Origin of the sequence: Streptomyces lichenis (assembly GCF_023218175.1) — a bacterium.
Taxonomy (GTDB): Bacteria; Actinomycetota; Actinomycetes; order Streptomycetales; family Streptomycetaceae; genus Streptomyces; species Streptomyces lichenis.
The window spans coordinates 1-53,172 of sequence record NZ_JALPTH010000040.1 but is presented as its reverse complement, the minus strand read 5'-3'; the positions used below and the strand labels follow the sequence as shown (position 1 = coordinate 53,172).

General features: G+C 75.3%; 42 protein-coding genes and 1 pseudogene. 23 read left to right on the top strand and 20 right to left on the bottom strand.

Annotated features, from left to right (window positions below; translation table 11 throughout):
* The first annotated feature begins 41 nt into the window (after positions 1 to 41).
* The gene (locus M1O15_RS29125) at positions 42 to 1,496 is read left to right on the top strand and encodes a C39 family peptidase (RefSeq protein ID WP_248637209.1); all 1,455 of its coding nucleotides are present in this window, start codon (positions 42 to 44) and stop codon (positions 1,494 to 1,496) included.
* A 55-nt stretch (positions 1,497 to 1,551) separates the two neighbouring features.
* On the opposite strand, the gene M1O15_RS29120 is transcribed toward M1O15_RS29125, so the two are convergent.
* Both M1O15_RS29120 and M1O15_RS29115 read right to left on the bottom strand, forming a co-directional pair.
* On the bottom strand, positions 1,552 to 2,028 hold the full coding sequence (locus tag M1O15_RS29120) for a hypothetical protein (protein ID WP_248637208.1): 477 nt from the start codon (positions 2,026 to 2,028) through the stop codon (positions 1,552 to 1,554).
* Positions 2,029 to 2,071: 43 nt separating this feature from the next.
* Positions 2,072 to 2,293: a hypothetical protein gene (locus M1O15_RS29115; protein WP_248637207.1), complete on the bottom strand. Its 222-nt coding sequence runs from the start codon at positions 2,291 to 2,293 to the stop codon at positions 2,072 to 2,074.
* A 370-nt stretch (positions 2,294 to 2,663) separates the two neighbouring features.
* Here M1O15_RS29115 and M1O15_RS29110 point away from each other — a divergent pair, with 370 nt between their 5' ends.
* Complete coding sequence (locus M1O15_RS29110) at positions 2,664 to 4,895, top strand: ATP-binding protein (RefSeq protein WP_248637206.1); 2,232 nt, start codon at positions 2,664 to 2,666, stop codon at positions 4,893 to 4,895.
* A gap of 25 nt (positions 4,896 to 4,920) precedes the next feature.
* Here M1O15_RS29110 and M1O15_RS29105 read toward each other — a convergent pair whose 3' ends face one another.
* The gene (locus M1O15_RS29105) at positions 4,921 to 6,684 is read right to left on the bottom strand and encodes a hypothetical protein (RefSeq protein ID WP_248637205.1); all 1,764 of its coding nucleotides are present in this window, start codon (positions 6,682 to 6,684) and stop codon (positions 4,921 to 4,923) included.
* Positions 6,685 to 7,021: 337 nt separating this feature from the next.
* On the opposite strand from M1O15_RS29105, the gene M1O15_RS29100 reads away from it, so the two are divergent.
* Together M1O15_RS29100 and M1O15_RS29095 are read left to right on the top strand one after the other, a co-directional pair.
* On the top strand, positions 7,022 to 7,168 hold the full coding sequence (locus M1O15_RS29100) for an SCO1431 family membrane protein (RefSeq protein WP_248637204.1): 147 nt from the start codon (positions 7,022 to 7,024) through the stop codon (positions 7,166 to 7,168).
* 256 nt (positions 7,169 to 7,424) lie between these two features.
* A complete protein-coding gene (locus tag M1O15_RS29095; protein ID WP_248637203.1) occupies positions 7,425 to 8,600 on the top strand; it encodes an acyl-CoA dehydrogenase family protein in 1,176 nt (391 codons plus the stop codon).
* Positions 8,601 to 9,129: 529 nt separating this feature from the next.
* On the opposite strand, the gene M1O15_RS29090 is transcribed toward M1O15_RS29095, so the two are convergent.
* The gene (locus M1O15_RS29090) at positions 9,130 to 9,555 is read right to left on the bottom strand and encodes a hypothetical protein (protein WP_248637202.1); all 426 of its coding nucleotides are present in this window, start codon (positions 9,553 to 9,555) and stop codon (positions 9,130 to 9,132) included.
* Between the two features lie 204 nt (positions 9,556 to 9,759).
* Between M1O15_RS29090 and M1O15_RS29085 the strand changes: the two genes are divergently transcribed.
* From M1O15_RS29085 to fxsA, 5 genes are all read left to right on the top strand, one after another.
* Positions 9,760 to 10,200 carry an Lrp/AsnC family transcriptional regulator gene (locus M1O15_RS29085; protein WP_248637201.1) on the top strand — a complete coding sequence of 147 codons (441 nt, stop codon included), beginning with the start codon at positions 9,760 to 9,762 and terminating at the stop codon, positions 10,198 to 10,200.
* Positions 10,201 to 10,222: 22 nt separating this feature from the next.
* The gene (locus M1O15_RS29080) at positions 10,223 to 11,872 is read left to right on the top strand and encodes an amidohydrolase (RefSeq protein WP_248637200.1); all 1,650 of its coding nucleotides are present in this window, start codon (positions 10,223 to 10,225) and stop codon (positions 11,870 to 11,872) included.
* A 600-nt stretch (positions 11,873 to 12,472) separates the two neighbouring features.
* A complete protein-coding gene (locus tag M1O15_RS29075) occupies positions 12,473 to 13,285 on the top strand; it encodes a polyprenol monophosphomannose synthase (protein WP_248637199.1) in 813 nt (270 codons plus the stop codon).
* Between the two features lie 31 nt (positions 13,286 to 13,316).
* On the top strand, positions 13,317 to 13,730 hold the full coding sequence (locus M1O15_RS29070) for an ankyrin repeat domain-containing protein (protein WP_248637198.1): 414 nt from the start codon (positions 13,317 to 13,319) through the stop codon (positions 13,728 to 13,730).
* A gap of 56 nt (positions 13,731 to 13,786) precedes the next feature.
* Positions 13,787 to 14,368 (top strand): FxsA family membrane protein, encoded by a 582-nt coding sequence (fxsA, locus tag M1O15_RS29065; protein ID WP_248637197.1) that lies wholly within the window; start codon positions 13,787 to 13,789, stop codon positions 14,366 to 14,368.
* 168 nt (positions 14,369 to 14,536) lie between these two features.
* Here the strand turns inward: fxsA and M1O15_RS29060 are convergent, their stop codons facing one another.
* The 4 genes from M1O15_RS29060 to yczE all read right to left on the bottom strand — a co-directional run bounded on the left by M1O15_RS29060 (position 14,537) and on the right by yczE (position 18,180).
* Positions 14,537 to 14,911: an RNA polymerase-binding protein RbpA gene (locus M1O15_RS29060; RefSeq protein WP_026278069.1), complete on the bottom strand. Its 375-nt coding sequence runs from the start codon at positions 14,909 to 14,911 to the stop codon at positions 14,537 to 14,539.
* Between the two features lie 294 nt (positions 14,912 to 15,205).
* Positions 15,206 to 16,594, bottom strand: a complete 1,389-nt coding sequence (locus tag M1O15_RS29055) for an MFS transporter (RefSeq protein ID WP_248637196.1) — start codon at positions 16,592 to 16,594, stop codon at positions 15,206 to 15,208.
* A gap of 57 nt (positions 16,595 to 16,651) precedes the next feature.
* A complete protein-coding gene (locus M1O15_RS29050) occupies positions 16,652 to 17,437 on the bottom strand; it encodes a glycerophosphodiester phosphodiesterase family protein (protein WP_248637195.1) in 786 nt (261 codons plus the stop codon).
* Positions 17,434 to 18,180 carry a membrane protein YczE gene (gene yczE / locus M1O15_RS29045; RefSeq protein ID WP_248637194.1) on the bottom strand — a complete coding sequence of 249 codons (747 nt, stop codon included), beginning with the start codon at positions 18,178 to 18,180 and terminating at the stop codon, positions 17,434 to 17,436. The genes M1O15_RS29050 and yczE overlap by 4 nt, the downstream gene beginning before the upstream one ends.
* Before the next feature lie 102 nt (positions 18,181 to 18,282).
* Here yczE and M1O15_RS29040 point away from each other — a divergent pair, with 102 nt between their 5' ends.
* On the top strand, positions 18,283 to 19,782 hold the full coding sequence (locus M1O15_RS29040) for an SCO1417 family PLP biosynthesis transcription factor (protein WP_248637193.1): 1,500 nt from the start codon (positions 18,283 to 18,285) through the stop codon (positions 19,780 to 19,782).
* Positions 19,783 to 20,257: 475 nt separating this feature from the next.
* Here the strand turns inward: M1O15_RS29040 and M1O15_RS29035 are convergent.
* Together M1O15_RS29035 and M1O15_RS29030 are read right to left on the bottom strand one after the other, a co-directional pair.
* Positions 20,258 to 21,922, bottom strand: a pseudogene (locus M1O15_RS29035) (hypothetical protein); the annotation flags it as partial.
* Positions 21,923 to 21,994: 72 nt separating this feature from the next.
* Positions 21,995 to 22,189: a hypothetical protein gene (locus tag M1O15_RS29030; protein WP_248637192.1), complete on the bottom strand. Its 195-nt coding sequence runs from the start codon at positions 22,187 to 22,189 to the stop codon at positions 21,995 to 21,997.
* A 318-nt stretch (positions 22,190 to 22,507) separates the two neighbouring features.
* Here M1O15_RS29030 and M1O15_RS29025 point away from each other — a divergent pair, with 318 nt between their 5' ends.
* Positions 22,508 to 22,945 carry an ankyrin repeat domain-containing protein gene (locus M1O15_RS29025; RefSeq protein WP_248637191.1) on the top strand — a complete coding sequence of 146 codons (438 nt, stop codon included), beginning with the start codon at positions 22,508 to 22,510 and terminating at the stop codon, positions 22,943 to 22,945.
* Positions 22,946 to 23,207: 262 nt separating this feature from the next.
* Positions 23,208 to 24,635, top strand: a complete 1,428-nt coding sequence (locus M1O15_RS29020; protein ID WP_248637190.1) for a HEAT repeat domain-containing protein — start codon at positions 23,208 to 23,210, stop codon at positions 24,633 to 24,635.
* A 1,333-nt stretch (positions 24,636 to 25,968) separates the two neighbouring features.
* On the opposite strand, the gene M1O15_RS29015 is transcribed toward M1O15_RS29020, so the two are convergent.
* The 4 genes from M1O15_RS29015 to M1O15_RS29000 all read right to left on the bottom strand — a co-directional run bounded on the left by M1O15_RS29015 (position 25,969) and on the right by M1O15_RS29000 (position 29,829).
* Positions 25,969 to 26,892, bottom strand: coding sequence for a 5-oxoprolinase subunit C family protein (locus M1O15_RS29015; protein WP_248637189.1), 924 nt, complete (start codon positions 26,890 to 26,892; stop codon positions 25,969 to 25,971).
* Entirely contained in the window at positions 26,889 to 27,515 is a 627-nt protein-coding gene (gene pxpB / locus M1O15_RS29010) for a 5-oxoprolinase subunit PxpB (protein WP_248637212.1), read from the bottom strand. The genes M1O15_RS29015 and pxpB overlap by 4 nt, the downstream gene beginning before the upstream one ends.
* A 131-nt stretch (positions 27,516 to 27,646) precedes the next feature.
* Positions 27,647 to 28,411: a LamB/YcsF family protein gene (locus M1O15_RS29005; protein ID WP_248637188.1), complete on the bottom strand. Its 765-nt coding sequence runs from the start codon at positions 28,409 to 28,411 to the stop codon at positions 27,647 to 27,649.
* A 134-nt stretch (positions 28,412 to 28,545) separates the two neighbouring features.
* Positions 28,546 to 29,829, bottom strand: a complete 1,284-nt coding sequence (locus M1O15_RS29000; protein ID WP_248637187.1) for an MFS transporter — start codon at positions 29,827 to 29,829, stop codon at positions 28,546 to 28,548.
* Positions 29,830 to 30,099: 270 nt separating this feature from the next.
* On the opposite strand from M1O15_RS29000, the gene M1O15_RS28995 reads away from it, so the two are divergent.
* The 4 genes from M1O15_RS28995 (at position 30,100) to M1O15_RS28980 (ending at position 38,416) form a co-directional block, all read left to right on the top strand.
* Positions 30,100 to 30,819, top strand: a complete 720-nt coding sequence (locus tag M1O15_RS28995) for a GntR family transcriptional regulator (protein ID WP_248637186.1) — start codon at positions 30,100 to 30,102, stop codon at positions 30,817 to 30,819.
* 115 nt (positions 30,820 to 30,934) lie between these two features.
* On the top strand, positions 30,935 to 32,467 hold the full coding sequence (locus M1O15_RS28990; RefSeq protein ID WP_248637185.1) for a hypothetical protein: 1,533 nt from the start codon (positions 30,935 to 30,937) through the stop codon (positions 32,465 to 32,467).
* A 283-nt stretch (positions 32,468 to 32,750) separates the two neighbouring features.
* Positions 32,751 to 33,653, top strand: a complete 903-nt coding sequence (locus tag M1O15_RS28985; protein WP_248637184.1) for a hypothetical protein — start codon at positions 32,751 to 32,753, stop codon at positions 33,651 to 33,653.
* 56 nt (positions 33,654 to 33,709) lie between these two features.
* Positions 33,710 to 38,416: a hypothetical protein gene (locus tag M1O15_RS28980; protein ID WP_248637183.1), complete on the top strand. Its 4,707-nt coding sequence runs from the start codon at positions 33,710 to 33,712 to the stop codon at positions 38,414 to 38,416.
* Positions 38,417 to 38,438: 22 nt separating this feature from the next.
* Here the strand turns inward: M1O15_RS28980 and M1O15_RS28975 are convergent, their stop codons facing one another.
* Complete coding sequence (locus M1O15_RS28975; RefSeq protein ID WP_248637182.1) at positions 38,439 to 38,876, bottom strand: hypothetical protein; 438 nt, start codon at positions 38,874 to 38,876, stop codon at positions 38,439 to 38,441.
* 584 nt (positions 38,877 to 39,460) lie between these two features.
* On the opposite strand from M1O15_RS28975, the gene M1O15_RS28970 reads away from it, so the two are divergent.
* The 4 genes from M1O15_RS28970 to M1O15_RS28955 all read left to right on the top strand — a co-directional run bounded on the left by M1O15_RS28970 (position 39,461) and on the right by M1O15_RS28955 (position 44,487).
* Positions 39,461 to 42,544 carry a nitrate- and nitrite sensing domain-containing protein gene (locus M1O15_RS28970; RefSeq protein ID WP_248637181.1) on the top strand — a complete coding sequence of 1,028 codons (3,084 nt, stop codon included), beginning with the start codon at positions 39,461 to 39,463 and terminating at the stop codon, positions 42,542 to 42,544.
* The gene (locus M1O15_RS28965) at positions 42,541 to 42,975 is read left to right on the top strand and encodes a roadblock/LC7 domain-containing protein (RefSeq protein WP_248637180.1); all 435 of its coding nucleotides are present in this window, start codon (positions 42,541 to 42,543) and stop codon (positions 42,973 to 42,975) included. Before M1O15_RS28970 ends, M1O15_RS28965 begins: the two co-directional genes overlap by 4 nt.
* Before the next feature lie 476 nt (positions 42,976 to 43,451).
* A complete protein-coding gene (locus M1O15_RS28960; RefSeq protein WP_248637211.1) occupies positions 43,452 to 43,874 on the top strand; it encodes a DUF742 domain-containing protein in 423 nt (140 codons plus the stop codon).
* Positions 43,855 to 44,487: a GTP-binding protein gene (locus M1O15_RS28955; protein WP_248637179.1), complete on the top strand. Its 633-nt coding sequence runs from the start codon at positions 43,855 to 43,857 to the stop codon at positions 44,485 to 44,487. The genes M1O15_RS28960 and M1O15_RS28955 overlap by 20 nt, the downstream gene beginning before the upstream one ends.
* Before the next feature lie 62 nt (positions 44,488 to 44,549).
* Here M1O15_RS28955 and M1O15_RS28950 read toward each other — a convergent pair whose 3' ends face one another.
* Together M1O15_RS28950 and M1O15_RS28945 are read right to left on the bottom strand one after the other, a co-directional pair.
* Positions 44,550 to 44,927: an Mpo1-like protein gene (locus tag M1O15_RS28950; protein WP_248637178.1), complete on the bottom strand. Its 378-nt coding sequence runs from the start codon at positions 44,925 to 44,927 to the stop codon at positions 44,550 to 44,552.
* A gap of 18 nt (positions 44,928 to 44,945) precedes the next feature.
* A complete protein-coding gene (locus tag M1O15_RS28945) occupies positions 44,946 to 45,800 on the bottom strand; it encodes a M15 family metallopeptidase (protein ID WP_372499613.1) in 855 nt (284 codons plus the stop codon).
* A gap of 52 nt (positions 45,801 to 45,852) precedes the next feature.
* On the opposite strand from M1O15_RS28945, the gene M1O15_RS28940 reads away from it, so the two are divergent.
* Positions 45,853 to 46,443, top strand: coding sequence for an NUDIX domain-containing protein (locus tag M1O15_RS28940; protein ID WP_248637177.1), 591 nt, complete (start codon positions 45,853 to 45,855; stop codon positions 46,441 to 46,443).
* 31 nt (positions 46,444 to 46,474) lie between these two features.
* Here M1O15_RS28940 and M1O15_RS28935 read toward each other — a convergent pair whose 3' ends face one another.
* The gene (locus M1O15_RS28935; RefSeq protein ID WP_248637176.1) at positions 46,475 to 46,987 is read right to left on the bottom strand and encodes a GNAT family N-acetyltransferase; all 513 of its coding nucleotides are present in this window, start codon (positions 46,985 to 46,987) and stop codon (positions 46,475 to 46,477) included.
* Positions 46,988 to 47,281: 294 nt separating this feature from the next.
* Between M1O15_RS28935 and M1O15_RS28930 the strand changes: the two genes are divergently transcribed.
* Positions 47,282 to 49,267, top strand: coding sequence for an acetoacetate--CoA ligase (locus M1O15_RS28930; protein WP_248637175.1), 1,986 nt, complete (start codon positions 47,282 to 47,284; stop codon positions 49,265 to 49,267).
* Positions 49,268 to 49,410: 143 nt separating this feature from the next.
* Positions 49,411 to 50,313, top strand: coding sequence for a DUF8829 domain-containing protein (locus tag M1O15_RS28925; protein ID WP_248637174.1), 903 nt, complete (start codon positions 49,411 to 49,413; stop codon positions 50,311 to 50,313).
* A gap of 136 nt (positions 50,314 to 50,449) precedes the next feature.
* Here M1O15_RS28925 and ptsP read toward each other — a convergent pair whose 3' ends face one another.
* Positions 50,450 to 52,120, bottom strand: a complete 1,671-nt coding sequence (gene ptsP / locus M1O15_RS28920) for a phosphoenolpyruvate--protein phosphotransferase (RefSeq protein WP_248637173.1) — start codon at positions 52,118 to 52,120, stop codon at positions 50,450 to 50,452.
* Positions 52,121 to 52,255: 135 nt separating this feature from the next.
* The gene (locus tag M1O15_RS28915) at positions 52,256 to 52,705 is read right to left on the bottom strand and encodes a PTS sugar transporter subunit IIA (RefSeq protein ID WP_248637172.1); all 450 of its coding nucleotides are present in this window, start codon (positions 52,703 to 52,705) and stop codon (positions 52,256 to 52,258) included.
* Positions 52,706 to 53,172 lie beyond the last annotated feature (467 nt).

The following is a 53,172-nucleotide window of genomic DNA, read 5'->3' as shown; positions in this document are numbered from 1 at the left end:
CCCGCTTCCGTCCCCCCCGCGACCGATCGGGGATTCACCGTATGACCGACCCCCTGGCCCCCTCTGCCCCCTCCGGTGCTGGCGAGCCCGCCGCTCCCGCCTCCCGCCGGGCCCTGCTGACCGCCGCGCTGGCGGTGGCCGGCACCGTCGCCGCCACCGCACTGCCCGGCGGCTCCGGTACCGCCCGGGCCGCGACCGCCACCGCCGTACCCACCACATCCGCCTCACCCCCGGTGCCATCCGCCGGCGGCGGCGCGGCGGGCGGAGGCCTGGTCGACAACCGGTTCTGGACCTCGTACAGCGACTGGTGCGGAGGCAGCCGCGCCGGCACCCGCGCCGTCGCGGGCGACCGTCCCGGGCTGGTCATCGCCTCCGCCGCCGGACGGGTGGACCGCACCGACCCGCACACCGGCGCCCGTACCACCTGGGAGTACGCCAGCTGGACCTCGCCCGAGCACACCTCGGCGGTCCCGGCGACCGAGGTCATCGCCTCCTGGAACGCGGACACCCCGGCCGGCACCTGGCTCGCGGTGGAGCTCCAGGGGCGGTACGGCGACGGGACGCGGACGCCCTGGTACGTGATGGCCCACTGGGCGGCCGGGGAGGGCGACATCGCCCGTACCTCGGTGGACGGCCAGAAGGACGGCCGCAGCACGGTCTGGACCGACACCCTGGCGGTGGACGACGCCTCCACCGGCCTGCGGCTGGCCGCGTACCGGCTGCGCCTCACCCTGCACCGCCGCCCGGGCAGCGGGCTCACCCCGACGGTCTGGCGGGCCGGGGCGATGGCCTCCGACATCCCGGACCGCTTCACCGTCCCCGCCTCCACCCCCGGGACGGGGCGCGAGCTGGCGGTCCCGCGCTACTCGCAGCACCTCCACGACGGGCGGTATCCCGAGTACGGCGGCGGCGGTGAGGCCTGGTGCAGCCCCACCTCCTCGCAGATGGTCCTGGAGTTCTGGGGCCGCCGGCCCACCGCGAAGGACCTGGCCTGGGTGGACCCGGCCTACAACGACCCCCAGGTGTGCCACGCCGCCCGGCGCACCTTCGACCACGCCTACGACGGCTGCGGCAACTGGCCGTTCAACACCGCCTACGCGGCCACCTACCGGGACGTCAACGCGGTCGTCACCCGGCTGCGGTCGCTGGCCGAGCTGGAGGACCTGGTCCGGGCCGGCATCCCGGTGATCACCTCGCAGTCCTTCCTCAAGGAGGAGCTGACCGGCGCCGGCTACGGCACGGCGGGCCATCTGATGACGGTGGTCGGCCTCACCTCCACCGGCGACATCGTCGCCAACGACCCCGCCTCCCCGTCCAACCCGGCGGTCCGCCGGGTCTACAAGCGCCTTGAGTGGGAGAACATCTGGCTCCGCACCAAGCGGTACGACGCCAACGGCGCGGTCAAGGGCGGCTCCGGCGGGATCGCCTATGTCTTCTGGCCGCAGAACGCCACGGCCGCCCAGCGTCGCGTGCTCACCGGCCTCGGCATCCGCTGACGGCCGGTCCGGCCCGCCCCGGCGGGTGCCGTCGGGGCGGCCCGGGCCGTCGGGCTCAGGAGCCCGCGGCGGCGGTCCAGGCGTCCAGCTGCTCCCGGGTGGTCGACGGGTCGGCCATCAGCTCGCCCAGCTCGTCACCGGCCCGGTGCCGGGTGGCGATCGCGGGGCACCGCCGGCAGGCGGCCACCCCGGTCTGCGACCACCACTGGCAGTGCGCCCGCAGATGGCACCGGGGGACTCGGTCGGTGTCCGGGGCGGGGGGCGCCGACAGCACCCGTTCGACCAGGGTGCAGTCGCCGCCCCGGCGGTTGACGCAGTCGCTGACGCAGTGCGAGGCGAACCGCAGCACCCGCCGCGGCTCCACACCCTCGGGCACCGCGCCCAGCACCTGCGAGGCCGGGACCGGATCGGCCAGATAGACCACCCGCCCGTCCTGCCCGGAACGCACGCCCAGGACGACCGACTCCGGCGCGTGCGCGTCCCCGCTGGGGCACCAGGTCCGCTCGCTCTCGTCCTTCCCCACGCTGCTCACCCCTCTCCTCCGTTCCTCTCCCGCCTCCGCGGGCCCCGCCGGATCAGGACTCGACGGCCTTGCCGATCGGGTCGTGGCCCAGGGCGGTCACCCCCGCCGACTCGTCCAGCTCGGCGGCGAGCGCGATGCCCTCCTTCAGCTGCTCCAGCGAGGTGATCCGCTCCGACGCGTCCGGCGCCGCTGCGGACGCCGCTCCGGCGCCGCCGACGACCAGGGTCGCGGCCAGCAGCGCGGCGGCGGCCGCCTTACGGGTGGGGTTCTCCACGGCGTACTCCTTCTGGTTCTTCTCCCGGTGGTCCCGGTGAGTCCGGGGCCTGGAGCCTAGATACGGCCCCGCTGCCCGACCGGCACCGCCGAGCGGCAGTTCCACCGGCGGTTTCCCGCGTCCGCAGCCGCCGGCGGGTTTCCCGGTCGCAGCCGCCGGCGGTTTCCCACAGCCGCTGCGACCGGCGGTCTCCCCCGGCCGCAGCCGCAGGCGGCCTCCCCGGTCATGGCCGGCAGCGGCCTCCCCGCCCCGCCGGTGGCGCGAAACGATCTCCCCGGCGAGCGCCCCCGCTCCGCGCCTCCCACCGCATCGGTACAGTGCGCCCAGACCAGCGGACCGGTCCGGCCAGCGGACCACGGGAGGGGCCGTCGTGTTCGAGATCGTCACCATGGGAGCGCTCACCGCCTTCCTGACCTCGGTGGGCAACGGCGCCTTCGGGGAGATGGGCAAGCAGTTGCTGATCTCCACCGGCGCCCAGGTGCGCCGGGTCCTGGGGCGGCCCGTCCCGCTGCCGTCCGGGCCGGAGGAGGCCGCCGCGCTGGCGCGCCAGGTGCACCCCGCACTCGCCGGGGACGGCCGGGCCGCCCACCAGTGGGCCATGCTGATGCGCAGCCTGCCGGACGACCCGAGTATGCCGCCGCCCTGGCCCGGACTGCCGCCCGCCACCCGGCACTTCACCGACCGTGACGCGGTGCTGCGCCAGCTCCGCCGGGAGGCCTCCCGTCCGGCCGGCGGGCGCCCCCGGGTCGCGCTGCTGTACGGGCCGCCGGGCATCGGCACCAGCGAGATCGCCCTGCACTTCGGCGCCGACCAGAGCGCCCGCTTCCCGGACGGCTCGATCCACCTCGACCTGCGGGACGGCGCCGAGGAGCACGGCCCGGAACCGGCCGCCGTCCTCCGCCGGCTGCTGGAGCGGATGGGCGCCGCCCCGGACGCCGTCCCGGCCACCGAGCGCGGCCGGGTGGAGCTCTACCGGCGGCTGGCCCAGGGGCGGCGCGCCCTGATCGTGATCGACCATGTCACCTCCGCCGCCCAGGTGAGGGGTCTCATTCCGGCCACCCCCGAGGTGTTCCTGGTGGTGGTCACCTCCGGTCCGGGGTTCGTCCTGGAGGCGGAGAGCATCGCGGTGCCCGCGCTGGCGGACCGCCATGCCCGGCAGCTGCTGGGACGGGTGGCCGGCCGGGAGGCGGTGGACCGCGCCAAGGACCGGCTGCCGGCCCTGCTGGCGGAGTGCCAGGGCAACGCGCTCGCCCTGCGTGCCGCCGCCCTGGGCCTCGGTGAGTGGCGGCCGGCGACCCCGTCCGAGGACCCCTCCGCAGCCTTGGCCGGACCCGGGCCGCTGGGGGAGGCGGTACGGGCGGCCGGTCTCCGGCTCGGGCCCGAGCAGCTGCGCGTCTGTCGGCTCAGCGCCCTCGGCGGCTGGCCCGCCATCGACGCACCGCTGGCCGCAATGGCCGCGGACACCACCGAGGAGCAGGCAGCCCGGGCGCTCGCCGAAGCGGTGGAGGCGCGGCTCGTCGAGGAGCTGGGCGACGGCCGGTACCGCTTCCGCCCCGCGGTCCGCCGCCGGCTGGAGCAGCTGGCGGGCTGGGAGGACGGCTACACCGAGTGCTCCGCGGCGGTCGCCCGGGTCCTCGAAGGACTACAGAAGACGGCGGTGGGCGCCGCCCGCGCGGCCCTTGAGAACAGCTGGCGGGTCGATCTGCCACCGCCCACCGGACGGTCGTACGCGAGCCCCGGCGCCGGTATCGCCGCGCTGACCGCCGAGGTGGACAACCTGGTCCGGGCCGTCTTCCTGGCCGAGGAGCAGCGGCACCCGGCCACCGCCCAGCGGCTGGCCCGCGCGCTCTGGCCGCTCCAGTTGAAGGCCGGGCATCTGGACACGGTGCTGCCCGCCCTCCGCCGTGCGGCTTCCCTGGCCGACCGCCCGGCCCCCGGCGCCGGCGCCGAAACGCCCGCCGGCGCCGAAACGCCCGCCGGCGCCGAAACGCCCGGTGATGCCGAGATGGCCGGGGCCCTGTACTTCCAGCTCGCCCACTGCCTGGGCGAACTCAAGCGCTGGGACGAGGCCGATCGGGCGGCGCGGGCCGCGGTCGCCCAGGAGCACGCGGCCGGCCACCGGTTCGGCGAGGCCTCCGCCGTGGAGTTGCAGGGCCTGCTGCGGCTCTACCGCTGGGAGTTCGAGGAGGCTTACGCGTACTTCACCGAGGCCGAGCGGATCTACCGGACCATCGGCCCGGAGGAGCACGGCCACCAGGACCTGCCTCGGGCGCTGGCCTTGGTCACCCGCCACCAGGGCCGCGCCCTACGGGGACTGGGCCGGCCGGCGGAGTCACGGACCCTGCTGGAGACGGCGCTGGCCTTCTTCACCCCGTCCGCCGAGGACGCCGGCGGCACCGGGAGCGAGCGCGGCCGGGGCGAGGCCTACAACCGGGCCCGGGTGCTCACCGACCTCGCCGAGACCCTGCACGACGCGGGCGAGGACCCGGCCGCGCTGGAGCGGATCGCCGTCGCCGAGCGCCTGCTCGCCCCCGAGGGTGCCACCCTGCATCTGGCCTACCTGGCGCACCTCCGCGACCGCTGCCGGCCTGCCGCCGACTGAGACCGCGCAAGGCTTCCGGCCCGCGCTACCCGCCGTACGGCCGTATGGAGAAGGGGTGCGCGGCCCCGGCCACCCGGATCCGCAGCCCGCTTCCGCCCGGCGGCAGCGCCCGCCCCGCGGCCGTCCAGGCATGCACCGCGGAGGCGTACGCGGCCGGGTCGGCGTCCGCGCCCGGACCGGCGGCCAGCCGCAGCGGCCCTTGGTCGCGGACGCGCACCACGCACTCGCCGGGCCCGGTGACATAGGCCGCCAGCCGGCAGTGCGGGTGCCGGGCCAGCACCTCCGCGGTCCACCCCGCCGCCCCGCCCAACCGCGGGTCGTCCGGCGGCCCGTCCCGCCAGATGACCTCGGCCGACTCCAGGTCGCCGGGGTCCCGGGTGTCCTCGTGCACCGCCGGATGCACCGTCCCCGCCGCCCCGTACGGGACCTCCGCCGACCGCTCCACCACCACCTCCCCGCCGTCCCGCACCCAGGTGCGCACGGCGAGCGGCGCGGTGCGCAGCGGCGGCTCGTACGGGGGCAACGGAAGCGGTTCCAGGGAGGCCGGTCCCGGTGGCTCGGGCAGCTCCAGCAGCCCGTACAGGCACCGGCGGAGCAGCGCCGCCGAACGGCCGGGGGCGGAACTGGTGTACGCGGCGGGGCCGCTGAGCGGCCGGTGACCGGTGAGCAGCGCGTCCAGCTGCCCGGGCAGCGGCCCGAAGGGATCGAGCCGGGGAGCGGTGCGGACGAACTCCGCGAGCGGCGCCTCCGGGTCCAGCGCCTCCTGACCGGCGGCTGCCAGCAGGACGGGGATGCCGAGCGCCGCCGCGTAGTAGGAGACCGCCCCGAAGTCGCCCAGGACCGCGTCGGCGGCCAGCAGCGCCTGGCGCCAGCCGCGCACCGGGTCGATCAGGGTCAGCCCGGCCCGGCGGGCCCGGTCCAGCCAGGCGCGGAGCTGCCCCGGGCCGTGCCCGTGCCAGATGTTGGGGTGCAGCACCGCGGCCAGCCGGTAGTCGTCGGCGGGAAGTTCGGCGGCCAGCCGGGGCAGCAGCCCGGGCAGCACGTCCCGGCCGCCGCTGCCGAAGAAACCGGACGGGTTCCAGGTGGAGTTGAGGACGACCAGCCGCTGTCCGCCGCGTACGCCGAGGGCGCGCCGGTAGCGGTCACGGTACGGGCGTGCCGCCAGCATCCGGTCGTAGCAGGGGTCCCCGGCGAGCACCGCCGCGCCGACCGCCTCCGGGCAGACCCGGGCCAGCCGCTCCCGCTGCTCGGGGTGGGAGAGCACCAACGCGTCCACGAAGGGCTTGCCGTCCGCCAGCAGCCACTGCGGCGAGAGCCCGAACGTGGGGGCGGCCCCAGGCTCCCGGTGTCCGGTGTCCGGTGTCCGGTGTCCGGTGTCCGGTGTCCGGTGTCCGGTGTCCGGTGTCGCCAGCTTCTTAGTGTAGCCAACGCCGTGCGACAGTACGGCCAACTTCCCCTGAAGCGCTGCAAGTTGACCGCCGAAACTGGCGGAGACCGCCAGGTCCACCGGTGTCCCCAGGGCCTGCTCCCAGGGCAGCACGGGCAGCTCCAGCTCGCCGAACAGCTCCGCGATCCCGCCCTGGAAGGCGGAGGACCCGGTCGAGGTCACCAGCAGCTGCACCCGGAAGTCGTCGTGGAAGAGCGGCAGCACATCCAGCAGCCGCCCCGCCGAGGTCACGTTGTGCACCACCAGCAGCACCCGCCGCCGCACCCCGCGGCTCGCCCAGCGCTCGGCGTCCGCGCCGACCGGCACCCGCAGCGCCGCCCCGGTTTCCGCCCCCGCCCCCATGCGCACCCCCTGCCGACCCGCCTCGGCCCCACCCTAGATCGATCATGCGCGGTCCCGGACGGAACGACGTTTTCCGCGGCAGCGATGTACTCGTCAATCGGGGCGAAGCGCCCAAAACGTGGCGTGCGGCACACTTCCCGCCCCGGGGCACCCCACCGCACCAGCGAATCCACCCCCGCCCCAAGGGAATTACTCCCTTTTGACCCCCACCGGCCCTCACCCGCGCGTGACCCACGTCTCTACCCCGCCGGGCCCATCGCTGTCACTGTGGTCGGGCCATCGGAAGGACCGTCCCCGTATCGGCCGCCGTCCGTACCCGCCGACGAAGCGAGAAGCCATGAGTGCCGCCACCGCCGCCGCTGCCGCCCCCCGTGCCCGTACCGGAGGCCCGAAGGACGACGGCCCCCAGATCCTGGAGCACGTCCTCGGCTGGGTGCTGGTCGCCGTGATCGCCATGCTGGTGTCCCAGGTCGGCCTGCTCTGACGCGATCGCTCCGGTCTCCCCGGTAGCGGCCCCTTCCGTTCCGCTTCCGCCCCGCTTCCGTTCCACCCTGGAACGATCTCTCTCCACCCGTGACGGAAGCCCGCCGATCGGGCATACTCATCGCGCCCGCAGCCGCAGGTCAGCCCCTCGCGAGATCCGTGAGGGCAGCATCGGACGCGGCAGTGGTTTCCGGCGGCGCCGCCCCCAACCCTTCGCGCGCGCCCCCGCAGCGCCCGACAGGGAGGAGAGCGCCCCCATGACCGACCGCGCCCCGCAGCAGGTGGACCGCGTACTGCCCACCGAGGAGGCCAGGGATCTGATCGCCCTGGTGCGCGACATCGTCCAGGGGGAGATCGCCCCCCGTGCCGCCGAGGAAGAGGACGCCGGCCGGTTCCCGCGCGACACCTTCGCCCTGCTCTCCGAGTCCGGACTGCTGGGGCTCCCGTACGACTCCGCCTTCGGCGGCGGGGACCAGCCGTACGCCGTCTACCTCCAGGTCCTGGAGGAGCTGGCGGCCGCCCGCCTCACCGTGGGGCTCGGGGTCAGCGTGCACTCCCTCGCCTGCCACGCGCTGGCCGGCTACGGCACCAAGGAGCAGCGGGCCGAGCACCTGCCCGCCATGCTCGGCGGCGGCCTGCTCGGCGCGTACTGCCTCTCCGAGCCGTCCTCCGGCTCGGACGCCGCCTCGCTGCGCACCCGGGCGGTGCGGGACGGCGGCGACTGGGTGATCACCGGCACCAAGGCCTGGATCACCCACGGCGGCATCGCCGACTTCTACACCGTGCTGGCCCGTACCGGCGCCGAGGGCCCCAAGGGCATCACCGCCTTCCTGGTGCCCGGTGACGCGGAGGGGCTGTCGGCCGCCGCCCCCGAGAAGAAGATGGGGATGAAGGGCTCCCCGACCGCCCAGGTGCACTTCGACGGGGTGCGGGTGCCCGACAGCCGGCGGATCGGCGAGGAGGGCCAGGGCTTCTCCATCGCGCTGTCCGCGCTGGACTCCGGCCGGCTCGGCATCGCCGCCTGCGCCATCGGCGTCGCCCAGGCCGCGCTGGACGAGGCGGTGGCGTACGCGACCGACCGCCGCCAGTTCGGCCGGCCGATCGCCGACTTCCAGGGCCTGCGCTTCATGCTGGCCGACATGGCCACCCAGATCGAGGCCGGCCGCTCCCTCTACCTGGCCGCGGCCCGGCTGCGGGACGAGGGCGCCCCGTTCTCCCGCCAGGCGGCGATGGCCAAGCTGTTCTGCACCGACGCGGCGATGCGGGTGACCACCGACGCCGTGCAGGTGCTGGGCGGATACGGCTACACCGCCGACTTCCCCGCCGAGCGCTATCTGCGGGAGGCCAAGGTGCTCCAGATCGTGGAGGGCACCAACCAGATCCAGCGGATGGTCATCGCCCGCCATCTCGCGGGCCCGGAGACCATCCGCTGAGCCCGCTCCCGGGCGCGCTCACCGGCCGTGCGGTGAGCCGGACCCACTCCTGGTCCGGCCGCCCCGGCACGGTCCGCCCGCCGCTCGCCCACTGGCGGACCAGCGCCCGGTAGATCGGCGGATCGGCCGACGCCGCCGGCCTCTCACGGGTCGCCTCGGGACCCGGCCGCTCAGCAGCCTGCCCGGGACCCGGCCCCTCTCCGGCCTCCCCGGGGCCCGGCCTCTCTGAAGCCTGTCCGGGACCCGGCCTCCCCCGAGCCTCCCCAGGACGCGGAACCGATTCTTCCGTTCGGCTCTCGTCCGACGGGGGCGCGGGGAACCGGGCGGTGCCGTAGCCGATGGCCGGGCAGGTCGAGTCCAGCAGGCTCATACCGGGCCAACGCGGGGCGGCCCCCGCGGGTCACCGCCCCGGGGATTCGGCCGCCAGTTCGCGCCCTCCCCGCCTCACCGGGAGCCTCCCGGCGCATACGGCACCGCCCGGCCGCGCCCCGAGGGGAGCGGCCGGGCGGTGGGGATGCCGGTGGCGGGGTCAGGCGGCGCGCCGTACCTCCGGCGGCGTGGCGCGGTGCAGCGGCCGCAGCGGGGCCACCGCCTTCACCGGGCGGGAGCCGGGGCCGCCCACATGCGAGAACGGCTGGGTCCGCCAGTCCAGGCCCTGCGGCAGGGTCAGCAGCAGCGCCGTCTCCTGCTCCACCGGCTCCTTGGTGTGGTCGGCCGGCCGGGCGTCCGCGGCGGCCCGGCCGGTGCCGGCGCAGACGGTCAGCACGAACGGGTTCCACGGGGAGGGACACAGCGCGTGCTCCGGAAGCACCTCCTCGTCCGCCAGCAGCGCGATCGGCTGGGCGCAGTCCGGGCAGATCACCCGGAACATCTCGAACGTGTCGTAGGCGTTCGCGCCATAGGTGTCGGGCTCGTCGTCCTCAAGCGGCACGACGGAATCAACAGGCTCCTGCATGGAGAATCTCCCCCTCGGGTGGGCCGACCGGGCTCACGCGGTCACGACCACAGCAAGCAATTCCCTTCCGCCCGCGCGAATAACCATCCGGTCACGGCCCGCACGGTCCACAGTCCTGTGGCGTTGGTCACATGCCGCTCGCAGGTGCGCTCCGAAACCCCCTCCGGCTGTGCCCGGGGCGGTCCGGGGCAATAGGTTGACCGCATGGAGGAGCTGGATCGTCAGATCGTGGAGTTGCTCGTCAAGGACGGGCGGATGAGCTACACCGACCTGGGCAAGGCCACCGGTCTGTCGACCTCGGCCGTGCACCAGCGGGTGCGCCGGCTGGAGCAGCGCGGTGTCATCCGCGGCTACGCCGCCGTGGTGGACCCGGAGGCGGTCGGGCTGCCGCTGACCGCGTTCATCTCGGTGAAACCCTTCGATCCCAGCGCCCCCGACGACATCTCCGAACGGCTCGCCGACATCCATGAGATCGAGGCCTGCCACAGTGTGGCCGGCGAGGAGAACTACATCCTCAAGGTGCGGGTCTCGGCGCCGCTGGAGCTGGAGCACCTGCTCACCCGCATCCGCTCGCAGGCCGGTGTCTCCACCCGTACCACGGTCGTGCTCTCCACCCCCTACGAGGCCCGTCCGCCGCGCGTCTGAGCCGCGAACCTAACCTTGGTCCATGACGTCCACGACCGAGTCCGAGTCCGCCGACCCCGGGCACCGCACCGTGCTGCTGCGCGGTGGAGAAGTCCACAGCCCTGCCGGCCCGTTCGCCACCGCCATGGTGGTCGAGCGCGGCCATGTCGCCTGGGTGGGCTCCGAGGGGGCGGCCGACGCCTTCGCCGGCGGGGTGGACGAGGTGGTCGACCTCCGGGGCGCGCTGGTGGCGCCCGCCTTCACCGACGCCCATGTGCACACCACCGTCACCGGGCTCGCGCTGACCGGCCTGGACCTCTCGGCCGCCCGGACGCTCCCCGAGGCGCTGGCGGCGGTACGGGCGTACGCGGCGGGCCGCCCGGGCGACCGGGTGCTGCTGGGCCACGGCTGGGACGCCTCCCGCTGGCCGGAGGGGCGGCCCCCGTCCCGTACCGAACTGGACGAGGCGGCCGGCGGCCGGCCGCTGTACCTGCCCCGGATCGACGTCCACTCGGCGGTGGCCACCACCGCCCTGCTGGACCTGGTCCCCGGCGTCACCGCGCTGGACGGCTTCCACCCCGGCGCCCCGCTGACCGGCGCCGCCCACCACGCGGTACGCGCCGCCGCGCACGCCGCCGTCACCCCGGCCCGGCGCGCCGAGGCCCAGCGGGCCGCACTGGCCCACGCCGCCTCCCAGGGCATCGGCACCGTCCATGAGTGCGGCGGGCCCGAGATCTCCGACGAGGAGGACTTCACCGCCCTGCTGGCCCTCGCCGGACGTGAGCCGGGCCCCCGGGTGGTCGGCTACTGGGCCGAGGCGGTCACCGGCGCCAAGGACGCGGACCGGGTACGGGAGCTGGGCGCCCTGGGCGCGGCCGGCGACCTGTTCGCGGACGGCTCCCTGGGCTCCCGTACCGCCTGCCTGCACCAGCCGTACGCCGACGGCCCGGGCACCGGCGTCGCCCACCTGGACGCGGCGGCGGTCGCCGCCCATGTCACCGCCTGCACCGAGGCGGGCCTCCAGGCGGGCTTCCACGCCATCGGCGACGCCGCCCTGACCGCGGTGACCGAAGGGGTGCGCCGGGCCGCCGAGACGGTGGGCCTGGCCCGCATCCGGGCCGCCCGGCACCGGGTGGAGCACGCCGAGATGCTCACCCCCCGGACGATCGCCGCCTTCGCCGAGTTCGGCCTCACCGCCTCCGTCCAGCCCGCCTTCGACGCGGCCTGGGGCGGCGAGGACGGGATGTACGCCCAGCGGCTCGGCGCGGAGCGGGCCCGCACCCTCAACCCCTTCGCGGCGCTGCTGCGGGCCGGGGTGCCGCTCGCCTTCGGCTCCGACAGCCCGGTGACCCCGCTCGACCCCTGGGGCTCGGTCCGGGCCGCCGCCTTCCACCGCACCCCCGAGCACCGGATCTCGGTCCGCGCCGCGTTCACCGCCCACACCCGCGGCGGCTGGCGGGCCACCGGGCGCGACGACGCCGGGGTCCTCGTCCCCGGCGCCCCCGCCGACTACGCGGTCTGGCGCACCGGGGAGCTGCTGGTCCAGGCGCCGGACGACCGGGTCGCCCGCTGGTCCACCGACCCCCGCTCCGGCACCCCGGGACTGCCTGACCTGGCCCCCGGCGCGGAGCTGCCGGTCTGCCTGCGGACCGTGGTCGGCGGACGGACCGTCTTCGTACGACCGAACGAGTGAGGCACGCGCTTTCCGGACGCCGCCCGCACTCCGGCCCGAGTCCGTCGGGCGGCCCGCCGGGGCCCGTGCGACCTGCGGATCTTCCCCGCCGATCCGCCACCCATCCGCGGTGACCTGCTGTTCAGCGGCCGTCCACCGGGTGGTTCGGGTATTGACAGCGCGCGGTCGCGGACGGGTAGTTTCGGCCGGGTCCACTCCAGGACATCCGTCCGGCCGGACCGTTCCCGCGGTCGTCGAGTGCCGCTGGGCCATGGGGTGGCACGCCGACCCGGCGCGCCGCCACTGGGAGCCAGGTCCAGCGCGCTCGCCTTGTGAGCGGGTCCGGTGAGAGCCGGAAGGGTGTCCCTCCCGCTCCTGGGCGCGTTCCCGGAGCGCGGGGGAGCGTGCGGACCCGGGTGGGGCCCGGACGTTCAGTAGACAACGGCTTTCGGTCGACCCGCAGCCAGCGGGCGCCAGGTCGGCCCGAAGGACTCCGGGCCCCATGGGCGCCCGCCGGCGCCCGGCCCGCGGGCTCCGCCTCCCCTCACCCGGCCGCCGCCCACCCGGCCCCGCCCGCGGCTCGCTATGGTGGTCATCCGTGTACGGACGTGAGGGGCAGCAGTGAACGACGGTGACCAGAGGCGCTTCGGGCCGCTCGGCAGAGCCTTGGTGATCATCCCGACCTACAACGAGGCCGAGAACATCACGCCGATCGTCACCCGGGTGCGCGAGGCGGTGCCCGAGGCCCACATCCTGGTGGCGGACGACAACAGCCCCGACGGCACCGGCAAGATCGCCGACGAGCTCTCCGCCGAGGACGACCACGTCCACGTCCTGCACCGCCAGGGCAAAGAAGGCCTGGGCGCCGCCTATCTGGCCGGCTTCCGCTGGGGCATCGAGCAGGGCTACGGCGTGCTGGTCGAGATGGACGCCGACGGCTCCCACCAGCCCGAGGAACTGCCCCGGCTGCTGACCGCGCTCAAGGGCGCCGACCTGGTGCTGGGCTCCCGCTGGGTGCCGGGCGGCCGGGTGGTCAACTGGCCCAAGCACCGCGAGATCCTCTCCCGGGGCGGCAGCACCTACTCCCGGCTGCTGCTCGACGTCCCGATCCGCGATGTGACCGGCGGCTTCCGGGCCTTCCGCAAGGAGACCCTGGAGGGCCTGGGCCTGGAGGAGGTCGCCTCCCAGGGGTACTGCTTCCAGGTGGACCTGGCCCGGCGCGCGGTCACCGCCGGCTACCACGTGGTCGAGGTGCCCATCACCTTCGTGGAGCGCGAGCTCGGCGACTCCAAGATGAGCAAGGACATCGTGGTCGAGGCGCTCTGGCGGGTCACCGCCTGGGGCGTCGGCTCCCGCGCCGGGAAGCTGCTCGGCCGCGGCGGCCAGGACGGCTCCGGCCGCCCGCCCCGGGAGCCCGGCGAGCCCGGCCGCTGACCCGGGCACACGGACGGACAAGGGGGGCGGCGTGAAGAGCCGGCTGCGGAGGAAACTGGCCGGCCGACTGGTCTGGGCGGCGGGGAGCGAGGACCCCGCCACCGTGCGGGCGGTGCTGCGCACCGGGCTCCACCCGGACACGGCCGACACCCAGGGCACCACCGCCCTCTACGCCGCCTCGGTGCACGGTGACGCCGAGACCGCCGGCCTGCTGCTGCGGGCCGGCGCCTCACCCGACCGGGAGAGCGCCGGCCCCGGCTCCGAGGGCACCCCCCTGTGCGCCGCCGCCTGCTGGGGCCACACCGAGGCGGTACGCGCACTCCTGGCGTACGGGGCCGATCCGGCCCTCCGCGAGGACGACGGCCAGGGGCGCACCCCGCTGGAGTGGGCCGAGGCCGGCCCCCACCCGGAGACCGCGAAGCTGCTGCTCGCCGCCACCCGCTGATCCCCTGCCCCGGCCCTCTTACGCCGGTACGACCAGCGCTTCGGCACACTGGGAGCATGACGACCGGTGCACCGCCCCCCGACACCCGCAAGCGCTCCCGAGCCCGCTCCCTGGTCCCGCTCGCCCTCGCCGCCTGGCTGGTGCTGGAGATCTGGCTGCTGATCCTGGTGGCCGACGCGGCCGGCGGCCTCACCGTGTTCGCCCTGCTCGCCGGTGCCGCCCTGCTCGGCGGGGCGGTGGTGAAGCGGGCCGGCCGCCGGGCCTTCCGCAACCTCCAGGAGACCGTCCAGCGCCAGCAGGAGCCCGGAGCCGCCCCGCCCACCGGTCGCGGCAGTGAGGGCAACGGGCTGCTGATGCTCGCCGGACTGCTGCTGATCCTCCCCGGACTGGTCACCGACGCGGCCGGTCTGCTGCTGCTCGTCCCGCCGCTCCGCACCGCCGTCGGCCGCACCGCGGAACGCCGGCTGGAGCGCAGGATGCGGGCGGCGGCGCCCGGCACTCTCGGCGGTGCCTTCCAGCAGGCCCGGATGCACCGCCCGGACGGCAAGGTGGTCCAGGGCGAGGTCATCCGCGACGACACCCCGCCGCGCCAGGACACCGGCGGCGACCCCGGCCGGCGCCCGCCCCTCGACCGCTGACCGGCGGCCGGCCGAGTGCCGGTGCCACGGAAACGCCGAGGGGCGGCGGTACGTGGATCACGTACCGCCGCCCCTCGGCGTGGTGCTCTGCCGCCGTGCGCCGGGCACCCGCCGTCAGGCGGTCACCTCAGGAGGGCATCCGGCCGGGCGGACCTCCGGCCGTCCGCCTCAGGCGGACTTCCGGCTGTCGCGCGGATGCACGGCGATGTTCATGGCGCCGGAGCGCAGGACCGCCAGCCTCTCGGCCAGCACCTCCTCCAGCTCCTCACGCGTACGCCGCTCCATGAGCATGTCCCAGTGCGTACGCGCAGGCTTGCCCTTCTTCTCCTCGGGGCCGTCCCCGTCCACCAGGAGCGCCTGGCTACCGCAGACCTTGCACTCCCACTCCGGCGGAATCTCCGCCTCGACCGAGAACGGCATCTCGAAACGATGCCCCTTCTCGCATGCGTACTCCACCGCCTGGCGCGGGGCCAGATCGATGCCGCGGTCGGTCTCGTAGCTGGTCACCACGAGGCGCGTGCCGCGAAGAGCTCGCTCACTCATGAATCGTGCCTCCCGGGCTTGTCGCCCACAGGACAGGTGTCGCTGTCGTCGTCATCCGGTCAACGTCCGGTCGGCGGATAAGATTCCCGTTCCGGGTCATGCGTCGCCCGTCGTGCCGCCCCTTGTTGTACCCACCACTGCCCGGTTTGTCACATCTGAACAGAGATGTAACCCAGTGTCTCGGACATGGCGGCACGCAGTAACGGTCCGCCAGGCAGGCCAAAGACGTACAGTACCGGTCTTCGGTGGTCGTGTTCAAACCGCACCCGCCGACACGGCGCCTTCGACCCCGGGCTACAACCGCCCCGGCACCGGGTTGCCCGCCGCCGCGACCGCCCGGCGCACCGGCACCCTGGCCAGCAGCACGAAGCCGAGCGCGAAGAACACCACCAGGGAGGCGATCGCGTCCCGGTAGCTGCCGGTGAGCTGGTAGGCGAGGCCGAACACCAGCGGCCCCAGCCAGCTCACCCCGCGGTCGGACATCTCGTACGCCGCGAAGTACTCCGCCTCCTTGCCCGCCGGGACCAGATGCGAGAACAGCGACCGGGACAGCGCCTGGCTGCCGCCCAGCACCAGCCCGATGGCCGCCGCCAGCGCGTAGAACCACACCGGGGCACCGGCCGGCAGGAAGTAGCCGGCGGCCAGGATCGCCGTCCACAGGGCGAGCGAGGCGAGGATGGTGCGCTTGGCGCCGTACGCCCGGGCCAGCCGGCCCATCCCCAGCGCGCCCGCCACCGCCAGCACCTGCACCAGCAGCACCGCCGTGATCAGCGTCGTCTGGTCCAGGCCCAGCTCCTCCGAGCCGAACACCGAGGCCTGGGAGATCACCGTCTGCACACCGTCGTTGTAGAGCAGGTACGCCAGCAGGAAGGCGAGCGTCAGCGGATGGCGGCGCATGTCCTTCAGGGTGGCCCGCAGCTGCCGCCACCCCGAACCGGCCGCCTCGGCCCCCTCCGTACGCGGCAGCCGCCGGTCGCGCAGCCGCCGCAGCGGAACGACGGTGAACGCGCCCCACCACAGCCCGGCCGAGGCCAGACAGATCCGGACCGCCTCCGACTCCGACAGCCCGAAGGACTCATGGCCGGTGTAGAGCACCAGGTCCAGCACCAGCACCAGCGCACCGGAGGTGTAGCCGAACGCCCAGCCCCGCGAGGAGACCGCGTCCCGCTCGTGCGGGGCGGCGATCTGCGGCAGATAGGCGTTGTAGAGCGCCATCGACACCGCCAGCGCCGCGTTCGCCACGATCAGCAGCCCGGCGCCCAGCAGATAACGGTCGCCGTCCAGGAAGAACAGCCCGGCCGTGGCGCCCGCGCCCACATAGGCGGCCAGCGCCAGCAGCGGCTTGCGGCGCCCGCTGCGGTCCGCCGCGGCTCCGGCCAGCGGCATCAGCAGCACGGCCAGCACCAGCGAGGCGGACACCGCGTACGGGAAGACCGACCCCGCCCGTACCGGGATGCCCAGCGGGTGGACGAAGCCGTCCGGATCCGCCGCCGCCTTGGCGACGGAGGTCAGATACGGCCCGACGAAGACCGTCAGCACGCTGGTGGAGTACACCGAGCAGGCGAAGTCGTAGAAGTACCAGCCGCGCTGCTCCCGCCGCCGGGCCGCCCGCGCCGCCGCGTCCTCCGCCCCGTCCGGGCCGTCCGCCCCGTCGGGCGGGTGGCCGGTGGTGCGTGTGTCCATTGCCGCCCCCTCGGTGCCGGCCCGGCGCTCCGCCCCGTGGAGAGCGGGCCCCGGACCTCAGACCCAGGCTCCCCGTTCGGTGAGGACCCCGCGCAGCGTCTGAAGATGATCGGTCATGATGCCATCGACCCCCAGGTCGAGGAGACGGGCCATCCGATCCGGTGCGTTCACCGTCCACACATGCACCTGGAGGCCGAGCCGGTGCGCGGTCGCCACGAACCGCCGGTCCACCACCCGCACCCCGCCCTGCGTCTCGGGCACCTGCGCCGCCACCGCGCCCGGCCGCAGCGGCACCGGGACACCGAGCGAACGCAGCCGCAGCGCCAGCACCCCGCGCACCCCGTAGGAGGTGGCCAGCCGGGGACCGGCCAGCCGTACGGCCCGGGCGACCCGGCCCTCGTCGAAGGAGCCGACGCATACCCGGTCCCAGGCGCCGGTGCGCCGGACGAGGTCGACCAGCGGCCGCAGCGCGGACTCGGCCTTGAGGTCCACGTTCCACCGGGCGTGCGGGAACTCCTCCAGCAGCTCCTCGAAGAGCGGCAGCGGCTCGGTGCCCCCGACCCTGGCCTCGGCCACCGCGCTCCACGGCAGCTCCCCGATCCTGCCCCGGGCGTCGGTCACCCGGTCCAGGGTGGCGTCGTGGAAGGCGACCAGCCGGCCGTCGGCCGTGGTGTGCACGTCCGTCTCGAAGTAGCGGTAACCCGCCGCGGTGGCCCGGCGGAACGCGGCCGCGGTGTTCTCCAGGCCGTCCGCCGCTCCGCCGCGGTGGGCGAACGGCAGGGGGAGCGGGTGGTCCAGATAGGGATGGGGACGGGGTACGGGCTGGGGTACGCGAGCGCTCACCGCCGCAGTATCGCCCCTGCTCCCCGGGCCGGGCCCACCGAGGTCCCGGTCCCGCCGTCCACCTCCGGCGCGGCCGGCGTCCCGGTGGCGACCACGGTGCCCGCCCCGGCGCCCGGAATGTCGAAGAACCGCAGGAAGAACTGGGCCAGCGGACCGATGGCCAGCGCGTACAGCAGGGTGCCCACCCCCACCGAACCGCCGAGCGCGAAGCCGGTGGCCACCACCGACACCTCGATGACCGTGCGGATCAGCCGGATCGAGCGGCCGGTGCGCCGGTGCAGCCCGGTCATCAGCCCGTCGCGCGGGCCCGGGCCGAACCGGGCGGCGATGTACAGACCGGTGGCGATGCCGTTGAGGACGATCCCGGCCGCCGTCAGCCCGGTCTGCGCGGACAGCCCGTGCACGTCCGGGACCAGCCGGAGCGAGGCGTCCATCGCCGCGCCGATGACCAGCACATTGGAGACGGTGCCCAGCCCCGGGCGCTGGCGCAGCGGGATCCACAGCAGCAGCACCAGGGCGCCGAGGAGGGTGAGGACGACCCCCATGGACAGCCCGGTCCGCTCGGCGAGGCCCTGGTGCAGCACGTTCCACGGTTCGAGCCCGAGGCCGCTGCGGACCAGCAGGGCCGAGCTGAAGCCGTACAGGGCCAGCCCGGCGTACAGCTGGAACAGCCGGCGGAGGAGGTGCCGGGCGGCGGCCGTATCGCCCGGTATGCCGGCTGCCCGGCCTGGTGTAGTGGACATGTTGCGCCCCCCGCTGGAGTGATGGTGGACTGACTTCGACCACCCTGTGGCAGGCTTTCGGCTGGCGAACACGGCCAATTCGAGGAAGGTGGACTGATTTCCATGGCTGACTGGACCTCAGCGGTGGGCGCCGCCCAACTGGCCCGGCAACTCGGCGCGCAGCAGACCCGCCCGGCCGGCCCCGGGACCCGCCGCCCGCCCGCCTACCGGGCGCTCGCCGACGGCATCCGGCTGCTGGTGCTGGAGGGCCGCGTCCCGGTCGCCACCCGGCTGCCCGCCGAGCGCGAGCTCGCCCTGGCGCTGTCCGTCAGCCGCACCACGGTCGCCGCCGCCTACGAGGCGCTGCGCGCCGAGGGGTTCCTGGAGTCCCGCCGCGGCGCCGGCAGCTGGACCGCCGTACCGGCCGGCAACCCGCTGCCCGCCCGCGGCCTGGAACCGCTGCCCCCGGAGTCGCTGGGCTCCCTGATCGACCTCGGCTGTGCCGCCCTGCCCGCGCCCGAGCCCTGGCTCTCCCGCGCCTTCCACGGCGCGCTGGAGGACCTGCCGCCCTACGCCCACACCCACGGCGACTACCCGGCCGGGCTGCCGGCGCTGCGGCAGACGATCGCCGACCGCTACACCCGCCGGGGCATCCCCACCATGCCCGAGCAGATCATGGTCACCACCGGGGCGATGGGCGCCATCGACGCCATCTGCCACCTCTTCGCGGGCCGCGGCGAGCGGATCGCCGTGGAATCCCCCTCCTACGCCAACATCCTCCAGCTGATGCGGGAGGCGGGCGCCCGGCTGGTGCCGGTGGCCATGGCCGAGGGGCTGTCCGGCTGGGACCTGCCCCGCTGGCGGCAGGTGCTGCGGGACGCCGCCCCTCGGCTCGCCTATGTGGTCGCCGACTTCCACAACCCGACCGGGGCACTCGCCGACGACGACCAGCGCCGGGCCCTGGTGGACGCGGCCCGCTCGGCCGGCACCGTCCTGGTCGTCGACGAGACCATGTCCGAGCTCCATCTGGAGGACGGCATCGAGTTGCCCCGGCCGGTCTGCTCCTACGACCCGGCCGGCGGCACCGTGCTCACCGTCGGCTCGGCCAGCAAGGCGTTCTGGGCCGGGCTGCGGATCGGCTGGGTGCGCGCCTCACCCGAGGTGATCCGCTCACTGGTCGCCGCCCGCGCCTACGCCGACCTGGGCACCCCGGTGCTGGAGCAGCTCGCCGTCACCTGGCTGATGCGGGGCGGCGGCTGGGAGGAGGCGGTCGCGCTGCGCCGCGCCCAGGCCCGGGAGAACCGCGACACCCTGGTCGAGGCGGTCCGCCGGGAGCTGCCGGACTGGGAGTTCGAGGTGCCCCGGGGCGGGCTGACCCTCTGGGTGCGCACCGGGGGGCTGTCCGGCTCCCGGCTGGCGGAGGTGGGGGAGCGGGTCGGCATCCGGGTGCCGTCCGGACCGCGCTTCGGGGTGGACGGCGCCTTCGAGGGCTATGTGCGGCTCCCCTTCACGGTGGCCGGCCCGGTCGCCGACGAGGCCGCCGCCCGCCTCGCCGCGGCGGCCCGGCTGGTCCGCGCGGGCGCCAGCGGAACGGGCGAGACCCCGAGGACCTTCGTGGCCTGACCGGCCGCCCTCGGGGTCTCCGCTGCCCTGCTTCCCTCGCTTATGTCGCGGGCTCACCCGGCACGGGTGCCTGGGGCGCGGCGGCGGGGGACCGCAGCACCGTGTGCGGCACCACCCGGGGCAGCGGCTGGGTGGAGTCCAGCGCCGGAACGGCCGCCGGCGGCTCCGCCTTCACCACCGGACGCGCCCCCGCCCGCGGCCCACCCCCTGCGGGGGGCACGGGGACGAGGGCGGGGCTGGGATCGAGGCCGGGCTCCGCGTACGGGGGAGGGGTGCTCGTCGGTACGGGGGCGGGGCCGGGCTCCGCGTACAGGGGAGGGGCGCTCGCCGGTACGGGGGTGGGTGCCGTTTCCGCGTAGGCGGCGGGGGCGGGCTGGGGTGCCGGGGCGGCCGGGGTGAGCGCCACCGGCTCGGGGTGCGGCTGCGGCATCGTCAGGGCCGGAGCCGGCGGTACGGGCTCGGGGCGCGGGTCCGCCGCGGGTGCCGGCCGCGCCCGTATGGGCTCTGCCGAGGTCTCCGCAAGCGCCGGAACGGGGTCCTCCGGGGCGGCGTCCCTCGTCGGCTCCGGCTCCGGCTCCCGCTCTGGGTCCGGCTCCCGGTCGTGCCCGGACAGCAGGGCCAGTACCGCCTGCCGCTCCGCCTCGCCGGTCGCGTCGTCGTACGGGTCCGGGGTGGCCGGCACCTGGAGCCGCAGCACCGGCCCCGTGCCCAACCGCGCGTACCCCCGGCCGGGCGGGACGTCCGGCACCGGGGTGGTGTGCGGGGCGGTCTCCAGCGCTCCGGCGACCTCCGCGGCCGAGGCGGCGCCCAGCACCACCCGGGCCCTGGTGTACCCGCGTACCTCCTCCGACAGCTCGCCCAGGCCGTCCAGCTGCTCGCCGACGACCACCGTCACCCCGGCCGTCCGGCCGTGCCGGAGCGGGACGCCGAGCTCACGCTGCGGGTCCGGGGCGCCGTCCGCCGCGGCCAGGTGCACGAAAGCGCTCGGCCGGTCCACCAGCACCCACAGCGGACGGCGTACGTCCTCGGGCGCCGGCTGACCCGTCTGGCGCGCCCGGTCCGCCGCGCCCAGCCGCCGTTCGGTCTCCCGGGCCGCCCACTCCAGGCCGGCCAGCGCGCCGGAGAGCCCGGACTCGACGGCCAGCACCCCGGGACGGCCCTTCAGGAACGCGTACTCACCGGTGCCGCCGCCGTCCACGATCAGCACCTCGCCGTGGTTCAGCGCCTGGAGGGCGAGCGAGCGCAGCAGGGTGGTGGTGCCGCCGCCGGGGCGGCCGAGGACCAGCAGATGCGGCTCGGCGGAGCGGGGGCCGGTGCGCCAGACCACCGGTGGGGCGTCGCGGTAGCCCTCGCCGTCCCACACCGGCACGGTACGGGCGACGGCCTCCTCGTCGGTGAAGCCGAGCACCGCCTCACCCGGTGCGGTGACGAACCGCTGGGCGGCGACGGAGGTGGGCAGCGGCGCCAGCACCCGCATCAGCAGCCGGTTGCCCTCCTCGTCCCAGTCGAAGAGGTACTCCCGGCCCCGGCCCGACTTGGCGCGCAGCACCTGCTCCACCCGGGCCCGGCAGCCGGGGTCGCCGTCCGGGAAGTACGCGGGGTAGGCGACCAGCAGCCGGCACAGGCGGCCGTCGCCGTCGAACTCGGCGTCGGAGAGCGCGCCGGCCCACTCGCCGCCGTGCCGGAAGAGCGGCGCCGGGTCCTCGGGCACCGCCAGCAGCGGCACCAGCGCCTCGTACAGCGCCGTCAGCCGTTCGGACTCCGCCTCGTCGGGGCCGGTCCTGGCGGCGGGGCGCTCGCGGCCCTTCCACCCGGCGGCGCCCATCAGCGCGATCAGGGCGAGGACCGGGCCGTAGGGGATCATCGCCACGGCCAGGACGCAGGCCAGGGCCACGAAGAGGGTGGGGCCGCGCCGGTCCTTGGGGGTCGCGGCCCATCGGGCACGGGCGGCCGCGGACAGCCTGCGCAGGCCGCGGCCGACCGTGATCAGCGGTTGGAGGACGTCCGCGGCGCCGTCGGCGGCCGTCCGCGCGGCCTGCCGGCCACGGGCGATCCGCGCGCCGCCGCCGCTCACCAGACCGGACAGCACGGAGCGTCCGCGCCCGCCGGAAGGGGGTGCCGGGCGGGGCGGCCGGCGCAGGGAGGGGCGGAGGAAGCGGGGGAGTGGTCGCCTGGCCACGTCGTACTCCTGGGGGTGAGGGGCCGCCGGGCGTCAGAAGTTGATGCCGCCGAGCAGGCTGGCCAGGCTCGCGCCCCCGGCCGTGATGCTGGGTGCGATGGCGGTGCCGGCCAGATAGAAGCCGAACAGCGCGCAGACCATGGCGTGGGAGGCCTTGAGCCCGTCCTTCTTGAAAAAGAGGAAGACGATGATGCCGAGCAGTACCACGCCTGAGATGGACAGGATCATGAGGGGTTCTCCTGGGTGAGGGGACAGTCACCTTCAGTTGTTCCAGCCTCGCCGGAAGTATCCATGGGGCGAAAGTGGCAATCGGGTGAAAGAGATGACTTTTCACCCCAATGACGCACAGGTCGGGGTCTTCCCCGTGGTCGCCGGGTGCCGCGGGCCGGACCTCCCCCGCAGTCGGCGGGTGGACGGGCTCCCGGACGAGCGGCCGGCGCGCCGGGCAGTACCCTTCCGTTCGTTCCTCCGGCAGGCAGCCGGAGGAATTCCGCCGCCGGACGGCCGGCGGCACCGCTCCTCCCGACGTGAAAGGCGGCCCGTCCGATGAGTGAGAACCCGTCGCATGAGAACCCCCCGGGTGAGAACCCGGCGAACGAAGGTCCCGACCCCGAGGTGATCGAGCTGGCGACCAAGGTCTTCGACATGGCCCGCAACGGCGACGCCGAGGCCCTCGCCTCCTATGTCGACGCCGGTGTCCCGGTGAACCTCACCAACGAGCAGGGCCACACCCTGGTGATGCTCGCCGCCTACCACGGGCACGCCCCGGCCGTGCGGGTGCTGGCCGACCGCGGCGCGGACCTCGACCGCGCCAACGATCGCGGCCAGACCCCGCTCGCCGGAGCCGTCTTCAAGAGCGAGGACGAGGTCGTCCGGGTGCTGCTGGCCGGCGGGGCGAATCCGGAAGCCGGGACTCCGTCCGCGGTGGATACCGCCCGTATGTTTGGGAAGGCAGACCTGCTGGAGCTGTTCGCGGCCCGGTGAACGGAGGCCGAACCCCAGGTGGGGCGGTGTCGTAAATGTGGTCGCGGTGGCGAAATGACTGGGTCATCATGACGACGGGCCCACACGGGGCCACCGAGGAGAGGCAGAGGAAGATGCTCACGAAACTCAAGCTGAAGACGACGACGGGTGGCTCGACATGTTGCTGCGCGGCCTAGGCCACCACCGTCCCCCGCGGCGCTCGACGCGCCCGGGTCCCGGGGGTTCTCCCGGTTCGTCGACAGCTTGATGTGAGGCAACTTCCATGTTCGATCCAGTCATAGCGCCGAGCGGCACCCTGCTCGGCCTGCTGCAGCGGGGGCGCGGCGACGGCACGCTGCACGCCCTCGCCGCCCCGCGGGCCGAAGCGCTGGCGGCCCTCGACCACTGTGTGACCGGTGATCCCCGCCAGGACTGGCAGGTGGAGAACCGCTCCCTCTACTACGCCCGTCTCTACCTGGACCTCCACGGCGGACTCCAGGGCGTCGAACAGCACCTCTTCGCCGCCGAGGACTTCCTCGACACCGAGGAGTCGCGCACCGGCCTCGCCCTCGCGGTCCTCGGCCACCTGGCCTCCTACGGCCGCCAGGACGCCCTGCTGCTGCTGCGCCGCTACGCCGCCACCGGCACCAACTGGGCCTGGGCGCTCGACGAGCTCGCGCTACGCGACGACGACGCCGGACTGCGGGCGCTCGCCGAGCCGGTGCTCGCCCGCTTCCCGGCCGGCCCGGAGGGCGACGCCGAGCTGGCCGCCACCGTCCGGGACGCCTTCGAACCGCGCCCCTGGCGGCTGTGGGCCGACGACCCGCGCCCCGCGGTGGGAGCCAGGGTGCGCGCCGCCGGGGAGCAGGGCTCCTTCGACCGGTGGCAGCGCCAACTGCGCCCGAGCGGACCGCGCCCGGGCTGGAGCGTCCAGGCCGTCTTCGACTGGGCCCAGGAGGCGCTGGAGCGCGGCTCCGCCCTCCATGTCCCCGCCGCCCGCTGCCTCACCGCGGTGGCGGGCCCCGAGGACCGCGCCGGCATTCTCGACGCCGCCCGCGGCGGCCCGGACGGCGCCCGCGGCGCCGCCCTGCACTACCTCGCGGAGGCCCGGGACCCGGCCGTGCTCGACCTGGTCGAGGCCGCCGCCGACGCCGGCTCGCCCACGGTCGCCGAGATTGCGGTCGCCGCCTTCGAGCGGATGTGCGGCGACGAGGCCGTGGACCGGGCGCGCCGCTGGGTGCACCGCTCCGACGAGCTCGGCGCCTCCGCGGCCAAGGTCCTCGCCTGCCGCGGCGAGGCCCGGGACGCCGGACTGGTGCTGGACGCGCTGCGCTACGCGGTACGCGTCGACGGCCCCGACGCGCCCTCCCTCTACGCCCTGGTGGACGGCGCCGGGCGGCTCGGTGTCGCCTGCGCCGCGCCCGTGCTGCGGCACGTCTACCGGGAGACGGCCTCCTCCCAGCTGCGCGGCCGGGCCGCCCGGGCGCTGGCCGCCACCGACCCCTCCTTCCCCACCGGCTTCGCCGTCGAATGCCTCTGGGACTGCGAGGAGACCACCCGCGAGATCGCCGCGCTGCACGCCGAGACCGGTGACGTCCGCGTCGCCGAACGCCTGCGCCGCCTCGCCGCCGACCCCGCCGAGGAGGACGAGGTGCAGAGCGCCGTCCGCAGCCGCATCGGCCCCGACGGCGAACCCCTGCCGGCCCTCTGACCCCCCGCCCACCCGCCCCGGCGCCCGCCCCACCCAGGCCGGCCCCGGGGCGGCGGCACACCGACGCCCCCGCCGTTGGGCCGCCCGCCCCTGGCCCTGGCAGTGCCCCCGGCCGTGGTGGTGCGCGTCCCGGTGGGGTCCCCGCCCTGGTGGCGCCCCCGACCTTGGTGGTGCCCGTCCCGGCGTGGTGGATGACGACGGCACCGGGGCGGTCCCATCGCCGTCGCGCTGGTGTGCACCGCTACCGCCCCGTGGGCGCGCTGCCCCCCGGCCCTGGTGGTGCCCGTTCCGGCGCCCGCCCCCGCCCAGGCCGGCCCCGGGGAGGCGCACGTCGACGCCCCCGCCGTCGGGCCGCCCGCTCCGGTGGTGCCCCTGTCCCGGGCGGTGCCCGTCCCGGTGGCGCCCCCGGCCTTGGTGGGTGCGCGTCCCGGTGTGGTGGACGACGACGGCACCCGGGCGGTCTCATAGCCGTCGCACTGTCCCCCCGGGGGGCAGTGCCCTGCCCCCCATACGGGACGACGACATCCGGGCGACCCTTGCCATCGGCACCACGAGGGTGTCCGTACCGCCTTGTCGACCCGCAGCCCGCTCCCAGCGGTGCCCCCTCGGCCTCTGTCATGCCTCACCTCGGGCGGGCCGGAAGACGACGGCACCCGGTGGACCTGTCGCCGTCGGCACTGCGCGCGCATTCGTGCCACCCCGTTGGTCCGCCGTCCGCCCTGGTGGTGCCCCGCCCCGCAACCCCGTCGTCGTCGGCGCCCGTGAAGACGGCGGTCACGGCCGTCGTGACTGCCGGGGTACGCCCCCAGTCGGTGCGATGCCCGCCTTCGGGTGTGCCCCCGGAGCCCGCTCTCCGTGCCCACAGAGCACACCCCTCGGCGGGTGCTTAGCCCGGCACCGGTGGTGCCGCCCGGGTGTGCCGGACGACGACGGCATTCGGCCGGTCCTGTCGCTGTCGGCAACGAGGGGCACCGCCCGTCGGCGTGCTGCCCGCCCGGCCGCACACCCGGCACCGGTGGGCCGCGCCACCGCGGGCCAGGTGTCGTCACTCGCCGCACCAGCCGGCCCTGCCCCGACGCGAGCTGCCCGCCGCCGTGGGACGAAGGGACCGCCCGCGTGTCGGAGGCGCGATGGCGCGGCCCGGCGTGCCTTCTGGGCTCGGGTGCCGCGCCGGGTCGGCGGGGGCGGGTCCCACGCACCGCCTGCGTACGCGTCCCCGGTGTGCACCGTTCGAGCCGCCGGTTGACGGAGCCACCCGCCGCCCGGGTCGTGCCGGACCCGATGGACCGGCGCGGCGGCACGGTCCGGGCCCGGACGGGCGGACGCGGACCGCCTATGGGCGGCGGCTCGTCGGGGCCCGGACCCGCGCGCTCGGCATCCGGGCCCGGGGTGAGCGGGCCAGGAAACGCACAGGGGTGCCGGGCACTGCCTGGGCCGCCGCGGCGAGGTCGTCCTCAAGGACCACCCCGATCACCGGGTAGCCCCCGGTGGTGGGGTGGTCAGCGAGGAACACCACCGGGAGCCCGTCCGGCGGCACCTGCACCGCGCCCAGGACCATGCCCTCGCTCGGCAGCTCGCCCTCATGGGCCCGCTCCAGCGCGGGGCCCTCGGTCCGCAGCCCGATGCGGTTGCCGGCGGGCGAGACCCGGTAGGCGCTCGTGGTCAGAGTCCGCAACGCCGACGCGGTGAACCAGTCGGTGCGGGGGCCCAGCCGGATGCGCAGGACGAGCTCGTCCGGTGGGCCGGGCCAGGGCGGAGCCCCGTAGCAGGGGCCGGGCCCGCCTGGCGCCGGGTGGCCGAGCGGGAGGACGGCGCCGTCCCTCAGCGGGGGCGGGCCGAGCCCGGACAGCAGGTCCGTGGAACGGCTGCCCAGCACCGGATCGACGGCGACCCCTCCGGCGAACGCCACATAGGAGCGCAGCCCCCGCACCGCGGCGCCCACCTCCAGCACCGCGCCCGCCGGCACCCGTACCGCCGCGCCCCAGGCCGCGGGCCGGCCGTCCACCCGCACCGGGCAGGGCGCACCGCCCACCGCCGCCGTCACCTCGGCCGTGGACCGCAGCGCGCAGCCGTCCACGGTCGTCTCCAGTACGGCCGCCTCCTCGGGGTTGCCGACCAGCCGGTTGACCAGCCGGGCTGCGAAAGGGTCGAGGGCTCCGGAGCGCGGGACGCCCAGATGCGCCTGGCCGAAGCGGCCCAGGTCCTGCACGGTGGTCGGGGCCCCGGCGCGCAGCACCGCCACGGTCCGCTCGCTCATCCGGCCTCCGCTCGCCGCGGCAGGAAGCGCACCCGGGTCCCCGGCGCCAGCAGTGCGGCCGGCTCCCGCCCCGGGTCCCACAGCACCTCGTCCGTACGGCCGATGAGCTGCCAGCCGCCGGGTGAGGAGCGGGGATACACCCCGGTGTAGGGGCCGGCCAGGGCGACCGACCCGGCCGGCACCGCGGTGCGCGGCGTCGCCCGGCGTGGCACCGCGTACCGGGCGGGCAGCCCGGTGAGATAGCCGAAGCCCGGGGCGAAGCCGCAGAACGCCACCCGGTACTCCACGGCGGAGTGGATCTCCGCGACCTCCTCCGGGCGCACCCCCCAGGCCTTCGCCACCTCCGCCAGATCGGCCCCGTCGTAGTGGACGGGCAGCTCGACCACCGCCGCCGGACGGGAGTCGAGCGGCGGGATCTCCCACCCCGCGACCAGTGCGGCGAGCCGATCGGGGTCGTCCACCCCGTCGAGCAGCACCGTGCGTGCCGCGGGCACCACCTCCCGGACGGCGGGCAGCTCGCCGGCCCGGCGGCGGCGCAGCAGCTCGGCGTGGAGGGCGGCCGAGGCCTCGCCGTCCGCGCACTCCAGCAGCAGGGCGTTATCCCCGACCGGTAGGGCTTTGATCGCCTCGCCGGGGCACGGTCCCCCGCCCTCCGGGGCGTTCTCCGCACCGCTGATACGGGCGTTCTCGGGACCGCCGGCAGGGGAGCTCAGGGAACCGTCGGAAGGGGTGTTCTCGGAACCACTCGTGTGCCTCATACGAAGGCCTCCACCCGGACCTCGGCGTCCTCCAGCCGGGCCCGGACGCGGCGGGCGAGCGTGACCGCGCCCGGGGTGTCACCGTGCAGGCAGAGGGAGCGGGCCCGTACCGGCACCGAGGTCCCGTCCCGCGCGGTGACCGTGCCGAACCGGGCCACCGCCACCGAGCGCTCCACGACCGCGTCGGCGTCGGTGATGACGGCGCCCTCCTCGGTCCTCGGCACCAGGGTGCCCTCGGGGGTGTAGGCGCGGTCGGCGAACGCCTCGCCCACCACCGGCAGCCCCGCCTCCTCGGCCGCCGCGTGCAACCGGGAGCCGGGCAGCCCGAGCACCGGCAGGGAGCCGCCCGCCAGCAGGACCCCCTCCACCACCGCCCGGGCCTGCTCCTCGTCCCACACCGCGCGGTTGTACAGGGCGCCGTGCGGCTTCACATAGGACACCCGGGAGCCCGCCGCCCGGGCGAACACCTCCAGGGCGCCGATCTGGTACGCCACCTCGGCGGCCAGCTCTCCGGCCGGTACGTCCATGGCACGTCGGCCGAAGCCGGCGAGATCCCGGTAGGAGACCTGGGCGCCGATACGCACCCCGCGCTCGGCCGCGGTGGCGCACACCCGCCGCATGGTGGCCGGATCCCCGGCATGGAAGCCGCAGGCCACATTGGCGCTGGTGACGACGGACAGCAGCTGCTCGTCGTCGGTGAGCCGCCAGCGCCCGAAGCCCTCGCCGAGGTCGGCGTTGAGGTCGATCGAGGCCCAGGTCATTGGTGGTCTGTCTCCTTGTCGGTGGAAGGTGGACGGCGGGCGGTGGACGGGGGTGCCGCGAGTCAGGGGAGGGCGGGCGGGGCGCAGCGCGCACCGCCCCCGGGTACCCGCCTCTCGGAGCGGTTCCCGCCGACTCAGAGCAGCTCGCGGCCGCGGGTCTCGGGCAGGCCCAGCAGGGCCAGCACCGCTATCCCGTAGCCGACGGCGCCGAAGACCAGCGCGCCGCCGACACCCCAACTGTCCGCGAGGAAGCCGACCAGGGCGGGGAAGACCGCCCCCACGGCACGGCCCGTGTTGTAGGTCAGCCCCTGGCCGGTGCCGCGCAGTGCCGTCGGGTAGAGCTCGGCCAGGAAGGAGCCGAAGCCGCTGAAGATGGCCGACATACAGAACCCGAGCGGGAAGCCGAGCACCAGGACCAGGCCGTCCGCGCCGGCGGGTATGCCGGTGTAGGCGACCACGCAGATCGCGGAGAGCACGGCGAACACCGCGATGTTGCGCTTTCGGCCGAGCCGGTCGGTGAGGTAGCCGCCGGTCAGATAGCCGATGAAGGCACCGGATATCAGCAGGACCAGATAGCCGCCGGTACCCACCACGGAGAGCCCGCGCTCGCTCTTGAGGTAGGCCGGTACCCAGGTGGCCAGCGTGTAGTAGCCGCCCTGCACACCGGTGGAGAGCAGCACGGCGAAGAGGGTGGTGCGCCGCAGGCCGGGTCGGAAGATTGCGGTGAGGGAGCCGCGCTCGGCGCCGGCCTCCCGGCGCGCCTCGGCGGCGCCCGGAGCGTCCTTCACGCTGCGGCGGAGGTAGAGGACGAACAGGGCGGGCAGCGCCCCCGTCCAGAACATCACCCGCCAGGCGGTGGCCTCGTCCAGGAAGTGGAAGACCAGGGTGTAGACGACGACGGCCAAGGCCCAGCCGGCCGCCCAGGCGCTCTGCACCGCCCCCAGGGTGCGGCCCCGGTGACGGGCGGAGGCGTACTCCGCGACCAGGATCGCGCCGACCGCCCACTCGCCGCCGAAGCCGAGCCCCTGCAAGGCCCGGAACACCAGCAGGGTCTCGTAGTTGGGGGCGAAGCCGCACAGCAGGGTGAACACCGCGTAGGTGACCACGGTGACCACCAGCGCCCTGACCCGGCCGATCCGGTCGGCGAGGACACCGGCGAGCACACCGCCGACCGCCGACACCACCAGGGTGACGGTGGTGAGCATCCCGGTCTCCCCGCTGCTCAGACCGAAGTAGGCCGCGATCGCCACCATGCTGAGCGGCAGGGTGAAGAAGTCGTAGGAGTCCAGGGCGTAGCCGCCGAACGCGCCCGCGAAGGCGCGCCGGCCGCGCGGGCCCAGCGCCCGCAGCCAGGCGAACGCGCCCCGGTCGCCGGGGTCCTCGCCACGGGTGGGACGGGATGTCTGGGTCGTACTCATCTGCACCTCGCTCGGACAGGTGGGGCAGGAGCCGGATCGGAAGAAGGAGGGAGAGCCGGAAGGGAAGGGACGCGCGTGCACGGCCGTGGAAGTGCCGCACTGCCAACGTAGGGATCGTTCAACGATCCAACAAGGGGGTTGTAGGGAGTTGGCTACCTTCCGCCACGAGAAACTCCCTAGGATGGCGCCAGGGGGTCCCGCCGACCGGTGTGAACACGGGGGCGGACGACCCCGGACGACCAGGGCGAAGAGCCGGGAGGCGCGGTGGGGATGACGATTCCCGAGACCGGCGGGCTGTCGGAGGACCGGGCGCTGCTGGGCCGCACCAGCACGGCCGAGCGGGTCGCCGACATCCTCCGCTCCCGCATCGCCGACGGGTACTTCCCACCCGGCACCCGTCTCTCCGAGGACGGCATCGGCGGCGCGCTCGGGGTCTCCCGCAACACGCTGAGGGAGGCGTTCCGGCTGCTCACCCATGAGCGGCTGCTGGTCCACCAGCTCAACCGCGGCGTCTTCGTGCGGGTCCTCGCCGTCGGCGACGTCCTGGACATCTACCGCACCCGCCGGCTGGTCGAGTGCGCCGTGGTCCATGAACTCGGCGAACCGCCCTACCCCCTGGACGGCCTGGACCGTGCGGTGGCCGGCGGCGAACGGGACGCCGAGGGCGGCGACTGGAAGGCGGTGTCCACCGCCAACATCCACTTCCACCGGGAGCTGGTCGCGCTGGCCGGCAGCGACCGCACCGACGAACTGATGCGCGGGGTGCTCGCCGAACTGCGGCTGGCCTTCCATGTGGTGGACGACCCGCGCGCCCTGCACGAGCCCTACCTCGTCCGCAACCGGGCCATCCTGGACGCCCTGCACGCCGGTGACCGGACCACGGCGGAACGGCTGCTCGCCGACTACCTCGACGACTCGCGCGAACGGCTGGTCGCGGCCTACTCCCGCCACATGGACGCCGCCGTTCCGGACGGCCGAACGGCTCCGTAGGGCCGGGTGCCGGACGGCGTCCGCGGCGGTGGACCGCCGGGGGCGGCGACCGGTGCGGGTGGGGCCATCTGCGCCGTTTCGACCGTTGTCAGTGCGAGGACCTAATCTGTGCACCGTGACTTCGCCTGCCTCGACGGAACCCGTTCCGCCCCAGCTCAGCGCGGGGCCGCGGCCCGCGCAGGGCCCGGCCGCCGACGAAGGGCTGGCGCGCCGGCTGCGCGCGCTCGCGTGCACCGCACCGCTGCACGACCTGGACGTCCGCAAGGCGAATCTGGCCGGTGAGTACTCGACCTACGCGATGGCCGAGGTCGCCCTCGCCGCCATCGACCTGGTCACCCTCAACATGGACTTCGACACCGGCGCCGACCACGAGCAGGTCCTCGCCCGGCTGCTGCCCCGGGTCGCCGCGCAGGCCCCGCGGCGCCCCGCCGCCGAGCACGAGCGGGTGGCCCGCTGGGTGCTGGAGAACCTGATCAACGTCGGCAGCGTCGACCGCGGCTTCCGCGCCGTCTACGGCACCTTCGGCGCCGACGGGGCCTATGTCCGCCGGGACTACGACTTCAAGCTGCTGGAGGAGGTCCCCGGCTACGGCGGCAGCGTCTATCTGCGCACCACCGACGAGGCGGTCAACGTCCTGGTCGGTGCCCTGGACACCGATGTGACCAGCGCTCAGATCGCCGCCGAGGTCAAGCTGGAGGTGCTGATCAGCCGCGGCCGCCTGGCCGACGCGCAGCTCGCCGCCGAGCAGGCGCGCTACCGCACGGTCCAGTACGCCGAGACCCTCCGCAAGACCCTGGAGGCCACCCGGCGCAACGTCCGCGCCGTGGACTGGCTCAGCGGCGTCCCCGACATGATCGACGAGGCGCTCGACCATGTCGCCGACCGCTACCGCCACGAGAACGCGATCCTCACCAACATCCGCAAGGCCCGTGACGAGGCGGACGACCAGGAGCACAAGCGGCGCGCCGCCGAGCTGGTCGACATCGTCAAGGACTGCATCCGCCGCCACACCCAGCTCCAGTCCCGGCTGCTGGAGGCCGGCCCGCTCTTCCGGGCCGAGCAGGACCGTCAGGCCTTCGCTCAGCCCGCCGCCCGCTCCGGGCTCGACCTGTACGGCCAGCTGCTCGCCCCGCTGCTGCCGCTGCCGGTGGAGCAGGCCACCCGGGCCACCGACGCCTTCTTCGCCCACGGCGCCGGACTGCGCACCCCGGCGTCCGTCCGGGTCGGCGACCTGGTGGAGCTGCTGCTCACCCCGCCCGTCGAACGGGAGCACCTGGGCGCGGAGATGCCCGAGCCCGACCTGATCGCCACCCCCGACGACAGCCGGTTCAGCGAGGAGCAGCTGGCCGCCGCCACCGAGCTGCTGACCCTGGAGTACGACGCCCCCCGGCGGCTCTCCGGCCTGCTCGCCGAGGCCCGCCGCCGCGCCCCCGGCACCGAACTGCCCTACCTGGTCGCCCTGCTGGCGGTGCACGCGGCCAGCCCGCCGGTCGGCACCGCCTACCGCCAGGGCGAGGAGCGGCTGCTGTTCGCCGTGGACGACGGCACCGAGCTGGACGACCCCGAGTTCGGCGGCGCCGACCTCATCCTGGGCACCGCCCTGCTGGACGCCGCCGGCATGGCCGCCGACCGGACGGACCCGGTATGACCACCGCCCGGCCCCGAGGCCGTACACCCGTCGCCCGCCCCGCCTCCGCCGCCGACGCCCGGGCCGTCCCCGCCCGCTGCCCTGGTGCCCCTGGCCCACGCGGGGCCGCCGCACCCGCCCCGGCCACGCCACCCGCCGCCCGCACCCGCCGCCAGGCCCCCGCCCCGACCCGTACCACCACCCCGTGCCGTACGCCCGCCACCCCACCTCGTACAGCCGCCACCCCGCCCCGTGCCCCAGCCGCCGCCGTACCCCAGCCCGTCCCCAGCAAGGAGCCCCAGCCGTGAGCGACCACCACGCCGAGCCCGCCGACGCGTGGAGCGAGCCCGAGGCCGTGGCGCAGCACGCCCCGGCCGCCGGGCAGGGCGGTGTCACCCCGGCCGATGCCGCCGACGCCGCGCGGCTGGTCTCCTTCGGGCTGCAGCCCAAGCTGCTGCCCGCCCGGGACGCCGAGTACGCCGACCTGCTCCGCCGCTACCGCGAGGAGCCCGCCTTCGCCCGCCTCGCCGACGCCGTCGCCACCGGCCTGGGGCTGATCGTCCTGGAGGTCTCGCCGCGCGCCGGGATGGCCGTCACCGCCTCCGAGGACTCCGTCTTCGCCGTCCGCATGGGCGACTACGCCCGCCGCGCCGCCACCGACTCCGCCGACCGCTTCCTGCACGGCCTGGCCCATCTGGCCGTCGCCGCCATGGCCTTCCCCCGCCCGGAGGACCTGGCCGACGACGGCTACATCGGCCGCATCACCGTCAACGGCGTGGAGGCCTTCGTCCGGCAGGCCTGCCGACGGCTGGAGGAGCGCGCCGAGGAGCAGGGGGAGAACACCGACCCCGCCACCGACGCCCCCGGGCTGGAAGCCGCCTGGCGTGTCTACCACCGGCGGAGCTCCACCGGGGTCACCAAGGACGCCCGCCGGCTCGCCGGTTCCACCACCGGCATCATCGGCAAGGCCGTCGCCTTCCTCACCGACTCCGGCTTCCTCCAGCGCACCGGGGACGAGGGCGGCGGCTCCTACCGCACCACCGCCCGCTACCAGCTCCAGGTCCGCGACATGGCCGGCAGCGCCGCCATGGCCGAGCTGCTCGACCTGGGCGTCGTCCCGGTCGGCGACGGCACCGCCACCCTCCTCCCGCCCGAGGGCGAGGACGCCGAGCTGGTCGCCGACGCCGGACTGCCCTTCCACGGCTGAGGCCCTCTCCCCGCCCCCACCGCGCAACCGCTGAACGACGACTGGAAGTCCGCCACATGTACGAGCTGTCCCGGGTACGCCTCTACTCCATCGGGCCCGCCGGTGCGCGTTACGCCGACACCGTGCTGGACCTGCGCGGAGTGGGCGCGCCCGTGCCCCACCCCGCCCCCACCCAGGCGGAGTTCTTCGAGGAGGAGCCGGTCGGGCCGCCGCGCCGCCCCGCCCCCGCGGGCGTGCTCTTCCTGGAGAACGGCGGCGGCAAGTCCGTACTGCTGAAGCTGATCTTCTCCGTCATGCTCCCCGGCCACCGCAACACCCTCGGCGGCGCCAGCTCCGGGGTGCTGCGCAAGTTCCTGCTCGCCGACGACTGCGGCCATGTCGCCCTGGAGTGGCAGCACACCCTCACCGGCGAGCTGGTCGTCGTCGGCAAGGCCAGCGAGTGGCGCGGCCGGCAGGTCTCCAACGACCCGCGCAAGTTCGCCGAGGCCTGGTACTCCTTCCGCCCGGGGCCCGGCCTGGGACTGGACTCGCTGCCGGTCGCCGAGTCCACCGCCGTCCGCCCGCCCGTCGAGGGCGCCTCCGGTGCCCAGGGCCGCCGCCGCACCATGAAGGGCTTCCGCGACGCGCTCACCGAGGCCGGTAAGGCCTACCCGCACCTGGAGGTGTACTGGGAGGAGATCCACGACCGCTGGAACGAGCACCTCGGCGACCTCGGCCTCGACCCCGAACTCTTCCGCTACCAGCGCGAGATGAACGCCGACGAGGGCGAGGCCGCCGGGCTCTTCGCGGTCAAGAAGGACTCCGACTTCACCGATCTGCTGCTGCGCGCCGTCACCGACACCCGGGACACCGACGGCCTCGCCGACCTGGTCTCCGGCTTCGGCAACAAGCTCGGCCGCCGCGCCGAACTCACCGCCGAACGCGACTTCACCGCCGGCTCGGTCGACCTGCTCGGCCGGATCACCGAGGCCGCCGGCACCCGCGCCCGCGCCCGCGACATCCACGCCGGCGCCGAGCGCCGCACCCGCCGCCTCGCCCGCCGGCTCTCCCGGCGCGCCACCGAGGAGCGCGTCCGCGCCGCCGAGCTGGCGAGGCAGGTCACCGCCGCCGCGCACACCGTCACCGAGGCCGAGCGGGCCCGCGCCGACGGCTCCCTGATCACCAGCGAGCTGGCCTACCGGCACGCCTCGCTGGCGCTGGCCGCCGCCGAGAAGAGCGCCGCCGCCCAGCGCCGCGAACTGATCGACGCCCGCACCCTGCACTCCGCCTGGCAGGCCGCCGAGGCCGTACTGCGGCACCGGGCCGCCGCCGACCGCTCCGCCCGGGTCGCCGCCGCCATCCGGGAGGCCGAGCGGGACGCCGCGCCCGCCCTCGCCGCCCGCGCCAAGGCCGCCGCCGACCTGGTCCGGGCCCTCGCCGCCGCGGCCGAGGACGGCGAGCGCCACGCCGACGAGCAGGAGGAGCGCTCCGCCGCACTCCAGGAGGCCGGCGAGACCGCGCACCGCGACGCCACCACCGCCGCCACCGAGGCCCAGCGCGCCCGCAGCGAGGCCGGGCACCTGCGCCAGCGGCTCGCCGAGGTCGAGCAGGAGACCGCCGAGGCGGTACGGGCCGGCTGGCTGGACGACACCGCCCCCGACGCCGACCCGGCCCGCGCCGCGCTCGCCGCCAGCGACGCCGAGAAGACAGCCGTCGCCGCCTGGGACGCGGCCCGGGAGCGGGCCCGCACCGCCGCCGACCGGGCCCGCGAGGCCGGCACCGCCGAGTCCCGCGCCGAGCTCACCGCCGCCCGCGCCGACGCCGCCGCCCAGGCCGCCGACCGCTCCTACCAGGCCGAGCGGCGCGCCGCCGAGGCGATCGCCGCCGAACCGCGCCTCGCCGAGCTCCTCGGCCTCCCCGAGGACCGCCCGGCCCCCGGGGTGCCCGGCCAGCGCCGGGGCGGCGATGCCGCGCCCGAGGCCACCGCCCCGCGTCCGGTGGGCGCGCTGACCGCCGAGGAGCTCGACCGGTACGCCGACGAGCTGCGCGAGCTCCTCGACGAGGGCGTCGCCTCCGCCGAGCGCAAGCTGTTCGAGCTGCGCACCGCCGCCGCCGACGACTCCCGCATCCTCGGCGCCCTCGGCGACGGCGGACTGCTGCCGCCCGGCCCCGATGTGCTGGCCACCGTCGAGTTCCTGGGCGAGCACGGCATCCCGGCCCTGCCCGGCTGGCGCTACCTCGCCCAGTCCGTGGACCCGGCCGACCATGCCGCGGTGCTCTCCGCCCGCCCCGAGCTGGTCGACGGTGTGGTGATCACCGACCCCGTCTCGTACGCCCGGGCCCGCGAGGCCCTGGCCGGCGCCGCCCTGCTGCCCCGCTCCGCCGTCGCCGTCGGCACCGCCGCCGCTCTGCTCGCCCCGGTGCCCGGCCGGGACACCGCCGCCGACGGCGATGTGTTCCTGGTCCCGCCCAACCCGGCCATGCACGACGAGAACGCCGCCGACGAGGAGCGCCAGGCGCTGCGCGACCGGGCCGCCGCCCGCGACGAGGAGATCCGCGCGCTCGCCGCCCGGCTCGCCGGTGACCGCTCGCTGGCCGCCCGGATCGGCTCCTGGCGCGCCGACTGCCCGCCCGGGATGCTCGCCGAGCTGGCCGAAGGCGCGGCCGCCGCCCGGGAGGCCGCCGAGGCGGCCGAGACCGCCCTCGCCGAGTCCCGCGCGATCCGCGCCGAGGCCGACGAGGCCGCCGCCGACACCGCCCGGGTCCGCGACGAGCGCCAGGAGGCCGCCCAGCGGGCCCGCCGCACCGCCGACGCCCTCGCCGGGCTCGCCCACCGGCTGCGCGAGCGCTCCGGCTGGCAGGCCCGGCTGCGGGAACTGGCCGACGAGGCCGCCGAGTACGAGGCCAGGGCCGAGACCTGCCTGGAGCGGGCCCGCGCCGCCGACCAGGACCGCCGCGCCGCCCAGCGCGGCGCCGACGACGCCCACCGCACCGCCCGCGCCCTGCGTGCCGAGCGCGCCGAGATCGCCGGCGCCCCGGAGAACCTCCCCGAGGAGGACGGCGAGACCCCCCACGTGCCGCTCGCCGCGCTCCGGGAGGCCTACCGCGCCGCCTCCCAGCTGTACGAGAAGGTGGGCGTCGGCGCCGACCTGCGCGCCGAACAGGCCCGCGCCGAGAGCGACGAGAGCGCCGCCCTCGCCGAGCTGGACCGGCTCACCAACAAGGTCCGCACCCGCGCCGCCCAGCTGCTGCAGAGCCCCGACGGCGCCGACGGCCCCTCCCGCCAGGCCGCCGCCGCCCGCGCCGAGGCCCTGGTCCAGCTGCTGGAGTCACGCACCTCCGAGGCCAGCGAGAAGCTCGGCCGGCTGCGCGGCGAGGCCGAACGGCTCGCCCCCGAGGACGGCGGGGCGCACACCGAGCTCCCCGAGGAGCTGCACCCCGCCGACGCCGAGCAGGCCCAGACCCTGCTGCGCACCGCCACCACCGAGCTGGCCGTCCGCACCGAGGCTCTGGAGACCGCCCGCACCACGCACGCCCGGCTGCTCCAGGGCCACCGGGCCTCCGAGGACGCCGCCGGCGGCTTCGACGAGACCGCCGCCCTCCTCCGCGACCAGCTGCGCGACCCCGCCGACGAGGACACCGAGGCACCCGAGCCGCACCCCGGCACCCTGGAGGAGGCCCGGCAGTCCGCCGCCGAGGCCCGCCGCTCGCTGCGCGGCTGCGCCGCCGACCTCTCCGCCGCCGACGCCGCCGTACGCGAGGCCTGCGACATCCTCGTCCGGCACGCCAACTCCACCCGCTACGAGCAGGTCCGCACCCCCGCCCGCCAGCAGATCCGCGAACTGCCCGCCGCCGCGCTGCCCGAGCACGCCGCCAAGTGGGCCGAGGCCTTCGCCCCCCGGCTGCGGGTGCTCACCGACGAACTGGCCCAGCTGGAGCGCAACCGCGACTCCATCGTGGACCGGCTGCGCGGACTGGTGGAGTCCGCCCTCGCCACCCTGCGCTCCGCCCAGCGCCTCTCCCGCCTCCCCGAGGGCCTGGGGGAGTGGTCCGGGCAGGAGTTCCTGCGGATCCGCTTCGACGAACCGGACCAGGCCACCCTGGTCGAACGGCTCGGCGAGGTCATCGACGAGGCCACCCGCGCCGCGGTGAGGAAGAACTCCGACCTGCGCCGGGACGGCATGTCCCTGCTGCTGCGCGGGGTGCAGGCCGCCCTCCAGCCCAAGGGCGTCGCGGTGGAGATCCTCAAGCCGGACGCGGTGCTGCGCGCCGAGCGGGTGCCGGTCGGGCAGATGGGCGACGTCTTCTCCGGCGGCCAGCTGCTCACCGCCGCCATCGCGCTGTACTGCACCATGGCCGCCCTGCGCAGCAACGACCGCGGCCGGGACAAGCACCGGCACGCCGGCACCCTCTTCCTGGACAACCCGATCGGCCGGGCCAACGCCACCTATCTGCTGGAGCTCCAGCGCGCGGTCTCCGACGCCCTCGGCGTCCAGCTGCTCTACACCACCGGGCTGTTCGACACCACGGCGCTGGCGGAGTTCCCGCTGGTCATCCGGCTGCGCAACGACGCCGACCTGCGGGCCGGGCTGAAGTACATCAGCGTCGAGGAGCATCTGCGGCCCGGACTGCCCCAGCAGCGGAACGAGGGGGAGCCGGCCGTGCACGGCGAGATCACCGCGACCCGGATGTTCCGCCGGTCCCCGCAGGAGCAGGCGACCGCACCCGGGGAGGCCGGGACGGCGGCACCGGTGGGCGGACCGGTGGACGCACCGCGGCCGTAGCCGCGAGGCCGGCGCCCGGGCTTCAGGCCTGGGAGAGCCGGCCCCCGCCGGAGCCGCGGGCCCCGCGGGCGCGGTCCGTCTCCCGCATCCGGTCGCGTATGCGCTCCGCGTCCCGCGCCCCGGTGCGTTCGGCGTGCCGGGCATGGCGGCGCTCGCGGCGCAGCGCACGGGCCGTGCTGCTGGGCGCCGACACCACGCCGTGGCGCTGGTTCCACACCTGCCGGGTGACCCACACGTCCAGCACCGACCAGGTCGCCGCCACCGTGCTGGCGACACTGCCGAGCACCATCGGGAAGGCCAGCCACGAGCCGGTGACCGAGAGGAAGAACGCCGCCGTGGCCTGCGCCAGCGTCAGCGCGGTGATGAGGACCGCGCGGACGGCGGCCGTCCGCACCGGGTCCGGCATCCGCCGCCGTCCCACGGGCTCCTCCACCCACAGTTCCTGCCGAGCCGTATCCATCGAACCGTCACTCCCCACCGCCGACCGTCTGAGAGGGTGGCTGCCCCTCTTGAGCCGTTTCACGCCCCGGATTTGAGCCGTTTCGCTCCCCGGCGCTCCCCGGCAGCCCCGGGGAACGGCCCCACCGGCACCGGGGAAAGGCCTCCCGGCGGCTCCTGGGAAAGTCTCCGGCGCCCCCCGGGACCAGCACCCTCGCGGGGGCTCGCGGGACCCCCGCAGGGTAGGACGTCCGAACGGCGGCGATGATTCCCGGCAACCCGGACGGAGCGGACCGCCGAGGCGCCGGAACGCTCACATCGCGCACCCCTCAGCGGACAGTTCCAGCCAACCCGCGCATGTCCAAGAAGTGACGACCCGCCGGGTACGGGCACGCCCGCCCGGACCCGTCAACTCGCCGAATACCAGGACAACTCGTGATCGCGTTCCAGAAGGGCGTCCGAAAAAGGTCCGGTCATCTCTTCGGGATATCACCACCGCGGTAGTAGGCTCGCGCCGTTTGCTGCTGCTGCGTTGATGTCAACACCCGTACGGGTGACTCCTGATGGGTCGCCAGAACGACTGCACGGGTGCGAGTGGGGGAGGCCATGCGCTTTCGCGGGAAGTCGATCCGCAGGAAGATCGTGGCGTTGCTCCTCGTTCCCCTGGTATCGCTCACCGGCCTCTGGGCCTTCTCCACCATGCTGACCGCCCGCCAGGCCGACCAGCTGCTCGACGTCGGCCATGTCGTCGACAAGATCGGCTACCCGCTGGAGGCCACCGTCCGGGACATCCAGGACGAGCGCCGCCAGACCCTGGTCTACCTGGCCGACCCGCGGGGAGCCGAGGCGCTGCCCAGGCTCCGCGCCGAGCGCGCCGCCACCGACCGCGGGATCGCCCGTATCCGTACCAACGCCCGGGACGCCGGTGTCGCCGACACCCTGGACGGACGCCCGGCCCGCCGGCTGGACGCCCTGCTCACCGCCCTGGACGAGATCACCGCCCTGCGCCGCAGCGTGGACAACCGGGCCGTCGGCCGGCTCCAGGCGCTGCAGTTCTACAACCGGCTCATCGACCCCTGCTACGGCTTCCTCGCCGGCCTGACCGCCCTGGAGGACGTCGAACTGGAGCAGCAGGCCCGTGGCCTGGTCGGCGTCGTCCGCGCCCGCGAGCTCCTGGCCCGCGAGGACGCCCTGGTGGCCTCCTCCCTGCTCAGCGAGCGCACCACCCCCGCCGAACTGCGCGCCGTCTCCGACCTGGTCGCCCAGCGCAAGCTGCTGTACGAGCTCAGCCTGGAACAGCTCCCCTCCTCCGAACGGCAGGTGCTCCGCGCCTACTGGGGCGGGCCCGACACCGGACCGCTGCGGGAGGCCGAGAACGCCCTGCTGGGCCCCGGACCCGACAAGGCCCGGTCCACCCTCACCGCGGGACGCTGGCAGGAACTCGCCACCCCGGTCCTCGACCGGCTCGCCACCGAGAACACCGCGGCCGGCGAGCGCTACCGCGCGCGGGTCGAACCCGCGGCCCGCAACGTCCTGATCAAGGCCGGGGTCGCCGGTGTCCTCGGCTTCGTCGCCCTGCTCGCCTCCCTGATCGTCTCGGTCCGCGTCGGCCGCTCGCTCGTCCGCGACCTGCGGACCCTGCGCAAGGAGGCCCAGGAGGTCTCCGGAGTCCGGCTGCCCAGCGTGATGCGCCGGCTCGCCGCCGGTGAGCACGTGGACGTGGAGACCGAGGTCCCGCACCTCAGCTACGACCGCGACGAGATCGGCCAGGTCGGCCAGGCCCTCAACACCCTCCAGCGGGCCGCCGTCGAGGCCGCCGTCAAGCAGGCCGACATGCGCCGCGGGGTCTCCGAGGTCTTCGTCAACCTGGCCCGCCGCAACCAGGTGCTGCTGCACCGCCAGCTCACCCTGCTCGACGCCATGGAGCGGCGCACCGAGGACACCGCCGAACTGGCCGACCTGTTCCGCATCGACCACCTCACCACCCGGATGCGCCGCCACGCCGAGGGCCTGGTGATCCTCTCCGGCTCGGCCCCCTCGCGCCAGTGGCGCAAGCCGGTCCAGCTGATGGACGTGGTCCGGGCCGCGGTCGCCGAGGTCGAGGACTACGAGCGCATCGAGGTGCGCAGGCTGCCGCGGATCGGCGTCGGCGGCCCCGCCGTCGCCGACCTGACCCACCTCCTGGCCGAACTGCTGGAGAACGCCACGGTGTTCTCCCCGCCGCACACCGGCGTCCAGGTGCACGGCGAGCGCGTGGCCAACGGCTTCACCCTGGAGATCCACGACCGGGGCCTGGGCATGCCGCCCGAGGCGATGCTCGACGCCAACCTCCGCCTCGCCGAGACCCCCGAGTTCGAGCTCTCCGACACCGACCGGCTCGGCCTCTTCGTCGTCAGCCGCCTCGCCCAGCGCCAGAACGTCCGGGTGTCGCTGCAACCCTCCCCGTACGGGGGGATGACCGCGATCGTCTTCCTGCCCGCCGCCCTGCTCACCGACGCGCCCGACACCGAGGGCACCGGCTTCCGCCTGGACCGCACCGGCTCCCGCCGGACGGAGGCCGACGACCGGCTCACCGCCCCCGACCCGCTGCCCGGCGGCCGGACCGCCGAGCGGGCCGGCGCCGGGGCCCGCCCGGGTCGCGGCGAGTTCCGTGCGGCCAACGGCGACCTGCTGCCCCGCCGCACCGCGCTCTCCCAGCTGCCCTCCGGCCGCACCGGGCACCACGCCCCGCCGGTCCTGGACGGCCCCGTCGAACTCGACGCCCCGGTCGGCTCCCTCGGTCCCGACGACCGCCCCGAGCCGCCGCACGGCCCCGCCGCCCACTCCCAGCCCCCGCGCGGCTCCACCGGCCTGTCCGGAACCGAACCCTTCGCTACGGGCCGGCCGGCCCCCGACGGCCGGGTCGAGGGCCCGTCCCCCCGGTACCGCGCGGGCGATCCCGGCGACGGCCCCACCCCCCGTATCCGCACCGAGGCCGGCGGCCCGCCCGAGGCCCCGTACCGCGGGCGGCCCCAGCTGCGCCCCGTACCGGGCCGGCCGACCGGGGACGACGACCAGCACCAGCAGGCGGCCGACGAGCACCCCGCGCCGCACGCGGCGGACCCGGACGCGCTGCCGCCCCGGATCGCGCCGGTGCTGGTCGCGGACCACGGCCGCCGACTCGACGGCCGCAGCCGCCCCGCCCCCGGCGCGGACCACTCCGCCGGCACCCCGTACGGTGCCGGCCCCGGCGAGCACGCCCGCCGGGGGCACGGCGAGGACGCCACCGACCCGCACCGGTGGCCCCACCACCGGGACGCGGACGCCTCCGGCCCGGCCGCGCCCCCGGCACCCCGCGAGCAGCCACCGGGCGAGCAGAGCCCGTCCGAGGACGGCGCCTTCCTCGCCGGACTGCCCCGCCGGGTACGCCAGGCCAACCTGGCCCCCCAGCTCCGCCAGACCCCGGCGGCCGGCGCACGGCCCGCCGCGAGCGGACCGGCGGCCGGCGCGGACGACGACTTCGAACGGGACGCCGAGGAGGTCCGCAGCCGGATGGCCGCCATGCAGCGCGGCTGGCAGCGCGGCCGGCGGCAGCACGCCGCCGACCCGGCGGACCCGGCCGACCCCGCCCGTACCGGGGCCACCGGCCCCGACGGGACCGCACCGGGAACGACAGCACCAGGAAACACATCGGAGGGGAACGGTCGATGACCGCACCGCACGCAGCAGCGAACTCAGCCGGCTCGACCGGGGAGCTCAACTGGCTCCTGGACGAGCTGGTCGACCGGGTCTCCTCCATCCGCAAGGCCCTGGTGCTCTCCAGCGACGGCCTGCCGACCGGGGCCTCCAAGGACCTCTCGCGCGAAGACGGGGAGCACATGGCGGCCGTCGCCTCCGGCTTCCACAGCCTCGCCAAGGGTGTGGGCCGCCACTTCGACGCGGGCCGCGTCCGGCAGACCGTGGTGGAACTGGAGGAGGCCTTCCTCTTCGTCACCGCCGCCGGCGACGGCAGCTGTCTCGCCGTGCTGGCGGACGCCGACTCGGACGTCGGGCTGGTGGCGTACGAGATGACGCTCATGGTCAAGCGGGTGGGCGCCCACCTGGCGACGGCACCGCGGGCCGGTCAGCACGCCGGAGGGTGAGTGGGGATGTCATGAGCGACTCCAGCGGGGCGGCGCCCCACGACGGCACGCCGCCATCCGGCATCCCAGGCGACCCGCCCGTGGCCGGCGACCCCGCCGAGGCCCGGGAAGCGGACGGCTCCACCACCGCCGGCGTCCCCTGGGCGGCACCCGCCCCCGGCGAGCCCTGGACGGCCGGCCCCGACCACGACGGCCGCTCCGGCGGCCACTTCGGGCCCGACCGGCCGGCCGGCCCATCGGCCGGTGCGCCGCCCGGTGTGCCGACCGGGGTGCCGGCCGCCCCTTGGTCCGGCCCCGTCCCCGGCGGGCCGTCCACCGGGGACGGCAGCCCGGGACCGTGGTCCGGGGAGGGTACGCCCGGCCCCTGGACCGGTCAGGGGTACGGGACCTCCCGCGAACGGATCGCGGACGGGCACGGCCCCGGACACGAACCCGGGTACGGGGCCACCGGGCACCCCCGGAGGGACGGGGCAGGCCTGGACGAACCGTCCGGACCCGGCCACGGCGACCGGCGGTCACGCCACCCCTCCCACTGGTTCGACGCCGAGGCGGGGCCCGTGGTCCGCCCGTACGCCATGACCCGCGGCCGCACCAGCACCGCCACCCGCCACCGGCTCGACCTGATCGCCATCGTCGTCCCCGAACCCGCCGCCGACGACCCCGGCCGCGACCAGACCCTGTCACCGGAACATGTGGAGATCGTCGAACGCTGCGTCGAACTGCCGCAGTCCATCGCCGAACTCGCCGCCGGACTCGACCTCCCCGTCGGGGTGGTCCGGGTGCTCATCGGCGACCTCGTCGAGGAGGCGCTCGTCCATGTGACCCGTCCCGTCCCGCCGGCCGAGCTGCCGGACGTGAGCATTCTGCAAGAGGTGATCAATGGCCTTCGGGCGCTCTAAGACGGCCACCGCCGGCCCCCGCAGGCCGCCGGTCGAGCCGGTGACGCTCAAGATCCTCGTCGCCGGCGGCTTCGGGGTGGGCAAGACCACCCTGGTCGGAGCCGTCAGCGAGATCCGTCCGCTGCGCACCGAGGAGACGCTCAGCGAGGCGGGGCGGCCGGTGGACGACATCACCGGGGTGGAAGCCAAGACCACCACCACCGTGGCGATGGACTTCGGCCGGATCACCCTCCGCGAGGACCTGGTGCTCTATCTGTTCGGCACCCCGGGCCAGGACCGCTTCTGGTTCCTCTGGGACGAGCTGGCGCAGGGCGCTCTGGGCGCCGTGGTGCTGGCCGACACCCGCCGGCTGGAGGACAGCTTCGCCGCCATCGACTACTTCGAGCGGCGCGGGATCCCCTTCGCCGTGGCGGTCAACTGCTTCGAGGGCTCGGCCCGCTATCCGGCCGGTACGGTACGGACCGCGCTGGACCTGGACCCCGAGGTGCCGCTGCTGCTGTGCGACGCGCGGCTGCGCGACTCGGTCAAGGAGGTGCTGGCGACCGTGGTCGAGCACGCACTGACCCTCGCCACCCCGCCCACCACCGCCGACCGCGCCTCGGCCGCCACCTGACAGCGGCCCCCGCGCCCCAGGAGGGGTGCCGGGGGCCGGCCGCGGTGCCCCCTCCGCTCCGGTCAGCCGTTCTCCGCCAGCCACTTGGCCGCGGTCTCGGCCAGCTCGCCGTCCCGCCCCGTCAGCATCATCCGGATCATCTGCGCGTCACCCCGCAGCGACCAGGCCGGGTGCCCGAAGGTGGCCGGGTTGTTGCCCTCGATCAGGAAGTGCGCCGGCCAGGCCGTGCCGTACCCGATCAGCGGCAGCGCCGCCAGATACCGGGGCCGTCCGCGCGCCAGCCCGTAGGCGCTGACCGCCAGACCCGTCAGGGTCCCTGCCAGATGCACCCACCGCGTCGCCGCCCGGGAGTGCATCGCCACGTAGTACGGCCAGAACTCCTCGTACGAGGCGAACGGTCGCTGTTCCCGCCGCTGTTGCTCCATTCGCTGTTCCTCCATGCGGCCGACCGTAGCCCCTCACCGCCTCCGCAGGGAGCGCTCGGACACCGGGAAGTCGAAGACGGTCCCCGGGTAGGGCTCCGGCGCGAAGGTGAAGTGCCACCACTCCTGGGGCAGGTTGACGAACCCCTGCGCCTCCAGCGCCTCCACCAGCAGCCGGCGGTTCGCCCGCTGCACCGGGCCGATGCGTGGATCGGCCGTCCGGGACAGCGGGTCGAAGCAGTCGAAGGCGGTGCCCATGTCCACCGAACCGTCCGGCGCCCGCTCCCCGACCGGCGCGTGACAGGGCGCCCCGGGCTTGCCCGGCACCGGTGGTCCGGGCCGGGCGGCGGGCAGCCGCACCAGGGTCACGTCCACCGTGGAGCCGCGGCTGTGGCCGGACCGCTCGGCGATGTACCCGTCCGCGAACAGACGGGACTTCGCCACCCGCGGGTAGAACTCCCCCTTGGTCCGCTGGTCCGCCGGGTCCCTCGCCCACCGGACGAAGTGGTCCACGGCCCGCTGCGGCCGGTAGCAGTCGTACACCTTCAGCGAGTAGCCCGCCCGCAGCAGCCTCCGCTGCGCCCCGCGCAGCGCCTGCGCGGCGGGCCGGGTCAGCAGGCAGACCGGCCGCCGGTAGCCGTCCACCGGAGCGCCCACGAAGGAGTGCGATCCGGCGTACCGGATGTCCTGCCGGACCGTCGGATCCACCGCCCGCAGCGCGGTGAACCCGTCCGGCGCGGCCTCCGCCCGGTGCCCGATCTCGGTACGCGGCCCCACCCCCGTACCGGCCCCGGCCTCCGCCCCGAGGGCCCCCGCCGGCGCGAGCACCGACACCGCCAGCACCGCGGCACCCGCCACCAGCCCGCGTCGACTGCCCCACAGCCGTCCCACACCCACCACCTCTCCCTGAGCGCTACAGCCCCGTGGCGATACAGTCCGGCGGATGACGGACACCGCGGCACAGCCGCCCACCGCCCGCCCCGCCGACCAGGTCGCCGACCAGGCATCCGATCGCACCCGGGTGGGCGCCAAGGACTCGCACTGCTCGCACTGCGGCGCACCCTACGCACCCGGCGCGGGCTGGCCCCGGATCTGCCCCCGCTGCGGCGCGGCCGCCTACCGCAACCCGCTGCCGGTCGCCATCGCCCTGCTCCCGGCCACCGGACCGGACGGCACCGGGCTGGTGGTCATCACCCGGACCATCGAACCGGCCCTCGGGGGCATCGCCCTGCCCGGCGGCTTCATCGACCAGGCGGAGGACTGGCGGGACGCCGTCGTACGGGAACTGCGGGAGGAGACCGGTATCGAGGCGGACGCGGGGGAGGTGCGGCTCGCCGACGCCCTGAGCTCCCCCGGCGGCCATCTGCTGGTCTTCGGCCTGCTCCCCGAGCGCCCGGCCGCCGCGCTGCCGCCCTCCGCGCCCACCGACGAGACCACCGGCCACCACCTCCTGTACACACCCGCCGAACTCGCCTTCCCCCTGCACACCGAGGCGGTGGCCCGCTACTTCGCCGGCCGGTACGCCAGGCCCTGACCGCCCCCGGCGCGGACCCGGGCGCGGGCCGTCAGCCCAGGTCGGCGCCCGGGTCGATCGCCCAGTGGTTGCTCCGCAGCTTCCGGTCCCGGAAGTCCACCTCGACCTCACCGAGCAGACGGAAGCCGACGGACCGGCATATCCCGTTCGACGCCCCGTTGTCCGTCGCGGGGAACGCGTGCACCACCCCCCAGCGGCCGTCCTTGTGCGCCCGCTGCAGCAGCGCCCGCACGGCCCGCTTCGCCACACCGCGCCCCTGGTACTCCGGCAGGACCATCCACCCCGCCTCGGAGAGCGGGCCCTCCTCCCCGTCGTCGTGCGACCAGATGGTCACCTGCCCCGCCACCACCTCCGGCACCGCCGGGTCCGGGACGATCATCTTGATCCACGACCGGTCCGCCGCGGCGTCCCGGGCGTCCCGCCGGACCTTCTCCGCCATCTCCTCGGCCGGCAGCGGCCCGCCCAGGCACGCCATCATGACCGGATCGCAGCGCATCCGGACGTAGGCGTCGACATCGCCCGGCACCACATCACGCAGCAGCACAGGCCACCCCCCTCTCACACACCACCAGGACGCTCCCCATCATGCAGCGCACCACTGACAGTCCCGGTCGGCTCCGGTCCCCACCGGCCCACCCGCCACCCACCGGCAGCCCTGGTGCGGGGGACGATCACATGGCATCGTCCCAGTCAGCCGCGTCCCGCACCCACCCCCGCGACGGCGCGCGCCCCACCCGCACACCCCCCGCACCACCGGGACGACACCGCACACCGCGTACCGCCAGGACCGCTACCGCACGGACCGCCGACGCCGTACGCACGGCCAGGGAGCAGCCCCATGACCACTGAGCACGCCCAGCCCAAGCCGCTCTGGCAGCCGGACCAGGAGCGGATCGCCGCCGCCGCGGTCACCCGGTTCCAGGACTGGGCGGCCGCCCGCCACGGCGCTCCGGCCGAGGGCGGCTACCCCGCGCTGCACCGCTGGTCGGTCGAGCACCTGGACACCTTCTGGCAGGCACTCGCCGACTGGGCCGGCATCCGCTTCAGCACGCCCCCCGAGCGGGTCCTCGGCGACCGGACCATGCCCGGCGCCCAGTGGTTCCCCGGCGCCACCCTCAACTACGCCGAGCACGCCCTGCGCCACGCCGCCGACCGCCCCGACGCGCCCGCCCTCCTCTACGTGGACGAGACCCACGAGGTCACCCCCATCGCCTGGGCCGAGCTGCGCCGCCAGGTGGGGTCGCTCGCGGCGCGACTGCGCGCCCTCGGCGTACGCCCCGGCGACCGGATCAGCGGCTATCTGCCCAACATCCCCGAGGCCGCCACCGCGCTGCTGGCCACCGCCGCCGTCGGCGCCGTATGGACCTCCTGCGCCCCCGACTTCGGCGCCCGCAGCGTCCTGGACCGCTTCCAGCAGGTCGAGCCCGTCGTGCTGTTCACCGTGGACGGCTATCGCTACGGCGGCAAGGAGCACGACCGCCGCGACACCGTCGCCGAACTCCGCCGCGAACTGCCCACCCTGCGTGCCGTCGTTCACATCCCGCTGCTCGGGACCGCCACCCCCGACGGCGCCCTCGACTGGTCCGCCCTGACCGCCGGCGACGACGAACCGGTCTTCGAGCAGGTCCCCTTCGACCACCCCCTGTGGGTCCTCTACTCCTCCGGCACCACCGGGCTGCCCAAGGCGATCGTCCAGTCCCAGGGCGGCATCCTGCTGGAACACGTCAAGCAGCTCGCCCTGCACTGCGACCTCGGCCCGGAGGACCGCTTCTTCTGGTACACCTCCACCGGCTGGATGATGTGGAACTTCCTCGTCTCCGGCCTGCTCACCGGCACCACCGTGGTCCTCTACGACGGCAGCCCCGGCTACCCCGACACCGGCGCCCAGTGGCGGGTCGCCGAACTGACCGGCGCCACCCTGTACGGCACCTCCGCCGCGTACGTCATGGCCTGCCGCAAGGCCGGAGTGCACCCCGCCCGCGGCTTCGACCTCTCCCGCATCGCCTGCGTCGCCACCACCGGCTCGCCCCTGCCGCCCGACGGCTTCCAGTGGCTCCACGACGAGGTCGCCGACGACCTGTGGATCGCCTCCGTCAGCGGCGGCACCGATGTGTGCAGCTGCTTCGCCGGAGCCGTCCCCACCCTCCCCGTGCACATCGGCGAACTCCAGGCCGCCTGTCTGGGCACCGACCTCCAGGCCTGGGACCCCGAGGGCAAGCCCGTCACCGGCGAGGTCGGCGAACTCGTCGTCACCAACCCCATGCCCTCGATGCCGATCCGGTTCTGGAACGACCCCGACGGCAGCCGCTACCACGACAGCTACTTCGACATGTACCCCGGCGTCTGGCGGCACGGCGACTGGATCACCCTCACCGACCGCGGCTCCGTCGTCATCCACGGCCGCTCCGACTCCACCCTCAACCGCCAGGGCGTGCGCATGGGCAGCGCCGACATCTACGAGGCCGTCGAACGGCTCCCGGAGATCCGCGAGTCCCTGGTCATCGGCCTGGAGGAGCCCGGCGGCGGCTACTGGATGCCGCTCTTCGTCCACCTCGCCGAAGGCGCCACCCTCGACGACGAGCTGATCGGCCGCATCAAGCAGACCATCCGCGCCGAACTCTCCCCGCGCCACGTCCCGGACGAGATCATCGCGGTCCCCGGCGTCCCGCACACCCTCACCGGCAAGCGCATCGAGGTCCCGGTCAAGCGCCTCCTCCAGGGCACCGACCTCACCAAGGCCGTCAACCCCGGCTCCGTCGACAACCTCGACCTGCTCCGCTTCTACGAGAACCTGGCCCGCGAGCGCGCCCAGCGCACCGCCTGACCTCCGCCGCCCCACCCGCGCCGGCTCCCCGACACCACCACACCACCGGGGAGCCGGCGCGGCCGTCCCCGCCTCCGTACGCCGCACCCCGTTGTCAGACCCTCCAACTACTCTCCGTAATCAGAGTGGAACAAGGGGGAACCATGGCACACACCGACCGCACCGACCGCACCACCACCGCCCAGCGCAAGGCGCTCCACCGTGAGGTCTCGACCACCGTCGGCCTCCTCACCGACCCCGCGGACTTCGACGCGATGCGCCGCTACCGCACCTTCGTCTTCCGCGACCACCAGAGCTACCTGCGGCAGATCGAGCGCCTGCTCCAGCACCTCGCCGCCCGCGGCGGGCACACCACCGTCGCCCTCTTCGACCCCGAGGACTACGCCGACTACTGCGCACGCGCCGGACTCGACCCGGACACCGCCACCGGCCGCAGCCGCTACACCGCGCAACTCGCCGCCACCGGACCGCACATCCCCTACACCGGCCAGCCCATGGACCGGCTCGTCCCCCTCCTCGTCGACACCGCCGTCCGCCGCGCCACCTGGGAGTACGCCACCACCCTGCTCACCGGCCTCGGCACCTGCGCCGACTGCGGCCAGGACATCGGAGACGCCGCCTTCGACCAGGCCGGCCGGCTCCTGGGACTCCTCCTCGACGGGGCGGGCCCGGGCGTCCACCACCTCGTCTGCAGCGTCCCCGCCGACGAACAACTCCTCGCCGCCCTGCACACCGAGCACCCACCGGCCGGCCCACCCGCCCACGACACCGCCGAAGGTGCCCGCTTCACCGCCGTCCTCGCCGTCGGCATCGCCCTGGAGATCGCCGGCGGGGTCGTCCTGCGCACCAGCACCCCGGAGCAACCCGACCGCGTCCACGGCTGGCGGCTCGACCGCGGGACGCTTCACCCCCTCACCGCCGCCGAGGTGTTCAACGCCTACTGCACCGACGCCGACACCGGTGAACCCATCCCACCCGAGTCATCCGTCGACTACCGGCCCGGATTCCCGGTGATCCCCGACGACCCCTGGCCCGCCCACCCCTGACCCACCCGGCGCCGCTTCCCCGCAGCGGCACGGCCGAGGGGCCCTCCCGCACCCGCGGAAGAGCCCCTCATCACCCTCATACCGATCCGCTGCCGACCTGCCGTCGGCAGCGGCCCCGGCAGGCGGCCTCACCCGGCTACTCGCCGGAGAGCACCGCCTGCGCGGCCAGCCGCGCCTCCTCGGCGGAGTCCGCGGCCCGCGCTGCGGCGGCGGCCCGCTCGCACTGGGCGAGCGTGTGCTTCGCCAGCGTCGCCCGCACATACGGAATCGACGCCGCACCCATCGACAGGGAGGTGACACCCAGACCCGTCAGCACACACGCCAGCAGCGGATCGGACGCGGCCTCGCCGCACACCCCGCAGCTCTTGCCCTCGGCCCGGGCCGCCTCCGCGGACGCCGCGACCAGGTCGAGCAGCGCGGGCTGCCACGGGTCCTGCAATCGGGACACCGCGCCGACCTGCCGGTCCGCCGCGAAGGTGTACTGCGCCAGGTCGTTGGTGCCCAGCGACAGGAACTCCACCTCCTGGAGGATCGACCGCGCCCGCAGCGCCGCCGACGGAATCTCCACCATCGCACCGAACTTCGCCGTCAGACCCGCCTCCCGGCAGGCCTCCGCGAACGCCCGGGCGTCCGTGCGGTCCGCCACCATCGGGGCCATGACCTCCAGGAACACCGGAAGGCCCTCGGCCGCCTTGGACAGCGCCGTCAGCTGGGTGCGCAGCACCTCCGGGTGGTCCAGCAGCGAGCGCAGACCCCGCACACCCAGCGCCGGGTTCGGCTCGTCCGCCGGCGTCAGGAAGTCCAGCGGCTTGTCCGCCCCGGCGTCCAGCACCCGCACCACCACCCGGCTCTCCGAGAAGGCCTCCAGCACCGCGCGGTACGCCTCGATCTGCTTGGCCTCCGACGGGGCCTGCGAGGAGTCGTCCAGGAAGAGGAACTCGGTGCGGAACAGCCCCACACCCTCGGCGCCCGCCTCCACCGCGGCGGCGACATCCGCCGGACCGCCCACGTTCGCCAGCAGCGGCACCCTGTGCCCGTCCGAGGTCGCCCCCGGCCCGGTCGTCGCCGTCAGCGCGGCCTTGCGCTCGGCCGCCGACTGCTCCAGGGCCGCTCGGCGCTCCTCGCCCGGCTCCACGAAGACCTCACCCGTGCTGCCGTCCACCGCGACCACGGTGCCCTCGGCCAGCTCGCCGGCGCCCGGCAGCGCCACCACGGCCGGCACCCCGAGCGCCCGTGCCAGGATCGCGCTGTGGCTGGTCGGGCCGCCCTCCTCGGTCACGAAGCCGAGCACCAGCGCAGGGTCCAGCAGAGCCGTGTCCGCCGGAGCCAGGTCACGGGCGATCAGTACATAGGGCTCGTCGCTGTCCGGCACACCCGGCATCGGCACACCCAGCAGCCGCGCCACGATCCGGTTGCGCACATCGTCCAGGTCGGCGACCCGGCCGGCCAGGTACTCGCCCGCCCCGGCCAGCAGCGCCCGGTACGCGGCGAAGGCGTCGTACACCCCGCGCTCCGCCGTACTCCCGACCGCGATACGACGCTCCACATCGGCCATCAGCTCGGGATCCTGCGCCATCATGGCCTGCGCTTCGAGCACATGCTGCGCCTCGCCGCCGGCCAGGTTGCCGCGCGCGATCAGATCGGCCGCCACCGCCTCCACGGCCTGGCGGGCGCGCCCCTGCTCGCGCTCGGCCTCTCCGGCCGCGATCTGCTTGGCGGGCGGCTCCAGGACCGCCGTGCCCATGTGCCGAACCTCGCCGATCGCCACACCGTGGCTCACACCGACGCCTCGAAGCGTTGTCTCCATTACACCTGTCTCCGATTCAACGGCGGCCCCGGCCGCCCCGCTGTGTCCTGTCACGCCCGTGTCCCACGCCGCAGGCCCGTTCCACGGCGACCCACCGCCGCTCCTCTGCTTACTCCCCGGAGCGGCGGGGCGGCGTCACTGCCAGTCGAAGAGGCGGTCGCCCGTCTTGACGTCGCCCTTCTCGACCAGGCCGCCGAGGGAGCCGGCCGTCGCCTCCAGCGCCACCACGGGGCAGATCGCGGACTTGCCGGCCTCCTCGACGGCGGCCGGGTTCCACCGCACGATCGCCTGGCCGCGTGTCACGTTGTCGCCCTTGCTCACCAGGAGCTCGAAGCCCTCGCCGTTGAGCTGCACGGTGTCGATACCGAGGTGGGTGAGGACGCCGTGCCCCTCGTCGTCCACCACGACGAAGGCGTGCGGGTGGAGGGAGACGACGACACCGTCCACCGGAGCCACGGCCTCCGAGGGCTCGCGCACGGGGTCGATCGCGGTGCCCGGTCCGACCATGGCCCCGGAGAAGACCGGGTCAGGTACGGCGGCGAGTCCGATGGCGTTGCCTGCCAGCGGCGACGTCACGGTGGTCATGGGGGCCTCCCAGGGGGTGGAGATTCGGTCGGCGCCGCCATTGCCTGTCCCGGCGGCGTACTGCTGTGAAGCGTATGTCATGGGTAGTCCCGGTTCCGCCTGAAAGATCCGAGTTGGCGGGGCCTAGGGACCACCGGAAACGATTTGCCTCAACTACCGGCTGCCGGTACTGTCGTACCCCTGCTTGGGCACGCCACGGGTACGTGACGGAGCCGACAGCGCCTGTCGAGCCAGAACTCTAACTGGTCTACACCACTGGTCTACACCTCCGGGGGCATCCGTGTGCCCGGACGTCGATCGGATGGGGTGGTCATCGGGAAGACAAAAGGCTGATATGGTTTGAACCGCCGCAAGGGAAAAGCGCGAAAAGCGCCGGAACTGAAATCGGCAGCCCGCTCCAGCGGGTAGCAGAAACGGAAAACGGATCTGCTAAGCTGGAAACACGAAGTACCGAAGGGAAGTGCCCG

Excerpts from the sequence above, each read along its gene's own strand:
- M1O15_RS29125 (WP_248637209.1), top strand. The coding sequence starts at position 42 with ATGACCGACCCCCTGGCCCCCTCTGCCCCCTCCGGTGCTGGCGAGCCC.
- M1O15_RS29105 (WP_248637205.1), bottom strand. The coding sequence starts at position 6,684 with ATGGGGGCGGGGGCGGAAACCGGGGCGGCGCTGCGGGTGCCGGTCGGC.
- M1O15_RS29100 (WP_248637204.1), top strand. The coding sequence starts at position 7,022 with ATGAGTGCCGCCACCGCCGCCGCTGCCGCCCCCCGTGCCCGTACCGGA.
- M1O15_RS29095 (WP_248637203.1), top strand. The coding sequence starts at position 7,425 with ATGACCGACCGCGCCCCGCAGCAGGTGGACCGCGTACTGCCCACCGAG.
- M1O15_RS29090 (WP_248637202.1), bottom strand. The coding sequence starts at position 9,555 with ATGCAGGAGCCTGTTGATTCCGTCGTGCCGCTTGAGGACGACGAGCCC.
- M1O15_RS29085 (WP_248637201.1), top strand. The coding sequence starts at position 9,760 with ATGGAGGAGCTGGATCGTCAGATCGTGGAGTTGCTCGTCAAGGACGGG.
- M1O15_RS29080 (WP_248637200.1), top strand. The coding sequence starts at position 10,223 with ATGACGTCCACGACCGAGTCCGAGTCCGCCGACCCCGGGCACCGCACC.
- fxsA (WP_248637197.1), top strand. The coding sequence starts at position 13,787 with ATGACGACCGGTGCACCGCCCCCCGACACCCGCAAGCGCTCCCGAGCC.
- M1O15_RS29060 (WP_026278069.1), bottom strand. The coding sequence starts at position 14,911 with ATGAGTGAGCGAGCTCTTCGCGGCACGCGCCTCGTGGTGACCAGCTAC.
- M1O15_RS29055 (WP_248637196.1), bottom strand. The coding sequence starts at position 16,594 with ATGGACACACGCACCACCGGCCACCCGCCCGACGGGGCGGACGGCCCG.
- yczE (WP_248637194.1), bottom strand. The coding sequence starts at position 18,180 with ATGTCCACTACACCAGGCCGGGCAGCCGGCATACCGGGCGATACGGCC.
- M1O15_RS29040 (WP_248637193.1), top strand. The coding sequence starts at position 18,283 with ATGGCTGACTGGACCTCAGCGGTGGGCGCCGCCCAACTGGCCCGGCAA.
- M1O15_RS29030 (WP_248637192.1), bottom strand. The coding sequence starts at position 22,189 with ATGATCCTGTCCATCTCAGGCGTGGTACTGCTCGGCATCATCGTCTTC.
- M1O15_RS29025 (WP_248637191.1), top strand. The coding sequence starts at position 22,508 with ATGAGTGAGAACCCGTCGCATGAGAACCCCCCGGGTGAGAACCCGGCG.
- M1O15_RS29020 (WP_248637190.1), top strand. The coding sequence starts at position 23,208 with ATGTTCGATCCAGTCATAGCGCCGAGCGGCACCCTGCTCGGCCTGCTG.
- M1O15_RS29015 (WP_248637189.1), bottom strand. The coding sequence starts at position 26,892 with ATGAGCGAGCGGACCGTGGCGGTGCTGCGCGCCGGGGCCCCGACCACC.
- M1O15_RS29005 (WP_248637188.1), bottom strand. The coding sequence starts at position 28,411 with ATGACCTGGGCCTCGATCGACCTCAACGCCGACCTCGGCGAGGGCTTC.
- M1O15_RS29000 (WP_248637187.1), bottom strand. The coding sequence starts at position 29,829 with ATGAGTACGACCCAGACATCCCGTCCCACCCGTGGCGAGGACCCCGGC.
- M1O15_RS28995 (WP_248637186.1), top strand. The coding sequence starts at position 30,100 with ATGACGATTCCCGAGACCGGCGGGCTGTCGGAGGACCGGGCGCTGCTG.
- M1O15_RS28980 (WP_248637183.1), top strand. The coding sequence starts at position 33,710 with ATGTACGAGCTGTCCCGGGTACGCCTCTACTCCATCGGGCCCGCCGGT.
- M1O15_RS28975 (WP_248637182.1), bottom strand. The coding sequence starts at position 38,876 with ATGGATACGGCTCGGCAGGAACTGTGGGTGGAGGAGCCCGTGGGACGG.
- M1O15_RS28970 (WP_248637181.1), top strand. The coding sequence starts at position 39,461 with ATGCGCTTTCGCGGGAAGTCGATCCGCAGGAAGATCGTGGCGTTGCTC.
- M1O15_RS28965 (WP_248637180.1), top strand. The coding sequence starts at position 42,541 with ATGACCGCACCGCACGCAGCAGCGAACTCAGCCGGCTCGACCGGGGAG.
- M1O15_RS28955 (WP_248637179.1), top strand. The coding sequence starts at position 43,855 with ATGGCCTTCGGGCGCTCTAAGACGGCCACCGCCGGCCCCCGCAGGCCG.
- M1O15_RS28950 (WP_248637178.1), bottom strand. The coding sequence starts at position 44,927 with ATGGAGGAACAGCGAATGGAGCAACAGCGGCGGGAACAGCGACCGTTC.
- M1O15_RS28940 (WP_248637177.1), top strand. The coding sequence starts at position 45,853 with ATGACGGACACCGCGGCACAGCCGCCCACCGCCCGCCCCGCCGACCAG.
- M1O15_RS28930 (WP_248637175.1), top strand. The coding sequence starts at position 47,282 with ATGACCACTGAGCACGCCCAGCCCAAGCCGCTCTGGCAGCCGGACCAG.
- M1O15_RS28925 (WP_248637174.1), top strand. The coding sequence starts at position 49,411 with ATGGCACACACCGACCGCACCGACCGCACCACCACCGCCCAGCGCAAG.
- ptsP (WP_248637173.1), bottom strand. The coding sequence starts at position 52,120 with ATGGAGACAACGCTTCGAGGCGTCGGTGTGAGCCACGGTGTGGCGATC.
- M1O15_RS28915 (WP_248637172.1), bottom strand. The coding sequence starts at position 52,705 with ATGACCACCGTGACGTCGCCGCTGGCAGGCAACGCCATCGGACTCGCC.